Annotated in this window: 44 protein-coding genes, 2 pseudogenes and 1 other annotated feature (1 of these 47 running past the window's edge); of the genes and pseudogenes, 17 read left to right on the forward strand and 29 right to left on the reverse strand. The window is 59.9% G+C overall.

Annotation, left to right across the window (positions count from 1 at the left end):
- Nucleotides 1-121: 121 nt before the first annotated feature.
- The 9 genes and pseudogenes from ACB035_RS16230 to ACB035_RS16270 form a co-directional block, all read right to left on the reverse strand.
- Nucleotides 122-619, reverse strand: a pseudogene (locus ACB035_RS16230) (IS3 family transposase); the annotation flags it as partial.
- Between the two features lie 249 nt (nt 620-868).
- Nucleotides 869-1,906: pseudogene (locus ACB035_RS16235) on the reverse strand (IS481 family transposase).
- Nucleotides 1,907-2,041: 135 nt separating this feature from the next.
- On the reverse strand, nt 2,042-3,154 hold the full coding sequence (gene rnd / locus ACB035_RS16240) for a ribonuclease D (protein WP_335840891.1): 1,113 nt from the start codon (nt 3,152-3,154) through the stop codon (nt 2,042-2,044).
- Nucleotides 3,155-3,262: 108 nt separating this feature from the next.
- On the reverse strand, nt 3,263-4,939 hold the full coding sequence (fadD, locus tag ACB035_RS16245) for a long-chain-fatty-acid--CoA ligase FadD (RefSeq protein WP_371167750.1): 1,677 nt from the start codon (nt 4,937-4,939) through the stop codon (nt 3,263-3,265).
- Between the two features lie 198 nt (nt 4,940-5,137).
- Complete coding sequence (locus tag ACB035_RS16250; RefSeq protein WP_371167705.1) at nt 5,138-6,016, reverse strand: alpha/beta fold hydrolase; 879 nt, start codon at nt 6,014-6,016, stop codon at nt 5,138-5,140.
- A gap of 8 nt (nt 6,017-6,024) precedes the next feature.
- Nucleotides 6,025-6,540, reverse strand: coding sequence for a Slp family lipoprotein (locus ACB035_RS16255; protein WP_371167751.1), 516 nt, complete (start codon nt 6,538-6,540; stop codon nt 6,025-6,027).
- Between the two features lie 118 nt (nt 6,541-6,658).
- Nucleotides 6,659-7,360 carry a tRNA (adenosine(37)-N6)-threonylcarbamoyltransferase complex dimerization subunit type 1 TsaB gene (gene tsaB, locus ACB035_RS16260; protein ID WP_040069785.1) on the reverse strand — a complete coding sequence of 234 codons (702 nt, stop codon included), beginning with the start codon at nt 7,358-7,360 and terminating at the stop codon, nt 6,659-6,661.
- Between the two features lie 54 nt (nt 7,361-7,414).
- Nucleotides 7,415-9,370: an ATP-dependent DNA helicase gene (locus tag ACB035_RS16265; protein WP_371167706.1), complete on the reverse strand. Its 1,956-nt coding sequence runs from the start codon at nt 9,368-9,370 to the stop codon at nt 7,415-7,417.
- A gap of 67 nt (nt 9,371-9,437) precedes the next feature.
- The gene (locus ACB035_RS16270) at nt 9,438-9,683 is read right to left on the reverse strand and encodes a hypothetical protein (RefSeq protein WP_005336755.1); all 246 of its coding nucleotides are present in this window, start codon (nt 9,681-9,683) and stop codon (nt 9,438-9,440) included.
- A gap of 187 nt (nt 9,684-9,870) precedes the next feature.
- Nucleotides 9,871-9,995 (forward strand) — a sequence feature (His leader region).
- Nucleotides 9,996-10,023: 28 nt separating this feature from the next.
- Here ACB035_RS16270 and hisG point away from each other — a divergent pair.
- From hisG to hisIE, 8 genes are read left to right on the forward strand one after another with little or no spacing between them, the layout of a single operon-like run.
- Entirely contained in the window at nt 10,024-10,920 is an 897-nt protein-coding gene (hisG, locus tag ACB035_RS16275; RefSeq protein ID WP_371167707.1) for an ATP phosphoribosyltransferase, read from the forward strand.
- 12 nt (nt 10,921-10,932) lie between these two features.
- On the forward strand, nt 10,933-12,258 hold the full coding sequence (gene hisD / locus ACB035_RS16280) for a histidinol dehydrogenase (RefSeq protein ID WP_371167708.1): 1,326 nt from the start codon (nt 10,933-10,935) through the stop codon (nt 12,256-12,258).
- Nucleotides 12,255-13,325 carry a histidinol-phosphate transaminase gene (hisC, locus tag ACB035_RS16285; protein WP_371167709.1) on the forward strand — a complete coding sequence of 357 codons (1,071 nt, stop codon included), beginning with the start codon at nt 12,255-12,257 and terminating at the stop codon, nt 13,323-13,325. The genes hisD and hisC overlap by 4 nt, the downstream gene beginning before the upstream one ends.
- A gap of 15 nt (nt 13,326-13,340) precedes the next feature.
- A complete protein-coding gene (gene hisB / locus ACB035_RS16290) occupies nt 13,341-14,465 on the forward strand; it encodes a bifunctional histidinol-phosphatase/imidazoleglycerol-phosphate dehydratase HisB (RefSeq protein ID WP_371167710.1) in 1,125 nt (374 codons plus the stop codon).
- Nucleotides 14,465-15,106 carry an imidazole glycerol phosphate synthase subunit HisH gene (hisH, locus tag ACB035_RS16295; RefSeq protein ID WP_371167711.1) on the forward strand — a complete coding sequence of 214 codons (642 nt, stop codon included), beginning with the start codon at nt 14,465-14,467 and terminating at the stop codon, nt 15,104-15,106. The genes hisB and hisH overlap by 1 nt, the downstream gene beginning before the upstream one ends.
- Nucleotides 15,107-15,111: 5 nt before the next feature.
- Nucleotides 15,112-15,873: a 1-(5-phosphoribosyl)-5-[(5-phosphoribosylamino)methylideneamino]imidazole-4-carboxamide isomerase gene (gene hisA / locus ACB035_RS16300; RefSeq protein ID WP_371167712.1), complete on the forward strand. Its 762-nt coding sequence runs from the start codon at nt 15,112-15,114 to the stop codon at nt 15,871-15,873.
- Nucleotides 15,873-16,646, forward strand: coding sequence for an imidazole glycerol phosphate synthase subunit HisF (gene hisF, locus ACB035_RS16305; protein ID WP_019446757.1), 774 nt, complete (start codon nt 15,873-15,875; stop codon nt 16,644-16,646). The genes hisA and hisF overlap by 1 nt, the downstream gene beginning before the upstream one ends.
- Nucleotides 16,639-17,289, forward strand: coding sequence for a bifunctional phosphoribosyl-AMP cyclohydrolase/phosphoribosyl-ATP diphosphatase HisIE (gene hisIE, locus ACB035_RS16310; RefSeq protein WP_371167713.1), 651 nt, complete (start codon nt 16,639-16,641; stop codon nt 17,287-17,289). The genes hisF and hisIE overlap by 8 nt, the downstream gene beginning before the upstream one ends.
- Nucleotides 17,290-17,322: 33 nt before the next feature.
- On the opposite strand, the gene ACB035_RS16315 is transcribed toward hisIE, so the two are convergent.
- A complete protein-coding gene (locus ACB035_RS16315) occupies nt 17,323-18,837 on the reverse strand; it encodes a P-loop NTPase fold protein (protein WP_371167714.1) in 1,515 nt (504 codons plus the stop codon).
- A 363-nt stretch (nt 18,838-19,200) separates the two neighbouring features.
- Between ACB035_RS16315 and ACB035_RS16320 the strand changes: the two genes are divergently transcribed.
- The gene (locus ACB035_RS16320) at nt 19,201-20,490 is read left to right on the forward strand and encodes a diguanylate cyclase (RefSeq protein ID WP_371167715.1); all 1,290 of its coding nucleotides are present in this window, start codon (nt 19,201-19,203) and stop codon (nt 20,488-20,490) included.
- An 86-nt stretch (nt 20,491-20,576) separates the two neighbouring features.
- Here ACB035_RS16320 and ACB035_RS16325 read toward each other — a convergent pair whose 3' ends face one another.
- Nucleotides 20,577-22,199: an acyl-CoA synthetase gene (locus tag ACB035_RS16325; protein WP_371167716.1), complete on the reverse strand. Its 1,623-nt coding sequence runs from the start codon at nt 22,197-22,199 to the stop codon at nt 20,577-20,579.
- Between the two features lie 665 nt (nt 22,200-22,864).
- Here ACB035_RS16325 and ACB035_RS16330 point away from each other — a divergent pair.
- Nucleotides 22,865-24,391, forward strand: coding sequence for a YfcC family protein (locus ACB035_RS16330; RefSeq protein WP_371167717.1), 1,527 nt, complete (start codon nt 22,865-22,867; stop codon nt 24,389-24,391).
- Between the two features lie 62 nt (nt 24,392-24,453).
- Here the strand turns inward: ACB035_RS16330 and ACB035_RS16335 are convergent, their stop codons facing one another.
- The gene (locus ACB035_RS16335) at nt 24,454-24,642 is read right to left on the reverse strand and encodes a hypothetical protein (RefSeq protein ID WP_201950913.1); all 189 of its coding nucleotides are present in this window, start codon (nt 24,640-24,642) and stop codon (nt 24,454-24,456) included.
- A gap of 501 nt (nt 24,643-25,143) precedes the next feature.
- On the opposite strand from ACB035_RS16335, the gene ACB035_RS16340 reads away from it, so the two are divergent.
- On the forward strand, nt 25,144-25,683 hold the full coding sequence (locus tag ACB035_RS16340; protein WP_371167718.1) for a glycine zipper 2TM domain-containing protein: 540 nt from the start codon (nt 25,144-25,146) through the stop codon (nt 25,681-25,683).
- A 115-nt stretch (nt 25,684-25,798) separates the two neighbouring features.
- Here the strand turns inward: ACB035_RS16340 and xdhC are convergent, their stop codons facing one another.
- From xdhC to mocA, 11 genes are all read right to left on the reverse strand, one after another.
- Nucleotides 25,799-26,284: a xanthine dehydrogenase iron sulfur-binding subunit XdhC gene (gene xdhC / locus ACB035_RS16345; protein WP_021230037.1), complete on the reverse strand. Its 486-nt coding sequence runs from the start codon at nt 26,282-26,284 to the stop codon at nt 25,799-25,801.
- Nucleotides 26,281-27,159, reverse strand: coding sequence for a xanthine dehydrogenase FAD-binding subunit XdhB (xdhB, locus tag ACB035_RS16350; protein ID WP_371167719.1), 879 nt, complete (start codon nt 27,157-27,159; stop codon nt 26,281-26,283). Before xdhB ends, xdhC begins: the two co-directional genes overlap by 4 nt.
- Nucleotides 27,152-29,470 carry a xanthine dehydrogenase molybdenum-binding subunit XdhA gene (gene xdhA / locus ACB035_RS16355; protein WP_371167720.1) on the reverse strand — a complete coding sequence of 773 codons (2,319 nt, stop codon included), beginning with the start codon at nt 29,468-29,470 and terminating at the stop codon, nt 27,152-27,154. The genes xdhB and xdhA overlap by 8 nt, the downstream gene beginning before the upstream one ends.
- Nucleotides 29,471-29,834: 364 nt before the next feature.
- Nucleotides 29,835-31,136 carry an NCS2 family permease gene (locus tag ACB035_RS16360; protein ID WP_234924744.1) on the reverse strand — a complete coding sequence of 434 codons (1,302 nt, stop codon included), beginning with the start codon at nt 31,134-31,136 and terminating at the stop codon, nt 29,835-29,837.
- 397 nt (nt 31,137-31,533) lie between these two features.
- Nucleotides 31,534-32,850, reverse strand: coding sequence for a guanine deaminase (guaD, locus tag ACB035_RS16365; protein ID WP_005360769.1), 1,317 nt, complete (start codon nt 32,848-32,850; stop codon nt 31,534-31,536).
- A 52-nt stretch (nt 32,851-32,902) separates the two neighbouring features.
- Nucleotides 32,903-34,426: a nucleobase:cation symporter-2 family protein gene (locus ACB035_RS16370; RefSeq protein ID WP_371167721.1), complete on the reverse strand. Its 1,524-nt coding sequence runs from the start codon at nt 34,424-34,426 to the stop codon at nt 32,903-32,905.
- Nucleotides 34,427-34,521: 95 nt separating this feature from the next.
- Entirely contained in the window at nt 34,522-37,419 is a 2,898-nt protein-coding gene (locus ACB035_RS16375) for a molybdopterin-dependent oxidoreductase Mo/Fe-S-binding subunit (protein WP_371167722.1), read from the reverse strand.
- On the reverse strand, nt 37,416-38,192 hold the full coding sequence (gene ygfM / locus ACB035_RS16380; RefSeq protein ID WP_371167723.1) for a molybdopterin-dependent oxidoreductase FAD-binding subunit: 777 nt from the start codon (nt 38,190-38,192) through the stop codon (nt 37,416-37,418). The genes ACB035_RS16375 and ygfM overlap by 4 nt, the downstream gene beginning before the upstream one ends.
- Before the next feature lie 80 nt (nt 38,193-38,272).
- On the reverse strand, nt 38,273-39,601 hold the full coding sequence (gene ssnA / locus ACB035_RS16385) for a putative aminohydrolase SsnA (RefSeq protein WP_371167724.1): 1,329 nt from the start codon (nt 39,599-39,601) through the stop codon (nt 38,273-38,275).
- Between the two features lie 30 nt (nt 39,602-39,631).
- Nucleotides 39,632-42,742, reverse strand: coding sequence for a putative selenate reductase subunit YgfK (ygfK, locus tag ACB035_RS16390; protein ID WP_371167725.1), 3,111 nt, complete (start codon nt 42,740-42,742; stop codon nt 39,632-39,634).
- Between the two features lie 331 nt (nt 42,743-43,073).
- Nucleotides 43,074-43,721 carry a molybdenum cofactor cytidylyltransferase gene (gene mocA, locus ACB035_RS16395; RefSeq protein WP_371167726.1) on the reverse strand — a complete coding sequence of 216 codons (648 nt, stop codon included), beginning with the start codon at nt 43,719-43,721 and terminating at the stop codon, nt 43,074-43,076.
- A 1-nt stretch (nt 43,722) separates the two neighbouring features.
- Here mocA and yqeC point away from each other — a divergent pair, with 1 nt between their 5' ends.
- Together yqeC and yqeB are read left to right on the forward strand one after the other, a co-directional pair.
- Nucleotides 43,723-44,571, forward strand: coding sequence for a selenium cofactor biosynthesis protein YqeC (yqeC, locus tag ACB035_RS16400; protein ID WP_371167727.1), 849 nt, complete (start codon nt 43,723-43,725; stop codon nt 44,569-44,571).
- 27 nt (nt 44,572-44,598) lie between these two features.
- Nucleotides 44,599-46,191, forward strand: coding sequence for a selenium-dependent molybdenum cofactor biosynthesis protein YqeB (gene yqeB, locus ACB035_RS16405; protein WP_371167728.1), 1,593 nt, complete (start codon nt 44,599-44,601; stop codon nt 46,189-46,191).
- Nucleotides 46,192-46,262: 71 nt separating this feature from the next.
- Here yqeB and ACB035_RS16410 read toward each other — a convergent pair whose 3' ends face one another.
- Nucleotides 46,263-47,186 (reverse strand): DMT family transporter, encoded by a 924-nt coding sequence (locus ACB035_RS16410; protein ID WP_371167729.1) that lies wholly within the window; start codon nt 47,184-47,186, stop codon nt 46,263-46,265.
- Between the two features lie 262 nt (nt 47,187-47,448).
- Here ACB035_RS16410 and ACB035_RS16415 point away from each other — a divergent pair, with 262 nt between their 5' ends.
- The 4 genes from ACB035_RS16415 to ACB035_RS16430 all read left to right on the forward strand — a co-directional run bounded on the left by ACB035_RS16415 (nt 47,449) and on the right by ACB035_RS16430 (nt 51,764).
- Nucleotides 47,449-48,570: an ABC transporter substrate-binding protein gene (locus ACB035_RS16415; RefSeq protein WP_371167730.1), complete on the forward strand. Its 1,122-nt coding sequence runs from the start codon at nt 47,449-47,451 to the stop codon at nt 48,568-48,570.
- A 99-nt stretch (nt 48,571-48,669) separates the two neighbouring features.
- Nucleotides 48,670-49,722: a FecCD family ABC transporter permease gene (locus ACB035_RS16420; protein WP_371167731.1), complete on the forward strand. Its 1,053-nt coding sequence runs from the start codon at nt 48,670-48,672 to the stop codon at nt 49,720-49,722.
- Nucleotides 49,715-50,485 carry an ABC transporter ATP-binding protein gene (locus ACB035_RS16425; RefSeq protein WP_139461505.1) on the forward strand — a complete coding sequence of 257 codons (771 nt, stop codon included), beginning with the start codon at nt 49,715-49,717 and terminating at the stop codon, nt 50,483-50,485. Before ACB035_RS16420 ends, ACB035_RS16425 begins: the two co-directional genes overlap by 8 nt.
- 55 nt (nt 50,486-50,540) lie before the next feature.
- Entirely contained in the window at nt 50,541-51,764 is a 1,224-nt protein-coding gene (locus tag ACB035_RS16430; RefSeq protein WP_199427990.1) for an MFS transporter, read from the forward strand.
- Between the two features lie 153 nt (nt 51,765-51,917).
- Here the strand turns inward: ACB035_RS16430 and arcC are convergent, their stop codons facing one another.
- From arcC to ygeW, 5 genes are all read right to left on the reverse strand, one after another.
- Nucleotides 51,918-52,850, reverse strand: coding sequence for a carbamate kinase (gene arcC, locus ACB035_RS16435; RefSeq protein ID WP_371167732.1), 933 nt, complete (start codon nt 52,848-52,850; stop codon nt 51,918-51,920).
- Between the two features lie 95 nt (nt 52,851-52,945).
- On the reverse strand, nt 52,946-54,370 hold the full coding sequence (gene hydA, locus ACB035_RS16440) for a dihydropyrimidinase (protein WP_371167733.1): 1,425 nt from the start codon (nt 54,368-54,370) through the stop codon (nt 52,946-52,948).
- A 110-nt stretch (nt 54,371-54,480) separates the two neighbouring features.
- Entirely contained in the window at nt 54,481-55,698 is a 1,218-nt protein-coding gene (locus tag ACB035_RS16445; RefSeq protein ID WP_069528193.1) for a YgeY family selenium metabolism-linked hydrolase, read from the reverse strand.
- Nucleotides 55,699-55,823: 125 nt separating this feature from the next.
- Entirely contained in the window at nt 55,824-57,023 is a 1,200-nt protein-coding gene (gene dpaL / locus ACB035_RS16450; RefSeq protein ID WP_150996608.1) for a diaminopropionate ammonia-lyase, read from the reverse strand.
- 138 nt (nt 57,024-57,161) lie between these two features.
- Nucleotides 57,162-57,671: the end of a knotted carbamoyltransferase YgeW gene (gene ygeW, locus ACB035_RS16455; RefSeq protein WP_371167734.1), read on the reverse strand. The gene runs 678 nt beyond the window's last position; only the last 510 of its 1,188 coding nucleotides appear in the window; the start codon falls outside the window, past its right edge; it ends in the stop codon at nt 57,162-57,164.

A 57,671-nucleotide genomic window follows, 5' to 3' on the forward strand; every position in this document is an offset into this window, starting at 1 on the left:
ATGGGATGAAGCGATATGCCCATGATGCAGACTTGAAGAGGATGGTGGTGATCAGATCACCAAGTCCTCAGTTAGTTCCATTCAAGCGGCATCGATTTGGGAAACAACGCCCTTGTAGTGGTCAACTAAATCCGGACATTTGGTTAGACCGAGTCTCGGCTTGTGCTGGCGGTATTCCACCATTGTATTAATGTGGACACTGCCAGTTGTAGTAATCCATCAGGTAGTGGCTGGTATCCCGTTTAGCTTCCCGCAGACTCATGTAACTCGTCGCCGGAAGCCACTCCGTCTTCAAGCTCCTGAACAACCGCGCCATCGGCGCATTGTCCCAACAGTTGCCACATCGGCTCACGCTCTGGGTCATACGATAGCGCCACACTCGTTGCCGAAATGCACGGCGGCCATATTGGCTGCCCTGGTCAGAGTGAAACAGCACGCCTGATGGACAACCTCGTTGCTGATACGCCATCTCAAGTGCTTTCACGGCCAGCTCGACATCTGGTTTATCTGACATTGCCCACCCCACAACCCGCCGGTTATGCAGGTCAAGAACCGCTGCTAGATAATGCCAGTGACCACCTGCCCAGATGTAGGTGATATCGCCATACCACTGCATATTCCGGCCGATCATGAACACCAATTCCGGTTCAACCTGAACACTTTGCTCCTCCTTTCCGGAAACAGTGTTCTACATCCCGGAATCACTGTTCACATTCACTGGAATCATCATTAACGCATTGATTTAACAACCTTTGATACGTTCTCCCTTTTGCTAGGGAAGAGCCTATATCTGTCAAGAGGATTGCAATGCGTAAAATTTGTACAGCTCTAGTTATCACCTGACACCGGCCTCAAACCGGTGTCTTGTTTACGCTACTTTAGAGCGCACTTCCTTCAGTATCAATTTCAGACCCTTCTTGAACATGCTGTAGGGGGTTTGACTCTCCATCATCCTGCCTTTATGTGGCCGCTGGGTGTTGTAGTGTTCCAGGTAGTTATCCAGGTCTGTCTGCATCTGCTCTACCGACTCATACCAGGTCGTCCTCCCCTTGATACGGAAGTGTTCATCCAGCAGTGTGCGATGCAGCCGCTCGATAAAGCCGTTGCTCTACGGCCTGCGCACCTTGGTAGTCCGGTGCTCAATGCCCTCCAGTTGCAGGAACAGCTCGTAGGGATGGTGGTCTGAGCGCCCACAGAACTCGCGCCAGTTATCCGACAGGATGGTATAGACCCGTGCCTCGTGGGTTTCAAAGAATGGCAGCACCGTTTCGTTAAGCACATGGACCGAGGTGATGGGCAGTTTGCTGGTGTAGAGCCGCCCCCAGGCGTGGCGGCAGCAGTCCAGCACGGTTTGCAGATACACCTTACCGACCCCCTTGAGCGCGCCGACGAAGAAGGTGTCGACCGCCACCAGTTCTCCGGTGTAGTGAACCTCAATCTGGCGTTCTCGGAACTCGGGACTGAATCGCTCTAACAGGCAAATTTGCTCGTCATTGAACTCAATGGTCTGCTCACGGTGAGTTTTCTCAAGGCGCAGCAAGCGGTCGTGTTTAGAGAGCAAGTCGTGCCGTTGCCACACGCCACGCACACCGCCCGCACTGACATTGATGCCTTGCAGAGCCAGTTCTTGGGCGACCCGCAGCGGGCCATGGGTTGGTCTGGTGAGGGAGTAATCGAAGATGGCCTGTTCAATCTCGGGAGCGACCCGATTGGGATGAGCCCCTTTACAGCCGGGCAATTTGTCGAGCAATCCCTCGGAGTCATAGGTCTGGTAATTACGGCGCATTTCGTAGAACTGCTGACGGCTGTAGCCGATGAGCTTGCAGGCTTTACTGACGTTATTGAGCTCTTTGGCGAGCGCTAGCAGGCTGAGTTTGCGACGTGCTACTTTCTCGTTGGTGGTCATACGGTGACTCCAGATAACACGGTAGGGGTACCGTTTTGTTATCCGGTTTGAAGCCGTATGACCAATCCCTTTTGTGGGCAACTGTCAGGTGAATACCATCTCCATACAGATTTATAGGTGCAACCGTCTGGTGGCTTATTGTGCCAGCAGGTGACCGACCAGCTCATGACGCCACCCTTGCAGCAACATCGGTTTGTCGCTGCGAGCCCGCTCTTCGTCGTTCATCCGCCAGCTCCAGGTGAAGTACTGGTGAATGATCTTCTTGCTGGCAATCAGCTCGGGCGGAATATTGCTCGCCTTGGCCTTCTCTTCCACCATGGCTTTGATGCGCTTGAGCTCGGCCTTGTACTGGGGAAAGTCCACCAGCCGACGAATGGGCTCGGGCCAGCTGTCAGGATCGCTCTGCTGCGCGCGGGCGACGATATCGAGCATCCGCTTGCCGTGGATCTTGATCTCGATGGGCGAGAGGCCGAGCTCGTTGAGATCCCGCATGGAGGTCGGACGACGCTCTGCCACCTTGAACAGGTGCAGCTCTTTGACCACAAAGTTAAGGGCCAGATCCCGGCGCACCGCCTCTTGCTGGCGCCAGGCGGCCAGCTCGCGCAGAATGGCGAGCTCGCGGCGACCCAGTTGCCAGGCGTTGACGATGTCAAGATAAGCCTGACGGGGATCGCTACCCTGGGTCTTGCGGGCGGAGTGGTTTTGGCACTCCTGCTCGAACCAGGCAAACTTGCCGCTTTCCCGCAGTTTGGCCATCACCTTCTCGTAGAGCGGCATCAGGTAGAAGACATCCGCTGCCGCGTATTCGAGCTGACGTGGCGTAAGCGGGCGTGCCAGCCAGTCGGTGCGCGCCTGATCTTTTTCCAGCTCGACCCCGAGGAATTCATTCACCAGCGCACCAAAACCGACCGAGACGCCGTAACCGAGAAAGGCGGTAGCCAGCTGGGTGTCGTGCATCTGGTTGGGCAGGTGGCCCGCCTGATGCTGGATAAGCTCCAGATCTTCGCCAGAGGCGTGCAGGATGGCGATCTGCCCTTCCCTGCCCAGTCGTTGCCAGAGGGCGGAGAGATCCAGCGTCAGCGGATCCAGCAGCGCCAGATGCTCGCCGTCATAGATCTGGAACAGGCCAAGCTGGGGGTAGTAGGTACGGGTGCGAACGAATTCAGTATCGATAGCCAGGGGAACGTCGGCCAGAGAAGCGAGATACTGCTCAAGTTCGTCTTGCTGAGTGATAAGTTGATAGTGCATCTGTGCCTGCGCGGTTGATCAGGGCCAAAAAGAAAAAACCGTGGGATGACCCACGGTTTTGCATAACGACGGTGCTGGTTCGCAGAAGATTCTGCAGCCGCAGTCCGGTTATTGCTTGGCAATCTCCTCGTCGCGCAGTACGCGGCGCAGGATCTTGCCCACATTGGTCTTGGGAAGTTCGTCACGAAATTCTACCAGTTTCGGCACCTTATAGGCAGTCAGATGTTTGCGGCAGTGGGCAATAATCTCGTCCTCCTGCAATTTTGCATCTTTCTTGACCACAAAGATCTTCACCAGCTCGCCGGAGACCTTGTGTGGCACACCGACCGCGGCCACTTCCAGCACTTTCTGGTGCAGGGCAACGACATCTTCGATCTCGTTCGGATAGACGTTGAAACCGGAGACCAGAATCATGTCCTTCTTGCGGTCAACGATCTTGAAGAAGCCCTGCTCGTCGCACACCGCGATATCACCGGTACAGAGCCAGCCATCCTGCATCACTTCGGCGGTCGCCTCGGGACGCTGCCAGTAGCCCACCATCACCTGCGGGCCGCGCACCTGCATTTCGCCCGGGGTGCCGAGGGCGTGGATCACCTGACCGTTGTCATCTACCAGACGGATCTCGGTAGAGCAGACCGGCAAACCGATAGAGCCGTTGTAATCAGTCAGATCGTAGGGGCAGACGCTCACCAGTGGCGAACACTCGGTCAGGCCGTAGCCTTCCAGCAGCGGAGTGTCGGTCAATGTCTTCCACTTCTCCGCAACCGCGCGCTGCACTGCCATGCCGCCGCCGATGGTCAGCTTGAGCTTGTCAAAGGCGATCCCCTGAAACTCCTCATTGTTTACCAGCGCATTGAACAGGGTGTTGACCCCGGTAATGCAGGTGAAGGGGTACTTCTTGATCTCTTTGACAAAGCCCGGAATGTCGCGCGGGTTGCTGATCAGCAGGTTGTAACCACCGATGCGCATAAACAGCAGGCAGTTCACGGTCAGGGCAAAGACGTGGTAGAGCGGCAGCGCCGTGACCACGAACTCCTTGCCGCGCTCCAGCATGGGGCCGTAGACGCCGAGGCACTGCTCGACGTTGGCAATCATGTTGCGATGAGTCAGCATGGCCCCTTTGGAGAGGCCGGTGGTGCCACCGGTGTACTGCAGGAAGGCGAGATCGTCGTTGGTGATCTCCGGCTTGATGTACTGCAGGAAACGCCCCTTGGAGAGGGCCTGACGCATGGTGGTGGCGTGGGGCAGATTGTATTTCGGCACCAGCTTCTTGACGTACTTGACCACGAAGTTGACCAGAGTGCCCTTGGCCAGCCCCAGATTGTCCCCCATCCGGGTCAGGATAACGTGCTTGATCGGGGTGTCGTAGACCACCTTTTCCAGGGTATGGGCGAAGTTGGAGACGATGACGATGGCCTTGGCACCGGAGTCTTTGAGCTGATGCTCCAGCTCGCGCGGGGTATAGAGCGGGTTGACGTTGACCACGATCATGCCGGCGCGCAGGATGCCGAATACGGCGATGGGGTATTGCAGCAGGTTCGGCATCATCACCGCAACCCGATCCCCTTTCTCCAGCTTCAGCTCGTTTTGCAGGTAGGCAGCAAAGGCGCGGGACTGCTCTTCCAGTCGGCGGTAGGTGATGGTTTGGCCCATATTGACGAAGGCGGGCTGATCGGCAAACTGGGTCACCGAGGATTCGAACATCTCGACCAGGGAGCTGTATTGGTCTGGATTGATCTCGGCGGGGACCCCTTCCGGATAACGTTTCAGCCAGACTTTTTCCACAAACTTCTCCTGCATAACTAGCACCTGTGCGCTCACTGTGTTGCCTCCGTCCCGGTTCACATCCATTTTAATCGGTTGTTTTAAGCTGATGCTCTAATGCCGCACATATTTACACAGCGCAACATCAATTAACAGCAAATTAACAACAGAAAAATGTGAGGGAGAAAACAAACCTGGAATTATTGAAAGCTGGCGATTCTACCGAACTTGACAAAACTTTACGATACAAACGGCCGTATCAACCGAATTTTCCATATGAAAATGGTGGTTTCCACCCAATATGACCCGCTCGATCTGCTGGAAGGCATCCTGACGGGCCTGCCATTGGGCTTCAAGTGCAGCAAAGCCCTGCTCCCCCTGAATCAACAGCACAGGGCAGCGGATAGCCGCCATCAATGCCCGGGCCTGCCCTTCGCTCATTCTAAGGGGCGAAAGATCCCGCAAGCGGGGGTCGCTGCGCCAGTGCCAGCGCCCTGCCCGCTCTTCAAGCTGCCGTTCACAGATAAGACGCGCCGCCTGCGGCGTGATATCCGCCACTTTGCAACGGGCGGCGACAGCCTCATCGATGGAGGCAAAGCCGTTGGCACTGCGCTCCCGGGTGCGACTGCGGTTTAAAATCGCACGTCGCAGCTGGGCAGGTACCTCCTCATCGGGTTGGCTCAGCGGCCCCAGCCCCTCCAGCATGATCAATCGCTCCACCTGTTCGGGGAACACCCCGGCATAGGCGGAGGCGATCAACGCCCCGAGGGAGTGACCGAGCAGAGTGAAACGCGACCACCCTGCCGCCTGCACGATCTGGTAGAGATCGTCCAGCCAGTCGACAAAGACATAAGGGGTGGTTTTGTGATCGGAATGACCGTGCCCCGGCAGATCGACACAGATGAGGTGAAAATCCCCCAGATGCGGCGCCAGCGGAAAGAAGCTGGCACTGTTGTCGAGCCAGCCGTGCAGGGCAATCAGCAGGGGTTTGCCCTGCTGATCATGCTCCGCAGACTGGTTATCCAGCAGGGCTACCCGCCGCCCATCTGCCAGGGTCAGCAGCCGCTCGTGCATGGTGCTCATCATAAGGGTAATCATGGTAAGCCTTAGCGACGCAGCGGCCGTCTCGGCCAGAAGGGATCATAGAAGGGGTCGTAGAAGTAGGGGTCCATATAGCGCACCTCCACCTCCTTGACTGGCGGCCACAGCTTGCTGCCCGTCACATTGAGCACCGAGAAGCGGTACTTGTGCTCGCCAATCTGGCTATCAACCGGTTGGCCTATGGTACCAAGCACCGTCAGACTGCGCCCCTTGGCGTAGAGGGTCGGATCGACAAAACCCTTCATGATAGCCAGAAAACGGCCCGGGCTCTGCTCGGTCTGCTCCGGCACACCGTTGGACTTGAGCGGCAGATAGACCACTTCAATAACGCTCTGATCCGCCTTGTTGTGCACCGCCGAGATAACGCCGCTCCAGCGCGCCGGTTTGCCCTCCATTCCTTCAAGGGCGGGCTGATAGGCCACCAGCTGGTTTTCAGGCTCATAGGCAAGCTCCTTGGGAACCGAGCTACAGGCCCCGAGCAGCAGGGCCAGCGCCCCGACCACCATAGTGCGTTTCATCATGTCGCTTCTGGTATTACGCATCATGTCACTCTCCTGTTGCCAGCGTGGCCCGTCGGGCCATCCGCTTGTGTTGCAGCTGATGAGCGGCAAGAGCGACATGACGTCAGCGCTCCTGCCCTTATTCGCGACCCGGCAGTTTTTTCCAGGTCACCTTGTCACGCAAATAGACCGGCGTCGCCTGCTCCACAGGCACAGCCTCCCCCGCCAGCCAGGCGGCGCGGGCCAGCGGCAGCATGTCCTCTGCCGCCGGGAAACGCACCTGGCTCACCGCCAGCTCATCGGCCAGACCACTCAGGGTCTCGCCATAGGTTTCAAAACCGGTGCCGACGCAGGTCACAGGGCCCGCCAGCTTGCCACGGGCGTCAACCAGCGCCGCGGGCTCGCTTACCACCTCGTCACCCACCAGTTGCATGCGGCCATCAATCAGCTCATAACGGCCGAAATAGACCTCGTTCATCCGCGCATCGATGGCGGTCAGCACCTGCTGGGCGCCATCCAGTCGATAGGCCCCTTGCGCCATGGCGGCAAGGGTCGAGATCCCAATCAGCGGCACACCCGCACCAAACGCCAGACCTTGCGCCACACTGATGCCGATCCGCACGCCGGTAAAGGAGCCTGGGCCGCGGCCAAACGCGATGGCATCGAGGTCACTCAAACTTATCCCGGCATCCTCTAACACAGCCTGAACCATGGGCAGGATTTTTCGGGTGTGATCCCGTGGCGCCTCCTCCCAGCGGGAGAACAGCTTGTCACCCACCAGCAAGGCGGCGGAGCAGGCTTCGGTGGCGGTATCAACGGCCAGGATCTTCAACTCGTTCATGCTTTACAATCTCTATAAAATCAGTCAATTACATAACCGGCAAGCGAGATATGCTCACCCGTTGTTCAAATCTGTTAGCTGGCGGCACACTTGTTCACTGCGTTCAGTGCGATCGAAAAAACTCCCCAGCGTTCCCAACTCCCGGGTGCGAGGGATGGCGGGCAGACTCTTGATAAACGTAGCGCCGTAGGGTTTGTTGACCATGCGTGGATCACAGATCACCAACACACCGTGATCACTGCGATCACGAATAAGCCGCCCCACCCCCTGCTTGAGGGCAATCACCGCCTTGGGCAACTGCAGCTCGGCGAAGGGATCACCCCCCTTGAGCTTGCAATCATCCACCCGCGCCTTGAGCAGCGGATCATCGGGGCTGGCAAACGGCAGTTTGTCGATGATAACACACGACAACGCCGCCCCTCTCACGTCGATCCCCTCCCAGAAACTGCTGGTCGCCACCAGCACGGCACGGCCATTCTCGACAAACTCCTTGAGCAGCCGCTGCTTGTTGTCCTCCCCCTGCAACAAGACGGTGCGGCCAATCTCCCGGCGCAGCACCTCGGCCACCTGGCGCATCACCTGATGGCTGGTGCAGAGGAAGAAACAGCCCCCCGGTGTCTTGTTGATGAGGGGGATCATCAGATTGGCCAGTTGCTCGCCACGGCCAAAGGCGTTGGGCTCCGGCAGATAGCGGGGCACACAGAGCCGCGCCTGCTCGCCATAGTCGAACGGACTGTCGAGGATCAGCTCGGCGCTGCCCGCCAGCCCCAGTTCGGCCTTGAAGTGATCAAACCGCATATCCACCGTCAGGGTGGCGGAGGTGAAGACCCAGGCCACTTCCGGTCTTTGCACCTCGGCACTGAATCGCTCGGCCACCGATAGCGGCGTCAGATTGAGGGTGAAATGAAGCCGTGAGCAATCGTACCAGTAGGAGAAACCGGTCTGATTGACCGCCAGCACTTCACCCAGGCGGGTGCGCAGTTCACTGATACGCTCGAAGGCGTGATCCAGCTGCTCGCCACGGCCGAGAGCAAGTTTCAGCACTTCGTAGCAAAGCCCGATGGCATCGTTGAGACGAGCCAGGGCCTGCCCCCAAAGCGGCTGGCGCAACATGTCGCGGGTATTGCCGCGACCGCCATCCACTCCGAAGGCCAGACGCAAGTCCTGACTGGCAATGGCAAGCCTGTCCGCCGCCTTGCCGAGCTGGGCCATGTCGTGGGCCTCAGCCCGATAGGCCAGCTGGATATCCTGCGCAAGATCCTGAATCGTTCGGCTGCCCACCGACTTGCCGAAGTAGTTGGTGGCGATCTCCGGCAGCTGGTGCGCCTCGTCAAAGACATAGACTTGCGCTTCGGGCACCAACTCACCAAATCCGGTGTCTTTCACCGCCATATCGGCGAAGAAGAGGTGGTGGTTGATAACCACCACCTGGGCGTCCATGGCGCGGCGTCGGGCCACCACCAGATGGCAGTCGTCGTAATAGGGGCAGTCGCGACCGAGGCAGTTGTCGTTGGTACTGGTGACGTGGGTGAGGATCTCGGCGTTCTCCTGCAATCCCGGAATATCCCCCACATCACCGTTGTCGGTGGCGGTGGACCAGGATTTGACCTTCACCAGATCGTTGAGCACTTCAGGCTTTTGCAGATGGGATTCGCTCAAGAGCCGGTTCATCCGCTCGATGCAGAGATAGTTGCTGCGACCCTTGAGCAGGGCCACCGGCGGGGTGTAGGAGAGCGCGCCGGTAATGGTCGGGAGATCCCGATAGAAGAGCTGCTCCTGCAGGTTCTTGGAGCCGGTGCTGATCACCACCCGCTTGCCGGACTCCAGCGCAGGCACCAGATAGGCATAGGTCTTGCCGGTACCGGTCCCCGCCTCCACCAGCAGACGGCCACCACTTTTGATGGCGCGCGCGACCGCTTCGGCCATCTCCAGTTGGGGAGCGCGGGCTTTGAAACCGTCGATATGGCTGGCCAGAGGGCCATCTGGCTTGAACAGGGTCTGGATGGTCAAAAGGGCGTCCCGCAGCAAAAGCGGCCATTATGCCAAAAGCGCGGCAAAAGCGGGACAGATAATCTGCCTAGACGAACAGATCGATCTGATGCTCGGGGTCCGGCTTGTGATCGCCCTCCTCCGCCTTGGGCTGATCACGCTTGGCGGGCGTGCTATACGCCTGCTGGCGCTGCTGGGAGTCACTGTTGTCAGTGCTGGTCTTGCGCAGCTGGTGCTTTTTGCTGATCTGGTTCACTTCCCGCTTGATCTCTTCGCTGCCGGGCGCAGCGGGCGCCCGGGGCAAAATGGGGAACAACAGGTCCTGGCTGGGCATGATGGCGACTCCTGCAGGGGTTATTGTCTAGTTATCGACCAGAAAACCGTTTTCGCCACTTTAATCGATCAAATCACAATTTCGGGTTGCATTTTCTGTCAAGGCAGGTAGTTTAAATCAGGCGTCAATTACGACATCTTATTTTGTAAAGGATTGATTACATGAAGTTCACCACCCTGAAGACTCATCACCACCATCATCATCCCGACTAGTCTTTCAGGAGGTTGACTGCTGGAAGACACTTAACTGGTGACTTCCAAAAGGACCGCAAGATTCATAAACCCTCGGAAGCACCCACTTCCGAGGGTTTTTTCGTTTTTGACTAGAAGGAAATCGAGCAATGGAAACACAACGTCTGCGTATCGCCATGCAAAAGTCCGGTCGTCTGAGCCAGGACTCCCAGGCCCTGTTCAAGAGCTGTGGCCTGAAAATCAACCTGCGCGAGCAGCGCCTTATCGCCCATGTCGAGAACATGCCCATCGATATCCTGCGGGTGCGTGATGACGACATCCCGGGTCTGGTGATGGAAGGGGTGGTCGACCTTGGCATCATCGGCGAGAACGTGCTGGAAGAGGTGCAGCTTATTCGCGCCTCCCAAGGCCTCCCCTTCGAGGTCAAAACCCTCAAGCAGCTGGACTTTGGTGGCTGCCGCCTCTCGCTGGCGGTGCCGGAAGATGTGACCTACACAGGGCCAGAAAGCCTGGCCGGCAAGCGCATCGCCACCTCCTACCCCGGGCTGCTCAAACGCTTCTTTGACGAAAAGGGGCTCGGCTTCAAGAGCGTGATGCTGGGCGGCTCGGTGGAAGTGGCACCTCGAGCGGGCTTGGCTGATGCCATCTGCGATCTGGTCTCCACCGGCGCCACCCTGGAGGCCAATGGCCTCAAAGAGGTGGAGGTGATCTACCGCTCCAAGGCGGTACTGGTACAGGTCCCCAACCCCTTGTCCGATGCCAAGCAGAAGATCATCGACACCCTGCTGCCCCGTATTCAGGGGATGCAGCAGGCGCGCGAGAGCAAGTACATCATGCTGCACGCCCCCAAAGAGAAGCTCGACGCCATCACCGATCTGCTGCCGGGTGCCGAGCGTCCCACCATCATGCAACTGGCCGGTGACACCAATCAGGTGGCGCTGCACGTTGTCTCCAGCGAGACCCTGTTTTGGGAGACCATGGAGCAGCTCAAGGCCCTCGGTGCCAGCTCCATTCTGGTGCTGCCCATCGAAAAGATGATGGAATAAGGAAGGGACATCATGCAGACCTTGATCTGGAAGACCCTCTCCCCCGCCCAGCAGGCCGATGTACTGACCCGGCCTGCTCTCAATGACGAGGCCGATATCGGCGCCGTGGTCAAAGAGATCATCGCAGCGGTGCGAAGCCGTGGCGATGAGGCCCTGCGCGAGCTGAGCCAGCGCTTCGAGCGCGCCCCCCGTGAACAGCTGCGCGTTAGCGAAGATGAGATTGAAGCCGCCTGCGCGCGGCTGGATGACGGCATCAAAAGCGCCATCGAAGCAGCTATTGCCAACATTCGTACCTTCCACGCCGCGCAAGTTCAGCCCGTGGTACGGGTAGAAACCCAGCCCGGGGTGGTGTGCGAGCTGCGCACCCAGCCTATCAGCCGGGTCGGTCTCTATGTGCCGGGAGGCAGCGCGCCGCTCCCCTCCACCGTGATGATGCTGGCCATTCCGGCTGCTATCGCCGGTTGCCGTGAAGTGGTGCTCTGTACCCCGTCCCCCGCCAGCGACGAGATCCTGTTTGCCGCCCGCGCCTGTGGCGTCGAGAAGGTGTTCGCCATAGGCGGCGCCCAGGCCATCGCCGCCATGGCTTACGGCACCGAGAGCATTCCCAAAGTGGACAAGATCTTCGGCCCGGGCAACGCCTATGTGACCGAAGCCAAGGGCCAGGTTTCCCGCGACTGGCGCGGCGCCGCCATCGACATGCCGGCCGGCCCCTCTGAGGTGCTGGTGATTGCCGACGAGAGCGCCAACCCCGCCTTCGTGGCGGCAGATCTGCTCTCCCAGGCCGAGCACGGCCCCGACAGCCAGGTGGTGCTGGTGACTACCTCGCCGCTGCTGGCCGATGCCATCGCTGGCGAAATCAAGAGCCAGTTGGCCAAACTGAGCCGCCGCGATATCGCCGCGCAGGCGCTCGGCAGCAGTCTGGTGATCCTCTGTGACGATCTGGCCGAGGCGTGTGCCATCTCCAACGCCTATGCGCCGGAGCACCTGATTGTACAGACCCGCGCTCCCCGCGATCTGCTGGATAAACTCGAGAACGCCGGTTCCATCTTTCTGGGAGCATGGACACCGGAATCGGTCGGCGATTACGCCAGCGGCACCAATCACACTCTGCCCACCTACGGCTATGCCCGCACCTGCTCGAGCCTTGGCCTTGCCGATTATCAGCGCCGCTACACGGTGCAGGAGTTGAGTGAGCGCGGCATTCAGGGCCTTGGCCCCATCGTCGAGCGCATTGCTCAGGCCGAAGGGCTCGATGGCCACAAGAACGCCGTGACGCTGAGATTGAACGCCCTGGCCGCCGCGCCCCAACCAACAGCACAGCAGAAGGATTTGTCATGAGCATTGCCAATCTGGCGCGCCGCGTGGTGCGGGCCCTCACCCCTTATCAATCCGCCCGCCGTATCGGCGGCAAGGGCCACGTCTGGCTCAACGCCAACGAGGCACCGCAGGCCTATCCCTTCACCATCGAGGGGAGCCGCCTCAACCGCTACCCCGAGTGCCAACCGGCCGAGGTGGTGAACGGCTATGCCGCCTATGCCGGGGTCAATCCCGATCAGGTGCTGGTGAGCCGCGGCGCCGACGAGGCCATCGAGCTGCTTATTCGCACCTTCTGCGAAGCGGGTGAAGATCAGATCCTCATCTGCCCGCCCACCTACGGCATGTACGCCATCAGCGCCGAGACCTGCGGCGTCGGTATCGTCGAGCAGCCGCTGACCGCCAGCCGCCAGCCTGACTGGCCCGCCATCGCCGATCGCCTCAGTGACGTGAAACTGGTGTTCCTCTGCTCCCCCAACAACCCCACCGGGGATCTGGTGGGTCGCGACGGTCTCATCGCTTTGCTGGAGAAAGCCCGGGATCGCGCCATCGTGGTGGTGGACGAAGCCTATATCGAGTTCTGCCCCGAGGCTTCCGTGGTGGACCTGCTGGCCCGCTTCCCCAATCTGGTGGTGACCCGCACCCTCTCCAAGGCTTTTGCCCTGGCGGGGATCCGCTGCGGCTTTACGCTGGCAAGTCCCGAGGTGATCGCCATGCTGGCCAAGGTGATCGCCCCCTACCCCATCCCCGAGCCCATCGCCCAGATCGCGGCGCAGGCCCTCTCCCCCATGGGGCTGGAGTTGATGTGCGAGCGAGTAATAGAGCTCAACAAGCAAAAAGCCGCCTTCAAGGTAGAGCTGGCAACGCTTGCCTGCGTAAGGGAAGTATTCGAAGACAAGGGCAACTTCGTGCTGGTGCGCTTTGTGGATGGCGCCGCCGTCTTTGCCGCCATGAAGGCCGCCGGCATCATACTGCGGGATTTCTCGACCAAACCCGGCCTTGATAACAGCATTCGCGTCACCATCGGCTATCAGGGCGAGATGGATGCCGTGCTGGCGGTACTGCGTGATCTGCCCTCTCCCACTTTGTAAGACAAGGATGTAGCGATGAAGACCCCGTTTTTGTTTATCGACCGCGACGGCACCCTGATTGAAGAGCCGGTGACCGACAAGCAGGTGGATAGCCTCGCCAAGCTGCGCTTCGAACCCATGGTCATTCCGGTGCTGCGCGAGTTGCAGACCGCCGGCTACGTGCTGGTGATGGTGACCAATCAGGACGGGCTGGGCACCGCCAGCCTGCCGCTGGAGAACTTCCAGCCTCCCCACGACCTGATGATGCACCTGTTTGAATCGCAAGGGGTGAAGTGGGAACAGGTGCTGATCTGCCCGCACTTCCCCACCGACGGCTGCAGCTGCCGCAAGCCCCACCTCGGGCTGGTGAAGGAGTATCTCGCGTCCGGTCGCATCGACTTTGCCAACTCCTTCGTGATTGGCGATCGGCAGACCGATCTGCAGCTTGCCGAGAATATGGGCATTGGCAGTATTCGCTACCACCCGCAGGATCACAACTGGCCCGCCATCCGTGATCAGCTGTTGTCCAAGGGGCGTGTGGCCGAGGTTGAGCGTTACACCAAGGAGACCCGTATTCAGGTGACGCTGGATTTGGACCCTTCCGCCACAAACAAGAGCGGCGGCAACCAGATCGCCACCGGTATCGGCTTCTTTGATCACATGCTGGATCAGATCGCCACCCACGCCGGTTTCCAGCTCAAGCTGAACGTCAGCGGTGATCTGCATATTGACGATCACCACACGGTAGAGGATGTGGGGCTGGCCCTCGGCCAGGCGCTGCGTCAGGCCCTTGGCAACAAGCGCGGCATCGGCCGTTTCGGCTTTGTGCTGGCGATGGACGAGGTGCAAGCGGTGATCGATGCGCGCCCGCTGACCGAGCAGGAGGTGAGCACCGCGCTGGATCTCAGCGGCCGCCCCTACTTCGTGTTTGACTGCCCGAGCGGCTTTGGCCGCGACAATGTGGGCGAGATGGCCACCGAGATGGTGCCCCACTTCTTCCGCTCGCTGTCGGATGCCATGGCCATCACATTGCAGATGAAGGTGGGCAGCGGCAACACCCACCATCAGGTGGAGGCGCTGTTCAAAGGCTTTGGCCGCGCCCTGCGTCAGGCCATTCGGGTGGAAGGGAGCGAGCTTCCCTCCAGCAAGGGAGTGCTGTGATGGATGTAAGCAAGCAAAAGCTGGTCATTATCGATACAGGCTGCGCGAATCTGGCCTCGGTCAGGATGGCGTTCGAGCGCCTCGGCGTGCGGCCCTTGGTCTCCAGCCAAGCGGCTGATATCGAGCAGGCGGACAAGCTGATCCTGCCCGGTGTCGGCACTGCGGTGGCCGCCATGAACAACCTCAACGAGCGGGGGCTGGTGCCCCTTATTCGCGCCGCCAAGCAGCCGCTGCTGGGCTTTTGCCTCGGCATGCAGATGCTGGCGGAAGCCTCCGAAGAGAGCATGGGCACGCAGGGTTTGCCAGATACGCTTATCGACTGCCTTGGCATAGTGCCGGGCAAGATCCGGCTGATGGAAGTGGGTAACCTGCGCTTGCCCCATATGGGCTGGAACCAGATTGAGCACAACGAGACCCATCCTCTGCTCAAGGGGATCCCGAGCGGCAGCTACTTCTATTTCGTTCACTCCTATGCGCTGGAAGTGACCGAAGCGACGCTGGCGACCTGCGACTACTGCAAGCCGTTTACCGCCATCGTCGGTGGGGTTGCAGAGCACAGCAACTTCTTCGGCGCCCAATTCCACCCGGAACGCTCAGGCGCAGCCGGTGCCCGTTTGCTGCAAAATTTTCTGGAGCTGTGACTAGCATGATCATTCCCGCAATTGACCTTATCAACGGTCAGGTGGTTCGCCTCTATCAGGGGGACTACGAGCAGAAGACCGAATACAGCAGCAGCCCGCAGGCCCGCTTCGATGAATATGTCTCCCAGGGGGCGGTGCAGCTCCATCTGGTGGATCTGGACGGTGCCAAGGATGCCAAGGCGCGCCAGCTGCCCCTGCTGACCCAACTGCTGTCAGCCACCGAAGCGCCGGTGCAGGTTGGTGGCGGCGTGCGCACCGAGCAGGATGTGGCGGATCTGCTGGCCGCCGGTGCCAGCCGGGTGGTGATTGGCTCCACCGCCGTCAAATCCCCGGATCTGGTGGCCAGCTGGATGGAAAAATATGGCCCCGAGCAGATCGTACTGGCGCTGGACGTCAATATCGATGCCCAGGGCAATCGCCATATCGCGGTGGCGGGCTGGCAGGAGAACAGCGGCGTGACCATCGAGGCGCTGATCGAGCGCTTCCTTCCCGCCGGGCTCAAGCATGTGCTCTGCACCGACATCAGCCGTGACGGCACCCTGGCTGGCACCAATGTCGAGCTCTATCGGGATCTCTGCGCCCGCTACCCGAGTGTCGCCTTTCAAGCCTCCGGCGGCATTGGCGGCATCGCGGATATCGAGGCGCTCAAGGGCTCCGGCGTCAAGGGGATCATCCTTGGCCGCGCCCTGCTGGAGGGCAAGTTCTCGGTGGGTGACGCCATCGCCTGCTGGCAAGCGCCCGCGGCCGTTACCACAGGAGGCAACTGATGCTGGCAAGACGCATTATCCCCTGCCTCGACGTGAAAGATGGCGTGGTAGTCAAAGGGGTTCAATTTCGCAACCATGAGGTGATGGGCGGCATTGTCGAGCTGGCCCGTCGCTACGCCGAAGAGGGCGCTGACGAGCTGGTGTTCTATGACATCACCGCCTCCAGCGATGCCCGGGTAGTGGACAAGAGCTGGGTGAGCCGGGTAGCGGAGGTGATCGATATCCCCTTCTGCGTCGCCGGTGGCATCAAGAGCGTCGAAGATGCCCGCCAGATCCTCGAATTTGGCGCCGACAAGGTCTCCATCAACTCTCCGGCGCTGGCCGATCCGACTCTGATCAGCCGACTGGCCGAGCGCTTTGGCGTGCAGTGCGTGGTGGTGGGTATTGATTCCTACTTCGACGCCGAAACGGGCCACTATCAGGTCAAACAGTTTACCGGTGACGAGAGCCGCACCCGCACCACCGCCTGGCACACCCTCGATTGGGTGCAGGAGGTGCAAAAGCGCGGCGCGGGCGAAATCGTGCTGAACGTGATGAATCAGGACGGCATGCGTCAGGGTTATGATCTCGACCAGCTCAAGCTGGTGCGCAGCGTCTGCAAGGTGCCGCTGATTGCCTCCGGCGGCGCCGGTGCCATGGCGCACTTTCGCGATGCCTTTACCCTCGCCGATGTGGACGGGGCGCTGGCCGCCTCTGTGTTCCACAAGGGCCTTATCCCCATTCCCGAATTGAAACGCTGGCTGAAAACCGAAGGAGTCGCCATCCGTGAATAACTTCTCTGAAAATGCACAAACAACCGCCAGCGCGCGCCCTCTTGCCGAGCAGCTCGACTGGGAAAAATGCGACGGCATGATCCCTGCCATCGTCCAGCATGCCGCCAGCGGCGAGGTGCTGATGCAGGGCTTTATGACCCGCGAGGCGTTGGAGAAGACCCAGACTACCGGTCAGGTCACCTTCTTTAGCCGCAGCAAACAGCGACTCTGGACCAAGGGTGAAAGCTCGGGCAATGTGCTCCAACTCGTGGCCATCAGCACCGACTGCGATCAGGACTCCCTGCTGATTGCCGCCAACCCCGTCGGCCCCACCTGCCACAAGGGCACTACCTCCTGCTTTAACGGCCACCCGGTGCCACCACTCGGTTTTCTGGCTGAGCTGGAGCAGGTGCTGGCCGCCCGCAAAGGGGCCGATCCGGCCACCAGCTACACCGCCAGCCTCTACGGCAAAGGGACAAAGCGCATCGCCCAGAAGGTTGGTGAGGAAGGTGTTGAAGTGGCGCTGGCCGCCATGGCCAAGGATCGGGAGGAGCTCATCAACGAATCCGCCGATCTGCTCTACCACCTGACCGTGCTGCTGCAAAACGAAGGGCTGGGATTACAGGATGTCGTTCAGCGGCTTTATAAGCGGCATAATAAATAAGTTGATAGTAAAGCCGGGTTATCCCGGCTTTATTTAGTCAAGATGCACGGCTAGCTCAACTAAATTTTTATACGTTGTTAAGCGTCGCTCCAATAGTGACAGTTCCTTTTCTGCCAAAATAGTATTTTCTTCTACAGTCAAATTCCGCATACGCCTAACACAATCTATTGTTAACGAGATAAAACGAGATGAATATTCATCATCTAAAGTCGGCTTCAATAGCCCCTCATAAGACATGACTAAAATGTTTCTCAAGGAAACCATATATTCACTATCTTTAAATGGATTTGCATATCGTTCACCATCGACATCCTTAATATAACTTCCTATTGCACTCCCTGCTTTTATAAAACATTGAAAATGTTGTTCTTCATACTCACTTGTCAGACTATTAAAACCTTTCAAAGTAGGATGGTTATCTGTCTTAGGCATTTTGCCATCCACTACAGCGCGATAATCTTCATTATTTTTCTCGCATAGAGAGAACATGTAAACAAGAAAAATCAGATTTAATGTGCAACCTTGGTAATTAACGATGGAAGCGATAGTTCTATCAAGCACTTGCTCTGTTTTTCTTAAGTTCAATGAAAAATGATCACAGACAGCTGTCAATATATTTACCAACACTTCGCTATCAGTGACCTCAGGCCATACATTAACGTTATCGAACTGCTGCTTTTTATATGATAACGCCTGTTGAATAAACTCTCGCCGAGATATAGTGCTTAACGTAAAGCGTCTATGAAAAAATCGTCCAAGATAGCTTTCTGCATCAAAACCATCGCCATAAATGACCTTTATAGCATGCTGCAACTGCTCAGTATCCGTTGCCAACACAAACACCACGCCCTTAATATCAAAGATATGCTTGATAGTCTCCAGCATTTCTACGGCATAAGAAGGACGACAACGATCAAGCTCATCTATCAAAATAAATGCGGGATAATCCAGTTCTCCTTCACTTAAACCAACAGCTCCCTCAACCCATTGCCGGATCTCTTGTTTAAGATACTGAATAGATTCATAACGCTCTTTGTGATTGCTACAAAGCGTATCAACCAGCTTATCTGCATCTTCGCCTTCCACAGAAAAGTCACTATCTTCCCATCCAGCTTTTTTAATGGCTGACTTGAGCACCAATTTCCCGCCCACTTTGAGTAAACCCAATAGTTTGGACTTGATGCTATCAGGTATTGCTACCTTATTTCCTGTTGCATCTCTCAATTGATCGATAATCGATGAAATCACCGTCAATAAGGGATCATCGGAAAAGTCCTGCTGCCAGGCATCGATATAGACGGTGGGATAGTGCGCTTTCAGCTCCATATACCAGCGCTTGATAAACCAGGTTTTCCCTGCCCCCCATTCGGCATTGAGGTTGAGCACATAGTTGCGTTGCTTGCCTTCGGCGGCGAGGTAGTTGGTCAGAAATTCGGCATAGCGGGCGCGATCCAGCCGGTCGGCACTCAAGATCTCTTCGCTACCCGCAATGGCCCCCGGCCCGTCCCACTGAACTACGTCATCCCAATTAAACGGTGCCACTGCCATCTCGTACCTCTCCATATTGCGTTGCTGAGGATGATATCAGGAGCACAGTGAAAATAGTTTGATTAAAGACCTGTTTGTTGCCCTTTCTGCCGCTCGGGCTGGCGTATTTGATTACTGATTAATTTCTCTGCTGCTAACCAATAATGCCGGGCCGATAAAGGGAGGAACACGGTGATCTGTACAGCCACAGACTCGGTTGATTGCCTTTGAGCTCGCCAACGATGACAACCGTGTGACATGGCGCAGAACTTGCGGAAATAAACGTGAAACCTGACCTGTTCGGTGCTTTATTTAAAGCTGTTGATCTCTGTTGCGCGTCTTGTTCAACCGACCCATCGTAGCGACCCAAGGATGGCTAGCCCCATGAAGGATGAACCCTTCTCTATCCAGTTACAGCATGAGCTGGATCACCTCAAAGCCATCTTCAACGAGACGGACGCCTACATGTTTACCAAGGATCTGGCGGGCCGTTATACCTATGCCAATCAGGCGGTGCTGGATCTCTTTGGCTGCACCCTCGCCGAGTTGCAGGGGCAGGATGATCGGGCCTTTTTTGATCTCGAATTCTCCGACACCATTCAACGCAACGACCGGTTGGTACTGGAGCAGCAACTCGCCATCGCCCAGGAGGAGATCAACTACCTCAAATCCACTGGGGAAAAGCGCTGCTACTGGACCGTTAAAAAGCCCATCCATGACAAGGATGGCAACCTGATCGGCCTGTGCGGCATCTCCACCGATATCACCGAACACAAGCTGATTGAGGCCCGCATGGCGGAGCAGCATCAGCTGCTGGAGATCATCCTCGCCAACGTGGATGCCCATATCTATATGAAGGACAGCCTGCACCGCTTTCTCTACGTCAACCAAAAGGTCGCCGATCTGCTGGGCCTTCCTGCCGAGCAGATCATCAACCGGCGCGATGACGAGGTGATCCCAGCTGCCAGCGCCTGCCAGCTGTGGCGACTGGACAACCGGGTATTCGAAACCGGTGAGCTGCAAGCCGGGGAAGAGATGCTGACCGATCCCGAAGGCAATCAGCACTACTACTGGTCGGTCAAGGTGCCCTTTCTGCTGGGGGATGGCACTCCCACCCTGATCGGTATCTCCTCCGACATTACCGAACTGCACCAGCTCAAGGAGCAGCTGCACCAACAGTCGGTGCGCGATGGCCTCACCGGTCTCTACAACCGCCGTTTCTTTTTCGAGTTGTGCGAGAAGAACCTCAGTCTGGACATGCGCCACCACCTCACCTCGGTGCTGATGGTGCTGGATGTGGATCAGTTCAAGTGCATCAACGATCGCTTCGGTCATCCCCTTGGGGATAGCGCGCTGATGCATCTGGGCAGGGTGATGCAATCGGTGCTGCGCAGCGAAGATGTGCTGGCCCGCATCGGCGGTGACGAGTTTGCCATCTTGCTGCCCAACACCACCCTCTTGGCCGCCGCATCCCTGGCCGAGCGGCTGCGCCTGCAGGTGATGCAAAGCCCGCTGCCCCTGCCCGATGGGGATAAGCTGGTTATCACCATCAGCGCCGGACTGGTGGAAAATGGCGAAGGGGAGCTGATGGAGAGCCTCTACGCCCGCGCCGATCAGATGCTCTATCAGGCTAAACAGAGCGGCCGCAACTGCGTCGCCTGCAAGGCACCCTAGCCATACAACGGGAGGGCCAGCAGCCCTCCAGCTCCCTCGTATCTCCCTCCTATGAATGGCTGTGCTGGCTCCTTACGAACAGGCCGCTACCCCAGCTGTTTGCGCAGCACAAACTTTTGCACCTTGCCGGTGGAGGTTTTCGGCAGCGGGGTGAAGATGATGCGTTTGGGGACCTTGAAGTGGGCCATCTGCTCCCGGCAAAAGGCGATCAACTCCGCCTGGGTGGTCTCTCGCCCCTCTTTCAGTTTGACGAAGGCGCAGGGCACCTCCCCCCACTTCTCATCGGGCATGGCGATCACCGCCGCTTCGTCCACATCGGGATGGCGATAGAGCACATCTTCCACCTCCAGACTGGAGATATTCTCCCCGCCGGAGATGATGATGTCCTTGGATCTGTCCTTGATCTCCACATAACCGTCCGGGTGCCATACCGCCAGATCGCCACTGCGAAACCACCCCTCCGCCATCGCCTCGGCGCTGGCCGCCGGATTTTTCAGATAGCCTTTCATCACCACATTACCGCGCAGTACTATCTCCCCCATGGTTTTGCCATCTTTGGCCACCGGTTCGCCACTGACCGGGTTGATGACCCGCATCTCCCCCTGCAGGGGCGACGCAACACCCTGCCGCGCCTTGAGGCGGGAGAGCGCCGTGGCATCCTGCCCCTGCCAGCTTCTTTGCGGCTCGCACAACACGCAGGGGCCATAGGTTTCGGTCAGGCCATAGACGTGGGTCACAGCGATCCCCATCGCTTCCATACCGGCGATCACGGTAGCGGGGGGCGCAGCTCCGGCGGTCATCACCTTGATGGGGTGGTCCAGCCCCTGCTTGAGCGCCGGATCGGCATTGTTGAGCATATTGAGCACGATGGGCGCCGCGCAGAAGTGGCTCACCTTGTGCTCGTGCAGCGCCTCATAAATGGCGGCCGCCTGCACATGGCGCAGGCAGACGCTCACCCCGGCGGTCGCCGCCAGCGTCCAGGGGAAACACCAGCCGTTGCAGTGAAACATCGGCAATGTCCAGAGGTAGACGGGATGTTTGGGCAGCTCCCAGGAGAGTACGTTGTTGATGGCGTTGAGGTGGGCGCCGCGATGGTGATAGACCACCCCCTTGGGGTTGCCGGTAGTGCCGGAGGTGTAGTTAAGGGAGATGGCCTGCCACTCATCCTCTGGCAACCAGCCGGGTTCATCGCCGTTACCAGTGGCAATAAAGGCCTCATAGGTCAGTTCACTGACAAGCGCCCCTTCCCGGTAAAGGGGATCGTCGATGGCGATGACCAGCGGTTGGCGCTCCAGCAGATCCAGCGCCTTGCGCACCACGGCGCCGAACTCCCTGTCCACCAGCACCACCTTGCTCTGGGCATGCTGGAAGATAAAGGCCATCGACTCGGCATCGAGCCGGGTATTGATGGTGTTGAGCACGGCGCCGCTCATGGGCACCCCGAAGTGGGCTTCAAACATCGCCGGGATATTGGGCGCAACGATGGAGACGGTATCCCCCTCCCCGATACCGCTAAGCCGCAGGGCCGAGGCCAGCTGGCGGCAACGGCGGGCGGTCTCGCCCCAGCTCTGGCGCAGCGGGCCGTGGATCAGCGCCGGATAGTCGGGATAGACCCGCTCCGCCCGCCCCAGAAAGCTGATGGGGGTCAGGGCCTCGAAATTGGCGGCGGTTTTGGCAAGGTCGCGCTCATAGATGTTCTGCACTGTCATCGGATTCCTTCCTCACAGGTGGCACAAAACGGGCAGTTTCGGGATGATTCAGAGATCAGACTGCGACATAGGCATCCTGCCCGTCACTGGTCTCTTATGGGGATGACAGCCTAACAGCGAGCCTGCGGCGGCAGGTATTAGCAAAACGTCTTAGACAGGAGCTGCCGCCTACCAACAGGGCCCCCTGTTTTCGTTGCAAAAAATATTTCGTTACTGGAAAGCGTGCCATTTTTTTCACAGGCTGTTTTTGGCGAATAACGAAAAATGGCGATAGTGGAATATTATTCCGTCAAAGCTGCTTTATATGTTATTTCATTCATCTCGGCACGCACTATTTTCATGCCATTTATTTAAGGCAAAGCGCGTAAAATGAAAGCTGAAATAGTTATTGCATAACGCCATTTATTTCACCCCAGCCATTAAATCCATGGAAAATAAATTTTGTGAGCCATCCCATAAAGCGAGCATGGCACCATGTTCATCCAGCCGCACACGGGTTACGGTTACAACGTGAAACAATCCACCGGATGTTCAATATCAGGCCAGATTTCTCGCCAATCACTACGCAATATACAGTGAGTTTGCGTACCTTGGATGTATGACGCAGAAACCCTATCGACCAGATATTCCGCCGAGCCCAAACCTGCTTTATCAAGGAGCATTTTATGTGTGCCGTGCCGAATACCACACCACGCAGACAATTCCCTACTGCATTTACCATTCTGTTTCTTATTATGTTGCTGGCCATTGCGCTGACCTGGATAATTCCGGCGGGTGCCTATGCCAAGCTCTCTTATAATCCGGCCAGTGAAAGCCTGATGGTCAATAGTCCACAGGGGGAAATAAGCAGACTTCCCGCAACCCAGGATGCCCTGGCAAAACTTAATATCAATATTTCGGTGGAGCAATTTACCAACGGCACCATCCGCAAGCCCATCGCCATTCCCGGCACCTATGCCCGGCTGGAACAAGCACCCAAGGGGCTCGGTGACGTGGCGGTCAGCATGGTCAAGGGCACCATAGAGGGGGCGGATATCATTGTCTTTATTCTGGTGCTCGGGGGGCTGATCGGCGTCATCAACAAGACAGGTGCATTCAGTGCGGGGCTTGTCGCCCTCTCACACAAGACCCGGGGCAACGAGTTCCTGTTTGTGGCGCTGGTCTGCTTCGTAATGGCGCTGGGAGGCACCACCTGCGGACTGGAGGAAGAGGCGGTCGCCTTCTATCCCATACTGGTGCCCATCTTTCTGGCGCTCGGCTATGACTCCATCGTCTGCGTGGGAGCCATCTTCCTCGCCGCCTCCATGGGCACCACCTTCTCCACCATCAATCCCTTCTCGGTGGTGATCGCCTCCAATGCCGCCGGCATTCCCTTTACCGAGGGGCTGATCTTTCGCGCCATTGGCTGTCTGGTGGGCACCCTGGTGGTGATCAGTTATCTCTACTGGTACTGCAAGAAGATCAAGGCCAACCCTGCCTTCTCCTACACCTATGAGGACAGAGAGAGTTTTCGCGCCCGTTTTCTCAAAGAGGGCTCTATGGACGAAGGGGTGCCCTTCACCCTGCGCCGCAAGCTCATTCTGACCCTGTTTATCCTCGCCTTCCCGCTGATGGTGTGGGGCGTATCCATGGCCGGTTGGTGGTTTCCGCAGATGGCAGCTTCCTTCCTGACCATCGCCATCATCATAATTTTTATCTCGGGTCTCAAAGAGAAAGAGGCTGTCGAGGCCTTTACTCAGGGGGCGTCGGAGCTGGTGGCCGTCTCCCTCATCATCGGGCTGGCGCGGGGGGTCAATCTGGTACTGGATCTGGGGATGATCTCGGACACTATTCTGGCCTACGCCTCCGATCTGGTCTCCGGCATGCATGGCGCCGTGTTCGCGGTGGCGCAGATGCTGGTGTTCACCCTCTTGGGGCTGGTGGTGCCCTCCTCCTCGGGGCTCGCGGTGCTCTCCATGCCCATCATGGCGCCGCTGGCGGATACCGTGATGATCCCTCGCTATATCGTGGTGTCGGCCTACAACTGGGGGCAATACGCCATGCTGTTCCTGGCTCCCACCGGACTGGTGCTGGTCACTTTGCAGATGCTCGGCATCCAGTTCAACAAGTGGGTCAAGTTCGTGCTGCCCATGGTGGGCTTTGTGCTGGGATTTGGCGCCCTGATGCTGGTAGCGCAAGTGATGTTGGCCTGATGGGCCTGTGATACATGAGTGACAACACCCCGAGCCTGGCGCGGGGTGTTCTTTTGTCAGTCTTAGTGGCGTACCCGCCCCTGCTGGCGGAAGCAGTAGAGCTTGAGGCTGATGTCGGCGATATCGGCGGGAAGCTCCTCTCCCTCTTCGGCCAAGGGCCGGTAGAGGGATGAGAGCAGACGTTCGGCCTGCTGCACCGTGATGATGTTGGCCTGGATGGCCGGGGTGATCCAGCTGGGTAACATTGACATATCTCCCCCTCGTTGATCCGGTGATCTCGGGTGAACATCTTCATTTCAGGTCTTACGCGGTTGTCTGCCGGCCCGTTCACCCTCTGCTTCACCCAATCAAAGCAAAATGCTTGCCGTGATCTCTTATCGGCCAACATCCGATGGGGCTGGAGCCATTTATCAACTACTTGCGTGGCCATCTCAACGAACAGAGCCCTTGTTCAAGACCTCCCTTGACCTGCCCCCGTCAGCACTTTGCCACTCTGGCATTCTGCTCACCTCCCGCCTTGCAAATTGCGACTCGAATTGCTCCTTATCACGCTGGCAAAGCTGGCCATGCGCCGGAAACCGGTCACTTTTAGTCCGTTGTCGCCAAAGCCAGACAGTTTTTCATGGTGGCTATTTTTTGACCTTGTCAACACCTGTCGCAGGCCTATCCCCCTCGCCTTGTCCGGCCAACCGGTTGTGACAAGATGGCGCCAGATTGGAACAGCCCGTATGGGTATGCAGGAGAAGAACAAGATGAACAGATCCATGATGGCAGGTATCGGTATTGGCATCGCCTCGGCCCTGGCGCTCTCGGCGGCGGCCAGCGGCTCTCTCTTTACACCCCAGCCCACCTTTGCCGAGGTGATCGCCAGCAAGCCGATCACCGAGACCATCAAGACTCCCCGACAGGAGTGTCGCAACGTCACCGTGACCCACCGCAAGCCGGTACAGGATGAGCACAAGATCCTCGGTACCGTGGTGGGCGCGGCGCTGGGTGGCGTGGTTGGCCACCAGTTTGGCGGCGGCAGCGGCAAGAAGGTGGCCACTGCTGCAGGGGCCGTCGCGGGGGGTTATGCCGGTAATCAGGTGCAGGGCAATATGCAGGCGGGCGATACCTACACCACCACCGAGCGACGCTGCAAGACCGTGCAGGATACGAGCGTCAACACCATAGGTTATGACGTGACCTATCGCCTCGCAGGTCAGGAGGGGGTGATCCGCATGAAACAAGCCCCGGGCGCCACCATTCCGGTCAAAGATGGCAAATTGGTGATCGACCAGCCAAAAGTGTGATTTCTCCTGACCCCACTCAGCAGCAGGCCCGCCTCTTTCGAGGCGGGCCTGCGTTTTAGGGCGGCTTGTTTCCTTTCTTAAACAACGGCACGCACCACCCACGGCATCCGAACTATCACCCCTTGCAGCACTTCTTCACCGCCCGCACAACGTTCTGATACCCGGTGCAGCGGCACAGATTCCCCGATAGCCCGCGGCGGATCTCCGCATCGGTCAGCGGACGGCGCTCGGTCTTGTCGAGCAAGGCGGCGCTCGCCATCACGAGGCCTGGGGTGCAAAAACCGCACTGCACCGCCCCCTCGTCGATAAAGGCCTGCTGCACGTCGGATAGCTCGTTACCTTTGCGTTCCCCCTCCACGGTACGAATGGATTTGCCATCGGCCCAGACCGCCAGATAGAGGCAGCTGTCGATAGCGGTGCCATTCACCCGCACGGTACAGGCGCCGCACTCACCGACACTGCACCCCTCTTTCACACTGATAAGCCCCTGCCCGCGCAGGAAGTGGAGCAGCGACATGGTGGGCGGCACTGCATAGGAGTACGGCTTGCCGTTGATCTCGCACTGGATCTCCACGGCGGGACAGCTTTGCGGTTGCATCATAGGATCTTCCCTCCGGCACGTTCGACTGCGCAGGCGACCACCCGCTGCGCTAGGGTTTTGATAAGGTGCAGGCGAAACTCCTTCTCTGCCCGCCAGGAGGATCGTGGCGCCACATCGGCCACCACCGCCTCGGCAATCGCGGCCAGTGTGGCGCGAGTCAGGGGTTGCCCCTCGGCCGCAGCTTCCGCGTGGGGCGTGCGCACCGGGGTCGGGGCCGCCACCCCATAGGCCAGCCGCAAATTCTTGAAGTGACCATCCTCAATCTGGCAGTAGGCGGCGCAGCCGATGGTGGCGATATCCATGGCATCGCGCATGGCGTATTTGAAATAGTGGGAGCCCACCTGGGGGTGAGAATCCGGTGCAAAGTGAAAAGCCACCAGGATCTCCGCCGGTTGCAGCGCCACCTTGCCGGGGCCGGTGTGAAAACCGGCGATGGGGATGCGGCGCGTACCACTGGGCCCAGCAATTTCCAGCTCAGCCTCCAGCGCGACGGTAGGCGCCGCCGAGTCGGCACTGGTAGCGCCGTTGCAAATATTGCCGCCATAGGTGGCGACGTTGCGGATCTGCGGGCCGGCGATGGTAGCGGCCGCCTCGGCCAGCATTGGCAGGCGGCGCTGCACTAGCTCGTTTTCGATGAGCTCGGTAAAGGTGGTACCGGAGCCGATACGGATCGACCCATCAGGCAACTCGCACACCCCTTTGAGTTCGGGCAAGTCGTGAATATCGACGATATGACGATAGGCAGCGTTGAGGTGATGCAGCTGGATCATCACATCGGTGCCACCGGCCAAGAGACGCGCCTCGGGATCAGCCTGACGCAGGGCGACCGCCTCGGCCACGCTGTGCGCCTTGTAGTAACGGGCAATATCAAACATGGTGTTGCTCCTCCCCTGATCCCTCGCCAATCAAACCCGCTGCGACAAACTCCCGGAACAGGTTTTTGGGGGTGATGGGTAGCTCGTTGATGGCGACCCCGGTCGCCATGCGGATGGCGTTACGGATAGCGGGGCCCGGCGAGATGATGGGCGGTTCCCCTAGGGATTTGTGGCCATAGACCGACTGGGGCTCGTAGGTCTGCACGAAGTCGCACTCAAGCTCTGGCAAATCCAGCATGGTGGGGAACTTGTAGTCGAGCAGGTTGGGGTTGCGTACCACGCCGCTCTTGGCGTCGATGATCATCTCCTCGAACAGGGACCAGCCGATCCCCATCCCCATGCCGCCATGCACCTGCCCCTCTGCCAGCTGCGGGTTGAGGATCTTGCCGGCATCGTGCAGGTTGATGATGCGATTGATGGTCACCTTGCAGAGATCGATATCGACGCTGAGATCGACAAAGGTACAGCCGAAACTGGGCGGGTTGGTGGTGGTCTTGTGGGAGACCTCGGAGGTGATCTGGCCACCGATGGTGAGGTGGTAGTAGGCGTTGACCGACACCTCGGCGACGCTGATCAACACCTTCTCCGGCGCACCGGCCAGCACCACGTAGCCGTCGATCAGGGTCAGGGATCCCACATCCTGATGGCAGAGTTGGGCCGCCAGCGACAAAATGCGGGCCCGCAGCTGCAGCGCCGCCTGATGGATTGCTGGAGCCGCCACATAGCTTTGGCGCGAGGCGAAAGAACCCGGATCGTAGGCGGTGATGTCGGTATCCTGAGTCGAAATGACCCGGATCTGCTCAAACGGAATGCCCAACGTCTGGGCTGCCATCTGGGCAAAGACGGTATCCGATCCCTGCCCTATCTCGGTGGCGCCGATCTGCAGATTGACGGTGCCATCCTGATTGAGCAGCATGCGTGCGCCAGCAATTTCGACCCCCACCGGATAGGTGTTGGAGCCGTAACTGAAACAGGCCACCCCAATGCCGCGCCGCACCCGGCTTGCCGGATCCTGTGCCAAGCATTCGGCCTTGAGCCGATCCCACTCGAACATCTCACGGCCACGCAGCAGGCAGTCCGGCAACCCGGCGCTGTAGATGGTCTTCTGGTTGACCTGATTGACATCCCCTTCCCGCGCCACGTTGGCGATCCGCACATCGAGTGGATCCAGCCCCAGTTCGGCGCAGGCGTCATCCAGCATGCACTCAAGGGCAAAAATCACCTGCGGCGCGCCGTAACCGCGCATGGCACCAGCGGTGGGCAGGTTGCTGTAGAAGGTCTTGGCGTCATAACCGAAGGCGCTGCGCGGATAGAGGTAGCTGATCTTGTTGCCCCCTGCGCTGGCGATGGAGTGGCCGTGGGAGGCATAACCGCCGGTGTTGGAAAGCACGTCGAGCTGATAGCCCTTGAGGGTGCCATCGCGATTGAGGCCCATCTTGCCGTCGATGGCAAAGCCGTGGCGGGTGCGGGAAGCAAAGAAGCATTCCTCCCGGCTCAAGGTCACCTTGACCGGCACGCCGCCAAGCTTGTAGCTCAAAAAGGCCGCCATCGGCTCTTCCAGCACATCCTGCTTGTTGCCAAAGCCGCCGCCCATATAGGGTTTGATCACCCGCACGCTAGACCAGGGCAGACCGAGGGACTTGGCCACCCGGCTGCGCACTATCTGGGGGATCTGGGTGCTGCTGACGACGATGATGTGGTCCGGTTGATCCATGTAGGCGTAACAGGTCACCGTCTCCAGATGGCAGTGCTGCACCACCGGCGTCCGGTAGTGCCCCTGAAACTGCAGATCGGCCGCCGCAATGGCCTGCTCCGGGTCATTGGCGCGAAGCTGGCTTTGGCGTAGCAGATTGCCGCTCGGGTGAATGGGATAGGCACCGTCGGCCAGCGCACTTTCGGCATCCGTCATCACCGGCAGCGGCTCGTAAGTCACCTTGACCAGGGCGGCAGCCTTCTCGGCGACCAGCGGATCCCGGGCCACCACGATGGCGACCCCATCACCAAAGTGACGCACATGGTCGGTGAGCAAACGGCGGTCTTTCACATCCCGTTTCGCCTCATCAAGGGACCAGGCGTGACCGGCGGTGCGAAAACAGGTGGTAGGGACATCTTCATGGGTAAACACGGCTTCAACCCCGTGCAGGGCCAGCGCCTCGGTCGCGTCGATGGCGAGCACCTTGCCGTGGGCAATATTGCTGCGCACATACTTGGCGTGGCGCATCCCGAGCATGATGTTGTCATCGGTATAGCGGGCGCTGCCGGTCACCTTGGCCTCGGCATCCACCCGCTTGAGCGGTAATCCTATGGACATATGCAAGTCCTTTTTCGAATGGAAAAATCTGGAACCGGCATAAAAAACAGCAAGATATGCGCCTGTTTCCCGCCATCGTCAGGACAATGGGAAGAAGTGTGAAGGGGATCCCATCTAGCCCGCTTTTGTTGGCCCGAAGCGACAAGCCAGGGGCAGCCCCTGAGCAAACGGGGCACATTAGCGGTGAAAAAAGCGGCAGAGCGAGGAGAGCAAGGGTGGAAGCCTATCAATCTGGTAGGAGGATTTATCAAAATGGTATCGCGATGGCACCAGCGGCTAAGGCATGGTAACCAACGTTGACGATCAGAGCGCCGCAGATATAAAAATGGGGCCGCCAGTGCGACCCCAAACGGGCGGGTTATCCCTAAATAGCCCACCCCCCAGCATAAAAGAGCACCAGCGCCAGGGCGATGACCACGGTGCCGACGTTGAGCTTGTGCCACTCCTTCGAGCAGATACGGCCGATCACCAGCGAGCTGAAGCCAAGCATGATGCCGGTGACAATATTGCAGGTGAGCACGATAAAGACGGCGCACACCAACCCGGACATGGCCCCGACAAAGTCATCGAAATCGAGTTTGGTGACGTTGCTCAGCATCAAGAGCCCCACATACATCAGTGCCGGCGCCGTGGCATAGGCGGGCACCAGATAAGAGAGCGGCGAGAGGAACAGCATCAGCAGGAACAGGCCGCCGACCACGGTCGCGGTCAGGCCGGTTTTGCCTCCCGCCGCCGTGCCCGCCGCCGATTCGATATAGACGGCAGCGGGGGCCGCCCCCACCAGACTGGAGAAGATGCTGCTGACCGAGTCGGCACTGAGCGCCTTGCCGCTGTTGATGATGTGACCATCCTTATCGAGCAGGTTGGCCTGCCCCGCCACGGCGCGGATGGTACCGGTGGCATCGAATACCGCCGTCATCACCAGCGCCAGCACGCTGGGCAGCACCAGCGGCGAGAGGGCCCCCATGATATCCAGACTGAAGATGAGGGACTTGCCCTGATCGTCCGACAGGCTCGGCAGGGCGAACAGCCCCTGATATTTCACCGCCGGATCGAAAATGAGACCAAAGATGGAGATGGCGATAATCACCAGCAGGATCCCCCCCGGTACTCTCAGCTTCTCCAGCCCGAAGATCACCGCAAGGCCGATCAGGGACATGATGACCGGCATGGAGGTGAAGGCCCCCAGCGCCACCGGCAGCCCCTCCAGCGGGTTCTTGATCACCAGCCCCACCCCGTTGGCGGCGATGAGCAGCAGGAAGAGGCCGATCCCGATGCCGGTGCCGTGGGCAATCCCCATCGGCAGGTTGTCGAGGATCCAGCTACGCACCCCGGTCACCGAGATGGCGGTAAACAGCACCCCCATCAGGAAGACGGCGCCCAACGCCACCGGAATGGGGATCTGCTGCCCCAGCACCAGACTGAAGGCGGTAAACGCCGTGAGGGAAATAGCGCAACCGATGGCCATCGGCAACTTGGCCCAGAGCCCCATCAAGAGCGAGCCGAACCCCGCCACCAGACAGGTGGCGACAAACACGGCGCCGGGGGGAAAGCCCGCCTTGCCGAGCATGCTCGGCACCACGATCACCGAGTAGACCATGGCAAGGAAGGTGGTGAAGCCCGCCAGCACCTCCTGTCTGACGTTGCTGCCTCGCTCGCTGATCATAAAGTAGCGATCAAGAGCCGTGAGCGGCTGTTGCTTTGCTGCGCTCTGGCTGGCGTCATCATTGGCCAGCTGTTCCACGCTGTTTGTCCTGCTGTTTGCTTGGGTCATACCCAACTCCTTCACACGCGCCTGAATGTTCCATGACGAAATGGCGACAGGATCTGCGGGTCTGCCGAGCGCCAGTCTGATGAGAAACAGGCGATGGTGGCAGAAGATGCGACAGACAGACCAGGGCAGGCAGCCTTGACTCAAACGTTTGCCTTGCTGGTCAAAAAAACCGGGCCATTTCACGTTCTATGCGGGGAGATCCCCTGTGGTGCGGCAAGACTGGCGCCCCTGTGGGGCACGCCAGCCGCCGTATTCGTTGGGGCTGCGCCGCGGCAGCCCACTACAAGCCCTACCCCCGTTCATGCACCAGTTGGCCATCCACATAGGTGCGGTAGATGGATCTGTCATCCCCCAGGGTCAGCAACACAAAGAGCTTGTCCCGCAGGGTGGTGGAGTTGTCATAACGCAGCTGCTGCAGCGGGGTAGCGACCGGGTCGAGCACAACAAAGTCCGCCTCCTTGCCCACCGCAAAGCTGCCGATCTTCTCGTCCAGCCCCAGCGAATGGGCGCCGCCCAAGGTGGCCAGATAGAAAGCCTGATAGGCCGAGAGCCGCTCGCCCTGCAGTTGCATCACCTTGTAGGCCTCGTTGAGGGTCTGCAGCATGTTGAAGGTGGTGCCCGCGCCGATGTCGGTGCCCATCCCCACCTTCACCTGCTTGCGCCACGCCTTGTGCAGCTTGAACAGGCCGCTGCCGAGATAAAGATTCGAGGTGGGGCAAAACGCGATGGTGGAGCCGGTCTCCTTCAGGCAATCCCACTCCTGCTCTTCCAGATGGACGCAGTGGGCAAAGACGCAGTTGTGGCCGGTGAGCCCATGCTGGTGATAGACATCGAGATAGCCCTTGTGCGCCGGGAAAAGAGATTTGACCCAAGCGATCTCGTCCTTGTTCTCGCACAGATGGGTGTGCAGATAGGTGGTGGGAAACTCTTCGCGCAGTCGCCGCGCCATCGCCAGCTGCTCGGGTGTCGAGGTGGGTGCAAATCGTGGTGTGATGGCATAGAGCAGTCGACCGTTGCCGTGCCAGCGCTCGATAAGCTGCTTGCTCTGCACATAGCTGCTCTCGGCGGTATCGAGCAGATAGTCGGGTGCATTGCGATCCATCATCACCTTGCCGGCGATCATCCGCATATTGATACGGCTGGCCGCCTCGAACAGGGCGTCTACCGACTCGGGGTGCACTGTGCCGAACACCAGCGCCGTGGTAGTGCCGTTACGCAGCAACTGCTTGATAAAGAAGGTGGACATCTCGCGGGCATATTCGAGATCGTTGTAGCGCCGCTCGGCCGGGAAGGTGTGGCGGTTGAGCCACTCCAGCAGTTGCTCGCCATAGGCCCCCACCATCTCGCTCTGGGGATAGTGAATGTGGGTATCGACAAAGCCCGGCACTATCATCTTGCCGCGATAATCCCGCACCCGTACCTCGGTCGGAATGCGATCCTTCCCCTCCTCCCACTCACCGAACCAGTCGATGCAACCGTTGCGAATGATCAGCAGACCATCCTCGATAAGGCGGGCGTTGGACTCAATCTCCTCGGGCTGATCCACCACCCGGGTGATGTCGAAGAAGCTGCCGCGTACCGCTTTGACAGAGTTGTCGTTTTTCATAACCGTTTCCCTGTTTTTCTTGTTCTGTTGACGTTTTTTGCCGGTTTAACCGTCAGATCCGTTCCACTTGTGGCGCCACCGCCTGCCCGGGCACTGGCTCTGGTGAACCCTCCCCCTTGCTGGCCGATGGCTGGCCCGCACTGCGGGCGGTAAAGATCACATCCGGCTTGTCGCTCAGCTGGATCACCTCCACCGCCTCGGCATCCCTGACGGCCGCCTTGCGTTTGCGGCTTTGCGGCAGCACCAGATTCATGATGATGGCGGTGATGCCGCCGGCGCAGATGGGATTCTCCACCAGCATGTAGATACCCGCAGGCAGCACCTTGAAGACGTTCGGGTCATAGGAAACACCGAGCCCAAGACCCAGCGAGGTGGCGACAATCAGGGTCTCCCGCCGATCGAAACCGTGGCTGATGATGATGCGACCACCGGCGATGGCGATCATCGAGAACATGATGACCATGGCGCCCCCCATAACAGGTGACGGTATGGTGGTAAAGAAGCGCCCCACCACCGGGAAAAGCCCCAGCAGCACCAGGATGACGGCGATAAACTTGCCCACATGGCGTGAGGCCACCCCGGTCATCTGGATGACGCCGTTGTTCTGGGCAAAGGTGGTGAGCGGCAGGGAACCGAGGGCCGAGGCAATGACCGAGACCACCCCATCAGCCAGCACGCCGCCGGAGAGCCGCTTTTGAAACTCGGAGCCCTGAATATCCCGGTGAGAGACCATGGCGGTGGCGGTGATGTCCCCCACCGCCTCCAGCACGCTCAACAGATAGATGGTGCCCGCCAGCATAAAGGCGTGAAAATCGAAGGAAAAACCGTACTTGAACGGGATCGGCACCGTAATAAGCGGCAGGTTCTCAAGGGCGGAGAAATCCACCATGCCAAGCATCAGGGCCACCGCATAACCCACCATCAGGCCGATGGCGATGCCGCTCATCCGCAGCAGCGGGCTTCGGCTGCAGTTGAAGGCGACGATGACACAGAGCACCAAGAGCCCCAGCCCGATGTTCTCGTATTTGCCAAAGGTGCCGCTGCTCATGGCAGAGAAGCCGCCGCCAAAGTCGATGATCCCCACCTTGATAAGGCTCAGGCCAATCATCAGTACCACTACCCCGCTCACGGTCGGGGTGATCACCCGCTTGAGGTAGGGCAGCACAAAGGAGGAGCCCATCACCAGAAAGGCACCGACAAAGGAGACCCCGAGCAGGGTCGAGACGATCAGCTCCTCATGGATGCCATCTTTTTTCATGGCGCCGCCGAGGGCGATCATCACGGTCACGAAGGAGAAGTTGACCGACTGGATGGAGAGCAGCCCAGACCCGATGGGGCCATAACGGTTCACCTGCAGCCAGGTGCCGATACCGGAGGCGATCATCGCCATGGAGACCAGATAGGCGGTGGTCTCGGTGGAGAGGCCCAGGGCGCCGCCGACGATCAGCGCCGGGGTCACCATGGGGACAAAAATCGCCAGCAGATGGGTCACTGCACCCATCAGGGTTTGATAAAACGGGGGTTTGTCTTCCAGCTCGTAAATGAGATCCGAGTGCTTGCGTGTTGTTTTAGACATCGTGTTTGTCCCATCACACAGAATGTAGGCGGAGTACTCATTCCGCCGTCAGGCGCTGGGGGCGAGCTGACGCCCGCCCCTCACCTTTTCTTTTGTTATGCCGACACTTTTTGCTCCAGCTTGCCCAGTTCGCGCAGGATCTGCTCCGGCGTGAAGTGCCACTTGCGCAGCCAGACACCGCAGGCGTCGTGGATGGCGGTAGCGATGGCGGGCGCGGCCCCGTTCACCCCGATCTCCGAGATGGACTTGGCGCCGTAAGGGCCGACCTTGTCGTCACTCGGTACCAGGAAGGCCCGGAAGTCGCGCGGAATATCGCCAATCTTGGGCGCGCCATAGCTCTTCAGATCCCGGGTGAGCGGGATGCCCTTGCTGTCGTAGCAGATCTCTTCGGTCATGGTGTGGCCGATGGCCCGCATGGTCGCCCCGTAGATCTGGCCGAGGGCCAGCTCCGGGTTGATGGGGGTACCGCAGTCGAGCAGGGCGTAGAACTTGTCGAGCCGGGTCTCGCCGGTTCTGACGTTGACCGCCACCTCGGCAAAGTTGGCCCCATACGGGAAGGCGAGCTCAGAGGTGATGTAGCTGGCAGTGCCCACCAGAATGCCGAAGCCGGTACCGGTCTCCGCCTTGTGGGCCAGCTTGGCAAGGCTCACCTCCCCCTGCTTGCCGCGTACTATGCCCGGGTGAACCAGCTCTACGTCTTCGACCGGCTCGCCCAGCATGGCGGCGCCGTGGAACAGGATCTTCGCCTTGAGGTTCTCGGCCGCCATCTTGGCCGCGTTGCCGGAGAAGCAGGTGCCTGACGAGGCGTAGGCTCCCTTGTCGAATAGCGCATGGTCGGTGTCGCCAGAGATCACATGCACATCGCTGAGCGGGCAACCGAGCACCTCGGCGGTCAGCTTGGCCACCACGGTATCGAGGCCGGTGCCGATATCGGCGCCACCGGAGTGGACGATAAAGGTGCCGTCAGACTCCAGCTTGACCATGCAGTTGGCCTGATCGATATCCGGGATCCCCGATTTTTGCATGATGATGGCGACGCCACGGCCGATGCGCCAATCCCCGTCGGCGGGTTTGGGGCTATCCCAGGCAATCAGTTCGCGACCCTGTTTGAGGATGGGTTCGAGGGCACAGCTGGCCGCATGGGGCACAGAGGTAGGCATCTTGCCCTCGCCGATGGCACCCAGAACCTTGAGGATGTCCCCTTCGTGCACCCGGTTGTGCTCCACCATGTCGAGCTGATCGATACCCAGTTTCTCGGCCAGCTCGGCAATGGCCATGGTCAGCGCGAAGTTTCCCTTGGGCGCGCCGTAGCCCTGATAGGCGCCGGTCGGGCAGATGTTGCTGTAGTAGGTATTGACGGTAAAGCGCACGTTGTCGCACGGATAGAGCGGCAGGGAGAGCGCAGGGCCGTTGCTTGGCACCGTCAATGAGTGGTTGCCATAAGGGCCGGTGTTGGCGCGAAAATCCATGTCGATGGCGGTGATGGTGCCATCTTTTTTGGCCCCCACTTTCACCTTCACCTTGGCCACATGGCGGGAGGTGTTGCTGATGAACTCCTCTTCACGGGTGTAGCGGAAGGTAACCGGGCGGCCGGTGACCCTGGTCGCCCAGGCGCACACCTCTTCCAGCAGGATATCCTGCTTGGAGCCAAAGCCGCCCCCTACCCGCTCCTTGATCACATGCACCTGATGCTGCTTCATACCGACGATGCGCGCCACCTGACGGCGCACGTGCCACGGCACCTGGGTGGAGGCATGAATGACCAGACGATCGCCATCCATGTAGGTGAAGCAGATGTGCGGCTCGGTCGGGCACTGCTGGGCCTGGGTCGATTCGTAGGTGCGCTCGACAATCTCGTCCGCCTCGGCAAAGCCTTTTGCTACATCGCCGATCTGGCCATGGACGCTGGCGGCCAGGTTCTCGTGGGGGCGGGAGCCGATGGGGAAGTTGATGATCATGTGCTCGTCACCACGGCGCACCGAGCAGGCGTTCTGCTGCTCCAGATCCGCCGGTGCCCCGGCCATGTAGACGATGGGCTCGTCGTGGACCAGCGGTGCATTCGGGGCCATCGCCTCGTCAATGTTCATGACCGCCGGCAGCACCTGATACTCGACGTCGATGAGCTTGAGCGCGGCCAATGCGATGGCTTCGCTCTCGGCCACCACGGCGGCCACCCGGTCACCTACGTGACGCAGCTTGCGGCCAAACATGCGGCGATCGAGTGGTGACGGCTCGGGTGCGCTCTGGCCACCCGGGGTGTAGTAGATATCCGGGCAGTTGAGGTGGGTGATGACATGCACGACGCCCGGCAGCGCCTGCGCGCGGCTCACGTCGAGTTTGGTGATCACCGCATGGGGATGGGGACTGCGCAGCATCTTGATGATCAGTGCATCTTCGGTAACCCTGTCCTCCACGTAGCAGGGCTTGGCCTGCACCATCTTGGCGGCGTCCACTTTCGGGCAGCTCTTGCCGATATGGCGCAGATCGTCGCGAAACTCCGGGGCGATCTGGCACAGGTAATCGGGATCCTTCATCCGTGAACAGGCAAGCTCGATGGCCTGATAAAACTGCTGATAACCGCCATCGCGGTGAAACAGGCCCGAGAGGGCATCGTCGATTTGATCACGGGTAGGCTCGGGATGGCGATCAAGCAGGTCGGTGACGATGAGCGCCGCAGCCGGATCGTTGTAGCCTGACTGCACCACGCCCACGTCCAACATCGCCTGCTGCACCAGACTGAGCTGGTTCCAACTACCCAGCGACTCGGCGGTGCGCACCTCTGATCCATCCAGCTGGGCGGCGATCAGCAGAGAGGCGTTGATCACCTTGCCGTTGAAGAGAATGGCGTCGGAGCCGGCAAAGCCGAAGCCGTCGTCGCTGTTGCGCACCGAGTGCATCCGGCACTGGTTGAACAGCACCCGTTGGGCATTGTCACCGGCCTTGCAGATGACGGTGCGCAGGGCACCATTCAGGGTAAAGTTGAGTTCCATCATGCTTGCACCTCCTGCTGCTGGCAGTCCACCAGCAGATCCGCCACTACCACGCCGGTGATATACCGCTTGTAACTTATGCTGCCCGCCAGATCTTCACGGGGCGAGATCAGCTCGCTCACGGCTGCCTCCAGCGCGGCATCGTGCAGTTCACGGCGCTCCACATCACGCAGGCGCATCGGCTGTGGGGTGACGCCAGCGACGGCCACCCGCATCTCGCCAATGCTGTCGAGGGCCACGGCGGCGGTCATCACCGCCAAGCCATCGGCATTGCGGCTGATGCGGCGAGTGGCGCAGCGCAGTTCAGGCTCCGGCAGCACAATCCCCAGCACCAGGGCATTGCGCTGGCCCGCCAGATAGGCGTCGATGGGTTGCAGCAGGTTGTTCTCCAGCACGACCACGGCTTCGAGTACCAGCAGCACCGGCAGCAAGGGGGAATCCTGCTGTTGGCAGGCAAGTTCGCCGCCGAGGGTGGCCTGATTGCGCAGATGGCGGGAGTAGACAAACCCCAGCGCCTCGCACAGGGCGGCCGGGGTACGGGGATCATCTTTCAGGGTCTGCAAGGTGACGGTAGCGCCGATATGGAGCTGGCCGTGCTGCTGCTCAATCTGGTCAAGCCCCAGCTTGTCCAGTGAGATAGCGACCTTCTTGTCGGTGCGAGTCGGAGCGGCGTTAAGCTTGCTGCCGCCTCCCATGTAGACGGCGTCGTTACCGAAGCTGGCCTTGAGTTCCAAAGCCTGACCCAGTTGCTCGGGTCGGAAGAATTGCTCAATCATGTGTCGTCCTTACTCTTGCTGCCCGCCGCCGGGAAAATCCACAGGGCGGGCAATCCGGTCCAAAACTGTGGAAGGTGGCCTTAGGCCAGCTGATCCATCCGTTGCCACAGGCGGCTCGCCACCTTGCTGGCCTGCTCGTAAATGGGCGCGACATCGAACGGGAACTCGCGATCCTGATAGACCATGCGCCCCTCCACCATCACGCTGTTGACGCTGTTCGATCCCATACCAAAGGCGAGATGGCCGCCGAGGTTGCGCGGCGCCAGCGGGGTCGGTGCGTCGTAATCACAGATGGTGAGGTCGGCCTTGTAACCTGGCTCCAGGCGGCCAAATTTGGCGCCGAAGTTGCGCTCCAGCAGGGTATTGCCGTTCCAGAGGAACCGGGCAAAGCTGTCTGGCCACAGCGCTCCGCCGGCATCCTTGTGCTTGAAGTAGGCGAACTTGAGCTCTTCGAGCATGTCGGAGCCGATGCCATCGGTGCCGAGCGCCAGATTGCGATACTCCGGCAGGTGCATGTTGTAGCCCACGTGGTTGTTCATGTTGGATCGGGCGTTGTGCACCAAGAAGGCATCGCGACTATTGAGCAGCTCGATGTCGGCCGGGCTCAGGAAGATACCGTGGGCGATCAGGGTCTTGCTGTCGATAAGGCCAAACTCGTCCAGCCGGGCGATGGGCTCCTTGCCATAGTGGTGGTGGCCGTGAGCCATGTCGTAGCGGTCTTCCGCCACATGGATATGCAGACCGCGACCGGTGACCTGCACCGCTTCGCGCAGCATGGCCAGCCCCTCGTCGGGCACGGTGAAGGGGGCGTGGGCGCCGATATGAGCCTCCACCAGATAGGGTTCGTTCCCCTTGGCTTTGGCCGCATCGATCTGTTGGGCGAACAGGATGTTCTCCTCCACCCCGGCCTGCAGCTCGGCGAGGCCGCCGTTGCGATCCGTGGTCTCGAAGCAGGTCATGCCGCGCAGACCCGCCTCCACAAACCCTTTGCGCAATACATTCAGGGAACCCTTGATGAAGTTGGGCGACGCGTGGTGGTCGATCACCGCGCTGCAACCGCTCTTGATCGCCTCCAGTGAGCAGATGAGACCGCTGTAGTAGAGGGACTCCTCATCGAGCGCCCGATCGAGCCGCCACCAGAGGTTTTTCAGAGTGGAGATAAAGTCCGGGCTGGGGGCGATGTTGGCCATGATCCCCCGCGACAGGCCGGAGTAGAAGTGGTTGTGGGCACAGACGATGCCCGGCATCACCAGCTTGCCGCCCATCTCCCGATAGTTGGCCTCCGGGTAGAGGGCCCGCAGATTGGGCCCCACCGCTTTGATAAGCGATCCTTCTATGGCGATATCCACCCCTTCCAGCACCCGGGTCGGCTCCAGCTGGACGGCGGTGACGTTCTTCAGAATAAACATGGTTTGCTCCTTCGCTTATTCGTGGTTCGCTCAGGCCTCGACGGCCCCCAGCAGGTAGTGGTGATGAGCATGGACATGGCTGATGATCCGGCACATGTCTGCGAGCGCCTCGGGGGAATCCTTGATCCGGCTCTGGGCGTCTATGGTCAGGCGATAGGTCTCGCCACCCTGACGCACCCGCAGCTCACCCCCATCCGCCAGATAGAAACCGGGGTTGCGGCTGTTGTCGAAGTCCTCGGGCAGGCTGAAGATGGTCACCTTGTCCTGATAGGGCTTGCCCTGCCACGGGCAGAACTGGGCGCAGTTGCCACATTCGTTGCAGTAGGCATCCAGGTGCAGGGTCTGGAACTGATCCTTGAAGCCCGGCACCGCAATGGCGACGTTGGCCCGGTTGGGGCAGACATCCACGCACTTGCTGCAGAGGTAGTTGCACTCGAGGCAACGGTGCGCCTCTTGCGCCACGAAGGCATCGCGCTCGTTCTTGTCAACCATGGTGACGGCGATGCTCCCCTTGCGGCGGTAGATCTCATCCTTGCCCGACGGCTGGATGGTCACTTCACTCTGCTGGCTGGCGATATGCTCACGAGAGAGCACCAGATCCGCGGCGCGGCGGGCACCACCGATGGCACCGACGATGGAGGATGGGCCGCTCTGCACGTCACCGATCAGGAAGACGTTGCGACGGCTGGTTTCGCCGGTCTGGCCATCCACCTCGGGCCAGCCATCGCTGCCAAGGGGAATGCCCATGGCTTTGAGCACCTCGCAGTCAGGCTGCTCGCCGATGGCGGTGATCAGGGCATCCATCTGCATCACTTCGGTCTGCTCGGTGGGTACCGGACGGCGGCGGCCCTGCTCGTCAGGATCCCCCAACGCCATCATCCGCACAGTGAGCTTGCCATCTTTGTCAAAGCGCTCCGGATTGGTGAGGAAGCAGAAACGCACCCCATCCTCCACCGCTTCCAGATACTCCTCGCGATAGGCGGGCATCTCTTTTTCGCTGCGACGGTAGATCACGGTGACATCGCTGACACCGGGCACCTTGAGGGCGGCGCGGGCACAGTCCATGGCGGTGTTGCCGGCACCGATCACCGCCACATGGCGGCCCAGCGGCAGCGGTTTGCCCTGATTGAAGCTGCGCAGGAAGTGGAAGGATTTGTAAATCCGCTCGTGACCCCCCTCGAGGCGCATGCCGCCATTCTTGTCGGCACCGATACCAACGAAGACATAGGTAAAGCCCAGGGCGTGCAGCTTGTCGACGGTGAGCGCCGGATCGCAACCAAACTCGAACTTGACCCCGTGGGCGGCGACAAAGTCGATATCGTGCTGGATAAGCTCAGCCGGGATGCGGAACTCGGGGATAATGTGCTTGACCACGCCACCGGCATCCGCTTCGCGCTCGAACACGGTGACCGGATGACCGGCACGGGCCAGGAAGTAACCGGCGGAGAGACCGGCAGGGCCTGCACCAATGACCGCAACCGGGTGCTTGTCACCACTGCCTGCCGGTTTGTGCCAGCGGGCCTTGTACCCTTCCCAGCCGCGCTCCAGCGCCACTTTTTTCAGCTCGCGGATATTGAGCGCGCTGTCGTAATCGAGACGGGTGCAGTTGTACTGGCACTGGTGATCGCAGATATGGCCGGTGATGGCGGGCAAGGCGTTGCGCTGATAAATCAGCTCAAGGGCTGCCACATACTCCCCCTCGCCCATCAGGCGAATGTACTCGGGGATATCCTGATGCACGGCGCAGGCGGTGACGCAGGGTGCCACATAGCAGTCGGTCAGCGGCAGACCGCCACCCACTTCGATGCGATCGTCGGATTTCCACTCCTTCTGGGTGTAATCCATGGTGAGCGCCTTGGCGGCAAGCGCTTCCAGCTTCGCCACATCCACCTGACTCATGGCCCAGCTATCGGAGGCATCGATCTCTTTGAGGCACTCGATCTGGCGCAGGTAGCCACCCGGTTTCAGCAGGTCGGTGGCCATGGTGATGGGACGAATACCGGTCTCGAAGATCGCGGCGATGTTGAACTTGCTGGCGCCACCCGAGTAGGAGATGGGCAGCTTGCCATCGAAGGCGCGAGACAGCACTGCCGCCACGTTGATGGAGAGCGGGAACAGCGCACGGCCGGACATATACATCTCATCCCCCGGCAGCGCCCCCTTGCGGTTGATGGTGCCAAGGGTATTGGTGAGCTTGACCCCGAAGGTGAGCCCCTTCTCGGCCCCCAGCGCCATCAAGCGAGTCAGCATGGCTTTGGCCTGATCCAGCTTGAGGTCGTGATCGAACGACTCTTCGCTCAGACCAATGTAATCAAAGCCGCAGGTATCGAGGATCTCGCGCACCCGCGGGTAGCCCAGCAGGGTCGGGTTCAGTTTGACGAAGGTGTTGAGTCCCTTCTCTTCCAGCATGTAGCGGCAGATGGCCTCAATTTCGTTCGGCGGGCAGCCGTGCATGGTGGAAAGGGTGACACCGTGCACCAGATTGGCCGGGATGCGATCCACCAGCTGTTGCAGGCGATCGCGCCGCGCCCCCAGCCCCAGCTCGGCAATAAACTGCTCGTCGGCCACGAGGTCACGTACCACCTGCTGGTACTCGGCAAACTTCGGAGTGCTGCTGGCATCCATCAGGCTGTGGATAAACTGCTGCATCGGTGGCTGTTTGATGCCATCGAGGTTGTAACCCACGCTCATGTTGAAGATGAAGGACTTGGCCTCCCCTTCAAGACGCGGGTCAAACACCTCCTCCAGCAGGTAGAGGGCAAACCAGGCTTTAAGATACTCGTCAAATGCCTTGGGCAGGGTGAACTCGGTAGACCACTCGGTATTGAAGCACTCATCCTCGGCATCGATACAGGGCTTTTCCAGTTCGAGACGGTCCAGGATCTGCACCGTCTTGAGCTCGATAAAGCGCCCGCCGGTCAGCCAGGAGGTGACGATATTCTGGGCCAACTGGGTATGGGGGCCGGCTGCCGGGCCAATGGGGGTCTCGCAGGTTTCACCGAACACCTTGATCTTGCGCTCGTCCTGCTTGCGATAGAATTGCGCGGCGGGAATACCGAAAATGCTCTGACTCTCTTTATATTCCGCAAAAATACGGGTCAGCAGGTTCTTGAACGGAACGGGTCGCATAATATCGCCCATGGCTATCTCCTTGCAGCTGTTCTGCCCATTGGCAGCTTGAATAAATGGGGTATCCCGCACGGGTGTTCCCCCTTGGCAAAGAGAAGAGCAACAATCAGGCCACTACAGTTACAAAACGAGTTACAAAACTATTTTTTAGGGTGAAAGCGTGAGGCAGCTCCAATTAATGGAGAGAATTTACGATGCCACCATTATGGGTATTGCGAGTAGTTATCAATCACTCTGGAATTTACTTAATGAGCAGTTCAAAAAGAACTCGCCCTATCAGATCAAGTGCGAGAAATATCACTTTGATACGCCATTTATCTCCCCGTTATCTTTTTAAACTGGGTTATTTCGTGGGCTCGCTCTCATTTTCAAGAATGCCACCCAGCAGCGCCTGATAGCGCTCCGGGGTATCCACATCAAACAGGATGGCGGGGCTGTCGACGGGCACCATACGGTGCGGATGACCTTGCAACCAGCGCCGTACCGACGACTGCACCGGGGCCGCAGCCAGCTCGCGGGCAAGGGATTTTGGCAGCAACACCGGATGGCCCGCCTCCCCCAGCCAGGTGGGAAAGAGTGTCTCACAGCCCCGTGCCTGCCAGAGCTGTTGATAGACATCGCGCGGGATACAGGGGAGATCCCCGTGGCTGATAAAGAGGTAGTCAGCGTCACTGGCCGCCAGGGCGCAGCGGATGGAGCTGCCCAGCCCCTGCCGATAGTCGGGGTTGTGGACGACAACAATATCCGGCCGTGATCCGTAGCGCGCTTGAAGTTCCTCGCCACGATGGCCCACCACCAGAATAACCCGCTGACAAAAAGTCAGGGCATTTTTGAGACTTGCATCAAGCATTGTCCCCTGGCAATAAGGTAGCATCATTTTCCAGGTACCCATTCGGGAAGATAAACCCGCCGCCGTTATTATACAGTCACACTGCACTTGTTCCTGGCAACGTTGTTTCCCACGCCCTTCGATATTTATTTTGGTCGTCATTATGTCGTACCCACACGCTGTTGCTGTCGCATTTCCAGATATAGAGCCGCTATTAAACTCGCTCACCAAAAATATTGATAGCCATACCACCTTAATTAGCCTCTGCGGGGCCGGTGGAAAAACCAGCACCCTGTTCTGGCTGGCGGAATATTTCTATCAACAGGGTAAAAGGGTGCTAATTACCACCACCACCAGGATGTTTCTGCCTGCCCCGTCACACTATCGGGAATTGATTATCGAGACGGATCCCGTTCGTCAACTTACCCGCTGTCAGGCGCTACCGGATGGCCCGGCGCTGGTTGCCCTGTTCAGCCATCTCGATGAGCGCACCAGAAAGGTGGCGGGCCCCACGCCCCAGCAGATTGATCTCATAAAGGGGCAGCAGCGCTTCGATCTCATCCTGGTCGAAGCGGATGGCGCCCATCACAAGTTATTGAAAGTGCCCGCTTTGCACGAACCTTGCATTCCTCAGCACAGTGATTGGGTGATCGCCCTGACGGGCGGCGCCATGGTGGGGGCCAAGGCCGACCCGCAGCAGATCCACCGCTGGGCAGAGCTTCAGGCCCTGTGCGGGATAGAGGCCGGTGACCCCCTCGACTGGGCCCTGTTTCACAAGCTGCTCTCCCACCCCGAGGGGCTGTTCAAGGGCACCCCGGCCAGGGCGAGCCGGATCTGGTTTATCAATGGGGATTATCAAAATGAGGCATCGTGGCTGACTGAATTGATAAAGCTGCATAGTCGCCACCCCGAGATCCATGCCATCTGGCAGGGGGCGGTTCGCGAACCACAGCCCATTCGCCTCGCACTCGGTTACTTCGCTCAGGATGAGGCACTGCCGCCTCGCCCATGATGGTTTAAGGATAAGAAGAGGTACCTTATGAATCTGTTTGCACACGCAGCCCGACTGGAACAGGAGAACAAGCCCTTTGCCATGGCCCAGATCATCGAGAGCCGGGGCTCCACCCCGCGCCATCAGGCCCAGATGCTGGTGATGGCCGATGGCCAGATCCTCGGTACCATCGGCGGCGGCATGATCGAACGGCTGGTGATCGAGGAAGCGATGGCCGCCATTGCCGAACGCAAGCCGCGCATCTTCCATGGCCGGATGGCCCGCAACGGTGAACATGCGGTAGGGTCGGATTGTGGCGGTGCCATGTCAGTCTATATCGATGTATATGGTCTGCGACCACGGCTGGTGCTCATTGGTGCCGGCCACGTCAACCGGGCGCTGGCCCATGCCGCCGCGCCGCTGGGTTTTGATATCCATGTCGGCGACTGCTTTGAAGGGAGCCTCAACCCCGATCACTTCCCCGCCGGTACCCATCTCAAACAGGCCGATACCATCAGCGCGGTGATCGAGGCGCTAGCCATCGAGCCCACCAACTTCGTCATCATCGCCACCAACCATCAGGACAAGGAGGCGCTGGAGCGGCTCATCAATCGCCCCCTCGCCTATCTGGGGCTGCTCGCCAGCAAGCGCAAGGTACAGACCTTCACCCAGGCGCTGCGCCAGCAAGGGGTGAGCCAGGAACAACTGCAGCGGCTGCACGCCCCCATCGGCTACAACATAGGTGCCGAGACCCCCGAGGAGATCGCCATCAGCATCCTCGCCGAGCTGCTTCAAGTGAAAAACGGCAAATCGGGTGGGCTAATGCAGGATGACGTGCGTCTCAAGCGGGATCAACTGGTGGTGATGCGCGGCTCCGGCGATATCGCCACCGGGGTGGCGCTGCGCCTGCACAATGCAGGCTTCAAGGTGGTGATGCTGGATCTCGACAAACCCACGGTGATCCGCCGCACCGTCGCATTCGCCCAGGGGATGTTTGACGGCGAAACCTGTGTCGAAGGGGTGCGCGCCAAGCGGGTCGAGAACGTCGAGCAGGCGTTCGAGCAGCTGGATCGGGGCATTATCCCGCTGCTGGTTGATCCCGACTGCGCAACCCTGAGTGAGCTCAAGCCCCGCTATCTGGTGGATGCCATTTTGGCCAAGCAGAATCTCGGCACCCACAAGGAGATGGCCCCCATCACGGTGGCACTCGGCCCGGGCTTTGAAGCGGGGCGCGACTGCGATGCAGTGATCGAGACCAACCGTGGCCACCATCTTGGGCGAGTCATCTATCAGGGCCCCGCCCAGCCCAACACCGGCATTCCCGGGGTGATCGAGGGGCACTCCGCCCGCCGGGTGGTGCGTGCCCCCGCCCCCGGTGTGATGAAGAGCCTGATCAAGCTCGGTGATCTGGTGCAGGAGGGAGATGTGATCGCCCATGTAGGGGATACCCCCATTATCGCGCCCCTCTCCGGCATGGTGCGGGGATTGCTCAGCGATGGCATCGAGGTGACCATCGGCTTCAAGATCGGTGACATCGACCCCAGAGGCGAGCGGGCCGACGCCACTACGGTATCGGACAAGGCCCGCGCTATCGGTGGCGCCGTACTCGAAGCCATGATGCATCTGGCCCAGCGCCGATAAGAGAGTGTTCTTAAAACCAGAAGGGCCCGCCATGATGGCGGGCCCTTTGTATTTCGTTGCCGACAATCAACTCAGCCGTGCTTGATGCGGGTCTCCCCCGCCACCGACACAACCGACCGCTTGCCCTTGCGGCTGATGACGAGAAGCGCCAGCACGATAAGGGCGATGCCGCTCCCCTCCACCGGCCCCGGATTTTCACCAAGCAGCCACCATGAGAGCAGCACGCCGCTCACCGGCACCGCCAGGGTACTGAGGCTGGCGATCCCGGCCGGCAGCTTTTTCAATACGAACAGCCAGAGGCTCCAGGCCAGCGCCGTGGCGAAGATGGCGCTGTAGGCGAGCGCACCAAACACATAGGGCTGCCAGTCGATGGGTCGCTCCGGCACCAGCGCCGCCACCACGGCCATCACCATGGTGGCGTAGATCATCTGCCAGGTGGTGAGGGACATCAGATCCACCGAAGGGTGGCGGGCATACATCCGCTTGGCGATGATGGCGCTGATCCCCCAGCAGATGCCGGAGAGGATTGCCAAGAGCGCACTCTTGAGGGACTCAAGATGCAGCAGCCAGGGCTGGATCACCAACAGCAACCCGCAGGCCGCCACCCCGACCGCCAGATAGTGCAGCTTGCGCATCCGCTCGCCGAGAAAGAGCGCCGCGAAGATCACCACCCAGAACGGCATGGTGTAGCTCAGAATAGCCACCTTGCCCGCCCCGCCGCTGATCAACGCCCACTGGGCCAACCCCACCATGCCGCAGGTCTGGAACAGGGCGATGGCTAATGTATAGCGAAGCGGGGTGGGTTTGAGATAACGGCGGCCGCGCAGGGCCAGCACCAACAACAACACCAATGAACCGCACAGGCAGCGCAGGGCGGTGAACTCGAACGCCCCCGCGTAGAGCATTACCTGCTTCATCACGATCCAGCTGTAACTCCAGATGGCGGTGAGCAGAACAAGCCCCCCCAGCGCCGCCATATTGATCTTTGTGCTCATTACTCTGCCTTTTTGGCGCCTGTGCGCCTGCATGCCGGGCTAACCAGCCCCGAAATGAACCATCTTACTCTTGTGGGGGCCGACAGCCCAAACGTGCACGCCCCCTGAAGAGGGGCGGTGGCGAAGAACCTTGCCAAGGTGGGCCTCGAACGACCAACACGCTATATACATCCCTTATCTGACCCCTGGTAAAATCGATTGCCATCATCAAATGCAAATGCTAATACTTCTCACCCCAAAATCCGTTCAAGGTTTTCACAAGATGTTTCGTCCCCCCCTGGCAAAGTTGCTGCTGCTCGGTCAGCTCGCCCTGATGAGCTGGATGGCGCAGGCAAATCCCCCGGTTGAAGTAGAAGATGTGATGGGCCGCAAGGTCTCCCTCAGCCTGCCGGCCAGCCGTATCGTGCTCGGTTTCTATCCCGAGGATTATCTGGCCGTGGCCGGTGAAGGCGGCGCCGATCGGCTGGTGGGCATGTCCCGTGGCTGGTTCGTCAAGTCCCGCCCCGCCATCTGGTCGCTCTATGTCGCCAGCCTGCCGCAACTGGCCAAGGTGCCTGACCTTGGCAATGTGCAGGATCAGAGCTTCTCCATCGAGAAGACCCTGGCGGTCAAGCCCGATTTGCTGATCCTGGCGAAGTGGCAATATGAGGCCCTCGGCCCGGATCTGCCACGCTTCGAACAGGCCGGGATCCCGGTGGTGGTCATCGACTACAACGCCCAGACCCTGGAGCGCCACATGGCAAGCACCTTGCTGCTGGGCAAGGTGACAGGTCAGGAAGCTCGTGCCCAACAGATGGCCGACGAATACAAGGCCAAGATTGACATCATCACCTCCCGCATCGCCGCCGCGAAGCGCCAGCCCCCTCGGGTCTATATCGAGCTGGGTGACAAGGGCCCGGCCGAGTACAGCTACACCTATGGCAAGGACATGTGGGGCGCGATGGCCCTGCTGGCCGGGGGTGACAACGTCGCGGCTCCCTTCGTCGAGCGCTGGGGCCCCATCCATCCTGAGCAACTGCTGGCGAGCAAACCCGAGGTCATCCTGATGGCGGGCTACGAGAGCGTGAGCAGCGCAGAGGCGATGCAGGTTGGCCAGGATGTGTCGGCAGAGACCGTGCGCCAGCGTTTGCAAGGCTTTGCCGCCCGTCCGGGCTGGAGCGAGTTGCCCGCAGTGCAGCAGGGTCGCCTCTATGCGGTCTATCACGGCGCCACCCGCAGCATCATGGATGCCGCGCTCATCGAGTTCATGGCCAAGGCCCTCTACCCGGATCTGTTCCAGGATCTCGATCCACAGGCCACCTATCAGGGCTTCTACCAGCGCTATCTGCCCATCCGCCCCCAAGGCACCTTTATGCTGGGCATCAAGCAGGGTGACGCAAACTGAATCTGGTTGTTCGGGCTCTGCCTGTCTAGGCAAAGCCCTCTTCATCCCTCTTTCACCCTTGTGGGCGCCTCTCATGGCGCCCGTTTCAGGATTGTCATCATGAATGATTTGGCTGCCCTGCAGCAGACCCTCGCCCGCCAGCGGCAACGGGAGCGCCGTCGCGGGCACTGGCTCCTGCTGCTCACTCTGGTGCTGTGCATTACCCTGGTGCTCGACATCGCCACCGGCCCCTCTCTGCTGCCACTGGGCGAAGTGGTCGATGCCCTGCTCGGCCCTAGCCAGGCCGATCCCATGACCCGCACCATAGTCCATGACATGCGCCTGCCCATCGCCCTGATGGCGCTGGTGGTCGGTGCTGCGCTGGGCCTTGGCGGCGTCCAGATGCAGACTCTGCTGGATAACCCGCTGGCCAGCCCCTACACCCTGGGGCTCGCGGCGGCAGCGGGGCTCGGTGCCGCACTGGCGCTCTATACCGGCGGTCTTGGACTCCCTCCCCTGGTTGCCATTCCGGCTGGCGCCTTCATCCTCTGCATGTTTGCCGCGAGCCTTTTATTTGGCCTTGCCATGATGCGCAATGTCAGCAGCCAGACCCTGATCCTGGCGGGCATCGCCCTGCTGTTCCTGTTCCAGTCCCTGCTCTCCCTGCTGCAGTTTCTCTCCTCCCCCGAGCTCAACCAGCAGATCCTGTTCTGGCTGTTTGGCAGCCTGATGCGCACCACCTGGGACTCCCTGATCATCACCGCCGCCATCACCCTGATCTGCACCCTGCTCATCTACCGGGATGCCTGGGCCCTCACCAGCCTTCGCCTCGGGGAAGCCCGCGCCCGCAGCCTCGGGGTCAACGTGGACAGGTTGCGCATGAAGACCCTGATCCTGGTCGCCCTGCTCACCGCCACCGCCACCAGTTTCGTCGGTGTCATCGGCTTCGTTGGCCTGGTGGCACCCCATATCGCTCGCATGCTGGTGGGGGAAGATCAGCGCTTTTTGATCCCGCTCTCGGCCCTGTGCGGCGCCTGCATGCTCTCGGCGGCCTCAGTGCTCTCGAAGTCCATTATTCCGGGGGCCCTCTTTCCCATCGGCATTGTCACCGCTCTGATTGGCGTGCCCTTCTTCATCTGGTTGATCCTCGGCAGGGGGCGTAAACGTGCTTGAAATATCCCGACTCACCCTCTCCCTCGGCCAGCAGACCCTGCTGCGAGAGCTCAACCTCACCCTGCATCCGGGTCAAGTCCACGTGATCATCGGTCCGAACGGTACCGGCAAGACCTCCTTGATGCGCACCCTCTTTGGTGAACTGACCCCGGATGGCGGCGATATCCGTCTGGGGGGCCAGAGTGCCCGCCAGATGACGCAGGCCAAGTGGCGCCAGCAGTTTGGCTACATGCCCCAGAACATCCAGCTGGAGCTGGACTTGAGCGTCATCGAAGTGGTGGTACTGGGGCGCCTCGACAGCCTCTCCATGCGTCTGGCGGACGAGGACATCCTGGCGGCAGGTCGCGCCCTGCAGGCGCTCGGCATCGCCCATCTGGCGGATCGCCCCCTCTACTCCTTGAGCGGCGGCCAGCGACAGATGGTACTGTTCGCCCAGGTGCTGCTGCGCGATCCCCGCATCATGATGCTGGACGAGCCGGTCAGCGCCCTGGATCTGCACCACCAGATGCAACTGATGGAGCACCTGTGTCAGCAGACCCGCGAGCAGCAGTGGATCACCCTGGTGGTGCTGCACGATCTCAACCTCGCAGCCCAATTTGCCGATCAGCTGATCGTGCTGGCAGGGGGCGATCTGCAGGCCTTCGGCCCCCCCGCCCGGGTGCTCGACGCGGCCCTCATCGAGCGCCTCTACCATGTGCCGGTGGAGATAAGCCACGATCAGAGCGGCATCCCCTTCCTCAGAACCGTTCGAAAGGCCTCATGACACAGCGCTGCGCCCCCCCTGCAACCACCTACCCACGCGCTGGCGGGAGGCGCACATGAACGGCGCCTCCTACTGGCGGGACTGGCAGGGCATGAGCCCGGCTGCCCGCCTGCTTATCACCAACGGGCTGGCCTTCAACCTCGGCTTCTACATGATGATGCCCTTCCTCGCCCAGCACATGGGTAGCGGGCTGGGTCTCGCCGGTTGGGCCTGTGGCCTGGTCATGGGGATGCGGGTCTTCAGCCAGCAGGGGCTCTTTCTCTTGGGGGGCACCCTTGGGGATCGCATCGGCTATCACCCCGCCATCGTCTGGGGCTGCCTGGTGCGCTCCATAGGCTTCGTGTTGCTCGGCTGGGCCGAGTCCCTGCCCATCCTGCTGCTGGCCGCCGCCCTCACCGGCTTTGCGGGGGCCCTGTTCACCCCTTGCGCCCAGGCGTATCTTGCCAGCGAATGCCACAACCCGAGCCAGCGTCAGCGCGCCTTTGCCCTGCACAATCTCGCCAGCGAGGCGGGCATGCTGCTCGGGCCCCTGGTTGGACTGACACTGACCCAGCAGAGCTATACCCTGACCGGCTTGTTGGCGGCGAGTCTGTTCGCCCTGCTCGGCGTGCTGCAATACCGGGTGCTACCCAAACGCCCGGTGAGCCACCAGAGTCCGCGTGGCGCCATTTTGCGCCAATGGAGAGAGATAGTGCGCCAGCGCCCATTTATCGTGTTTACCCTGCTGGCGGGCAGCTACCAGATCCTGTTCCACCAGCTCTATCTCGCCCTGCCCGCCCATATCCAGAGTCTGCCGGATGCCACCCACCTGCTCGGCGGCGTCTTTACCCTCTCGGCGGTGATCGGCGTCCTGCTCCAGCTACCAGCCTCCCGTCTGGTAGAGAGGCACCTGGGAGTGCCGCTCGCCATGGGGTTGGGTATCGGGATGATGGGCTTGAGCTACCTGGCTCTACCGCTGCTGGCACCTTGGCCGACGGCAGGCGTGTTGACGCAGGTAGCCCTGCTATCGCTCGGATCCATTCTCTGCTTCCCACTCTTTTCCGCCCAACTGCCCCGATACGCCCCTCCCGAGCAGCTCGGCAGCTACTACGGCTTCTATGCCAGCGCTGGCGGCTGCATGGCGCTCTTTGGCAACCTGCTCATCGGTTTTATGTTGGGGGATGCGGGCAGCCACCCCGCCACAGTCATCTGGCTGCTGCTGGCGATGATTGGTTTGCTCGCCGGTATCGGCCTCTACAGGTTTCTGCCATCCACAAAAACCGGTTGCCACTCCAACTAGCCCCATTGCCACTCCCACAGAGCGGTTCATCTGGCCTGCAGAACACGATCGACAGTGATGATCCGTCACCGCCATCCCAATAAAACTGAGTGTGGAGCCAAGGCTCCACACTCTATCAGGGGGCCGGATGCCCCTGCGGGTCAATACGCATGATTACAAGCTGATCACGGTACCGGTCTTGCCAGCGATCCCCTCGGCTGCCTTTTCCAGCAGGGTGATGAGGGATTTGCGCCCCGGCAGGGATGTCGCAAACGAGAGCGCCGCCTCCACCTTGGGCAACATGGATCCCTTGGCAAACTGCCCCTGTGCGATAAAGCTGTTGGCATCGGCCACGCTCAGGGTATCGAGCCACTGCACCTCGGGCTTGCCGAAGTTGATGGCTACTTTTTCTACCGCCGTGAGGATGATCAGCATGTCGGCGTCGATAAGCTCCGCCAGCTTGGCACTGGCCCAATCCTTGTCGATCACTGCGCTGGCGCCGCGCAGGTGATTGCCCTCGCGCAGCACCGGAATGCCGCCGCCCCCGACGGTGATCACCACCTGACCGGCAGCCAGCATGGCAGAGACGGTCTCTTTCTCGATGATGTCGACGGGTTTGGGGGATGCCACTACCCGGCGATAGCCGCGACCGGCATCCTCTTTGAGCCGCTCCCCCTTGGCCATCAATGCTTCGGCCTCCTCCTTGCTGAAGAAACCGCCGATGGGTTTGCTCGGGTCGAGGAAGGCGGGATCGTTTTTATCCACCTCCACCTGGGTCACCAAAGTGGCAACCGGCTTGTGAATACCACGCGCCAGCAAGGCCTCGCGCAGGGCGTTTTGCAGGTCATAACCGATATAACCCTGACTCAGGGCCACGCAGACCGACATGGGCAGATGGGGCGCCTTGGAGTCATGACGGGCCGCCACCTCGAACGCCTGCTGGATCATTCCCACCTGCGGGCCGTTGCCGTGGGTCACCACCACCTCGTGCCCCTGGGCGATCAGGTCGGCAATGGTGCCCGCCGTGCTCTGCACCGCTTTCATCTGCTCGGGCAGGTTGTTGCCCAGCGCATTGCCGCCAAGGGCCAGTACGATTCTCTGTTTCATCTTGTTATCTCCAGTGATGGGACAAGCCGGCGCGATACCGGCCCACCTTTCGTTGTTCACATAACCTTGCTGCTCTGCGTGTTTCGAACGGATTGTCAGCCTGCCACCGCGGGGCAAGGCCAGTGCAGATCCGGCGCCAAGGCCGGGTCAAAGGGCGCTCTGGCCAGAAAGCGGCCGTGACCACGGCGCCCCAGAAACTCGCCATCGCGGGCCACTATCTCGCCGCGACTCAGGGTCAGCCTGATCCGGCCGGGGCAATGCATCCCCTCGTAGGGGCTGTAGTCGCCGTTGTCGTGCAACTGTTGATGGGAAATCAGGGTGTCACCACGGGGATCCATGATCACCAGATCGGCGTCAGCCCCCGGTTGCAGGTTGCCCTTGCGCGGCCAGAGGCCAAACAGGCGCGCCGGGTTGGCGCTGGTGAGAGCTACAAAGCGTGATGGCGAGATGCGCCCCCCCAGCACCCCGTGGGCAAACAGCAGCAGCATCCGGTTTTCGACCCCAGGCAAGCCGTTGGGGCAGCGGCTGAAATCGCCACCTGACAAGGTCATGCGCTGGGCGTGGGAGAAGTTGCAGTGATCGGTCGCCACCGTGTCGATGTCACCAGCTGCGATGCCGACCCACAGCTTGTCCTGCTCACAGCGCGAGCGCAGCGGCGGGCTCAGCAGGAAGTCGACCCCGTTCTCCTTGTAATAACACTGCTCATCGAGCAGCAGATATTGCGGGCAGGTCTCTACCCAGACCGGCTGGCCCTGACGGCGCGCCAGTTTCAGATACTCCAGCCCCAAGCCGTTGGAGAGATGGACGATATAGAGCGGCGCATTGCCCGCGAGCCCCGCCAGATTGATCATCCGGGCGATGGCCTCCGCCTCGCACTGCAGCGGGCGGCTTTGCGGGTGATACCAGGGCTCACAATGGCCGGCGGCCAGCAGAGCAGCCCGGCGCGCCGCAATGGCGGCGTCGTTCTCGGGGTGAACGGTGGCAAGCGCCCCCACCTCTTTGAGGCGGGCCAGGGCGCGCAGCACGTCGTGGTCCCCCAGCTTGTACTGGTAGGTAAGATAGAGCTTGAAGCTGCTGATCCCCTCCTCCTGCACCATGGTGGCCATCTCGTGGAGGATGGCGTCATCCACATGCTGAACAACGCCATGAAAGCTGTAATCGACCACTGCCTGATCGGCGGCGTAGTCGTGATAGCGGGCCAGCTGGTGATGCAGGTTGCACCCCGCCGGGCCAAATCCCATGTGATCGACGATGGTGGTGGTGCCACCACAGGCGGCGGCACGGGTACCGCTGAAAAAGTCATCGCAACTGCGGGCAATCCCGGCATCAATGTTGAAGTGGGTGTGGACATCGATACCGCCCGGCATCACGTAGCAGCCGCTGGCATCGATCACGTCGGTCTCGCCATCGGGCTGGATATCGGCGGCGCGCTCAAGGATCACCCCGTTCTCGATCAGCAGATCCTGACGATATTCACCCTGCGCATCGACCAGCACACCGTGTTTGATCAGCCGTTTCATCCTCACCACCTCGCACATCAGCTCGCGTCAAACAGCAAGGCCCCGCCTCAATGGAGACGGGGCACTTTCAACAGCTGGGCGGCGATGGCAGTCACCACCCGGCAGACCCCTTACTTGTCCAGCTCGGCCAGATAGAGCATGGGGATCACGGCGTACATGGCGGCGCACTTGACCAGATGCTCTTTCCAGGTCTTCTCATTCGGGGCGTGGGCCTCCGGCTCTTTACCCGGGCCAAAGCCGATGACCGGAATACCGTGACGACCCATGATGGAGACCCCGTTGGTCGAGAAGGTCCACTTGTCTACCACCGGCTCCTTGTTGAACAGCTCGCGATAAGCCTTGGAGAGGGTTTTGACGGTGATGTGATCCTCTTCCACCTTCCAGGTCGGGAAGTAGCACTCGGTCGGGTAGACCAGACCGGTATAGGCCGGACGGTCGTACTGATACATGGAGACCTCGGCACCGGCGGCTTGCACCGCAGGCAGGGCCCGGATCTCGTCGAGCGCCCCTTGCCAGGTCTCGCCCCAGGTGAGGCGGCGGTCGATGGAGACGGCGCAGCTATCTGCCACGGCGCAGCGGCTTGGCGAAGTGAAGAAGATCTCGGAGACGGTCAGGGTACCCTTGCCGAGGAAGTCGTCATGACCGAGGTTGTGGCTGAGCTCCTGCAATTCGCCGAGGATGGGGCCCATCTTGAAGATGGCGTTGTCACCGCGCTCCGGCGCCGAGCCGTGGCAGCTAACCCCCTGCACTTCCACACGGATCTCCATGCGACCACGCTGGCCACGGTAGATCTGGCAGTCGGTGGGTTCGGTACTGACCACGAACTCGGGGCGGATCTTGCTCTGCTCGATGATGTACTGCCAGCAGAGGCCATCGCAGTCCTCCTCCTGCACGGTACCGGTCACCAGCAGGGTGTACTGATCTTCCAGTCCCAAATCCTTGATGATCTTGCCCGCATAGACCATGGATGCCATGCCGCCTTCTTGGTCAGATGCGCCGCGGCCACCGATGATCTCGTGATCTTCCATCCCCTCATAGGGGTCGAACTTCCAGTTGGCCATGTTGCCGACGCCCACGGTATCGATGTGGGCATCCATGGCGATCAGGTGCGGGCCGTGGCCGATATAGCCCAGCACGTTGCCCATGGGGTCGATCTCGACCTTGTCAAAGCCAACCTTCTCCATCTCCTGCTTGATGCGCAGCACGACGCGCTCTTCATCGCAGCTCTCGCTCGGGATGGCGATCATGTCGCGCAGGAACTGACTCATCTCGGCCTTGTACTGGTAGGCCTTCTCCAACACCATTTCAAACGGAATTTGCTTGCTCATTGTGATTCTCCATAACAACTGAGAGTGCGCGGCCTGTTCGTCGACAGCGCCCTGTGCCCGTTACCGCACCCCGTTGGCGAGGTGCGATCAGTTCTCCAATTCGTGTCTCTGCTCTGGCGGGAGAGTTAGTCGCAGGCAGGATGCTTGCCTTCCCACACCACTTCCCGGTAGTGGGTCACATCGGTGTCCCCTTCGGTGTTGATGATCAGCACCACGGAGTCGCGACTTAGCCCGAGACGTTCCATCAGCGCCGCGCGATCCGGGTGGTGACGCACTGCCGCCAGCACGCCGGTACCGACCGAGCCGGACTCACCGGAGATGATGCGCGGATCATTGCCAAGGGGGTTGCCGAGCACTCTCATGCCCAATGCCGACACCTTGTCGTGACAGGAGATGAACTGGGTGGTGCAGCTTCTGAGCAGCGGCCAACCGAGGGGGTTGGGTTCGCCACAGGCGAGACCGGCCATGATGGTGCGCATATCGCCCCCCACGTTGACCATCTCCCCCGCCACACCGGAGCGGTAGATGCAGTCAGCCTGATCCGGCTCGACGACTATGCTGTGCAGGTTTTTTGCTCCGAAGCAGTCCACCAGATAACCCAGCACCCCGCCCGCCAGCGCCCCGACCCCGGCCTGCAGCAGCACGTGGGTGGGCTGCTTGATGCCCATGGCCTGCATCTGCTCGACCGCTTCGTCGGCCAGGGTGGAGTAACCCTGCATGATCCAGGTCGGGATCTTGGTGTAACCCTCCCAAGCGGTGTCCTGCACTATGTGCCAGCCGCGCTCTTCGGCCATCTTCATGGTCAGGCGCACGGTGTCGTCGTAGTTCATGTCGGTGACGATGCACTCGGCACCGAGATTGAGAATGTGGTCAACCCGCTCCTGGGCAGAGCCCTTGGGCATGTAGACCACCGCATGCTGACCCACCTGCTTGGCGGCCCAGGCGACGCCACGACCGTGGTTGCCATCAGTGGTGGTGGCGAAGGTCATCGGCTCCTTGATGGTGCGTTTGATGAGATCGAAGGAGAAATCTTCGATGGCCACCCCGTACTTTTCACAGAGCAGGTTGGCGATGGCATAAACGCCACCCAGCATCTTGAAGGCATTGAGGCCAAAGCGCTTTGACTCGTCCTTGACCAATATATTTTTCACCCCGATATAGGCGGCCAGATCTTTCAGGTCGCACAATGGGGTCGGCTCATAACCGGCCAGTTTTTTATGAAAAGCGCGAGCCTTTTGTGCTTCGGCGCGAGAAAACAGCGGAGATGGCTCGGCGGTAAAAAAGCGGTTATCGGCAATATCCATCTTCAGCGAAAATTGGGACATGCTTACCTCACTAGGCGTTACCTGACAAAGAGCTGCCTCGCCGGGAGATCCGTTATCCAGATACCACGGGGAGAAAACTCGAAATAATGGATTCGACAGCGTGGGCAGGATGAATATTCACCCTGCCCCTGCTGTTATTTATTTCACCCGCTTTTGCGCCTCTTTAATCAGATTTTCCAGGGTTTCTGCCGGCGCGGAGAATTTACGAGCCATGATCATGGCGGCGATAATATAGGGCTTCCAGCTCGCCTCTTTATAAGTGGCGATACGATATTTCTCGAATACCCCTTCGGTCACTTCACCCTCTTTGCAAGAGACGCCGGAAATATCGGCCGGCAGGCAGTGCATATAGAGCGCCTCGCCCCCCTTGGTGAGCTTCATCATCTCCTCGGTGCAGTGCCAATCCTTGTGCTTGGCGTTCTGCTCAAGGCAATGTTTCTCCAGCTCTTTGAGACCGGCGTGGTCATTGGCACGCAACAGCTCGGTACGCTGCTCCATCACCTTGTAGGGAGCCCAGGACTTGGGATAGACGATATCTGCATCCTTGAAAGCCTCTTCCATGGAGGTGACCTGACGGAAGCTGCCGCCGGAGGCCTTGGCATTCTCTTTGGCCACTTCGATCACGTCCGGGATCAGGTCATACCCCTC

The sequence above is a fragment of the Aeromonas sp. S12(2024) genome (assembly GCF_041402305.1).
GTDB classification, from domain to species: Bacteria; Pseudomonadota; Gammaproteobacteria; order Enterobacterales; family Aeromonadaceae; genus Aeromonas; species Aeromonas veronii.

Coding starts and splice junctions, on each gene's coding strand:
- ACB035_RS16340 (WP_371167718.1), top strand. CDS start 25,144: ATGAACAGATCCATGATGGCAGGTATCGGTATTGGCATCGCCTCGGCC.
- yqeB (WP_371167728.1), top strand. CDS start 44,599: ATGAATCTGTTTGCACACGCAGCCCGACTGGAACAGGAGAACAAGCCC.
- ACB035_RS16325 (WP_371167716.1), bottom strand. CDS start 22,199: ATGACAGTGCAGAACATCTATGAGCGCGACCTTGCCAAAACCGCCGCC.
- ACB035_RS16270 (WP_005336755.1), bottom strand. CDS start 9,683: ATGCCCAGCCAGGACCTGTTGTTCCCCATTTTGCCCCGGGCGCCCGCT.
- hisF (WP_019446757.1), top strand. CDS start 15,873: ATGCTGGCAAGACGCATTATCCCCTGCCTCGACGTGAAAGATGGCGTG.
- ACB035_RS16360 (WP_234924744.1), bottom strand. CDS start 31,136: ATGATCAGCGAGCGAGGCAGCAACGTCAGACAGGAGGTGCTGGCGGGC.
- ACB035_RS16255 (WP_371167751.1), bottom strand. CDS start 6,540: ATGATGAAACGCACTATGGTGGTCGGGGCGCTGGCCCTGCTGCTCGGG.
- guaD (WP_005360769.1), bottom strand. CDS start 32,850: ATGAAAAACGACAACTCTGTCAAAGCGGTACGCGGCAGCTTCTTCGAC.
- arcC (WP_371167732.1), bottom strand. CDS start 52,850: ATGAAACAGAGAATCGTACTGGCCCTTGGCGGCAATGCGCTGGGCAAC.
- ACB035_RS16445 (WP_069528193.1), bottom strand. CDS start 55,698: ATGAGCAAGCAAATTCCGTTTGAAATGGTGTTGGAGAAGGCCTACCAG.
- ACB035_RS16420 (WP_371167731.1), top strand. CDS start 48,670: ATGAATGATTTGGCTGCCCTGCAGCAGACCCTCGCCCGCCAGCGGCAA.
- ACB035_RS16430 (WP_199427990.1), top strand. CDS start 50,541: ATGAACGGCGCCTCCTACTGGCGGGACTGGCAGGGCATGAGCCCGGCT.
- ACB035_RS16330 (WP_371167717.1), top strand. CDS start 22,865: ATGTGTGCCGTGCCGAATACCACACCACGCAGACAATTCCCTACTGCA.
- hydA (WP_371167733.1), bottom strand. CDS start 54,370: ATGAAACGGCTGATCAAACACGGTGTGCTGGTCGATGCGCAGGGTGAA.
- ssnA (WP_371167724.1), bottom strand. CDS start 39,601: ATGTTTATTCTGAAGAACGTCACCGCCGTCCAGCTGGAGCCGACCCGG.
- dpaL (WP_150996608.1), bottom strand. CDS start 57,023: ATGTCCCAATTTTCGCTGAAGATGGATATTGCCGATAACCGCTTTTTT.
- tsaB (WP_040069785.1), bottom strand. CDS start 7,360: ATGAACGAGTTGAAGATCCTGGCCGTTGATACCGCCACCGAAGCCTGC.
- mocA (WP_371167726.1), bottom strand. CDS start 43,721: ATGACGACCAAAATAAATATCGAAGGGCGTGGGAAACAACGTTGCCAG.
- ACB035_RS16410 (WP_371167729.1), bottom strand. CDS start 47,186: ATGAGCACAAAGATCAATATGGCGGCGCTGGGGGGGCTTGTTCTGCTC.
- ygfK (WP_371167725.1), bottom strand. CDS start 42,742: ATGGGCGATATTATGCGACCCGTTCCGTTCAAGAACCTGCTGACCCGT.
- ACB035_RS16375 (WP_371167722.1), bottom strand. CDS start 37,419: ATGATGGAACTCAACTTTACCCTGAATGGTGCCCTGCGCACCGTCATC.
- yqeC (WP_371167727.1), top strand. CDS start 43,723: ATGTCGTACCCACACGCTGTTGCTGTCGCATTTCCAGATATAGAGCCG.
- ACB035_RS16370 (WP_371167721.1), bottom strand. CDS start 34,426: ATGTCTAAAACAACACGCAAGCACTCGGATCTCATTTACGAGCTGGAA.
- hisD (WP_371167708.1), top strand. CDS start 10,933: ATGCAGACCTTGATCTGGAAGACCCTCTCCCCCGCCCAGCAGGCCGAT.
- xdhA (WP_371167720.1), bottom strand. CDS start 29,470: ATGTCCATAGGATTACCGCTCAAGCGGGTGGATGCCGAGGCCAAGGTG.
- ACB035_RS16250 (WP_371167705.1), bottom strand. CDS start 6,016: ATGATTACCCTTATGATGAGCACCATGCACGAGCGGCTGCTGACCCTG.
- hisH (WP_371167711.1), top strand. CDS start 14,465: ATGGATGTAAGCAAGCAAAAGCTGGTCATTATCGATACAGGCTGCGCG.
- ACB035_RS16320 (WP_371167715.1), top strand. CDS start 19,201: ATGAAGGATGAACCCTTCTCTATCCAGTTACAGCATGAGCTGGATCAC.
- ACB035_RS16315 (WP_371167714.1), bottom strand. CDS start 18,837: ATGGCAGTGGCACCGTTTAATTGGGATGACGTAGTTCAGTGGGACGGG.
- rnd (WP_335840891.1), bottom strand. CDS start 3,154: ATGCACTATCAACTTATCACTCAGCAAGACGAACTTGAGCAGTATCTC.
- xdhC (WP_021230037.1), bottom strand. CDS start 26,284: ATGATGCAACCGCAAAGCTGTCCCGCCGTGGAGATCCAGTGCGAGATC.
- xdhB (WP_371167719.1), bottom strand. CDS start 27,159: ATGTTTGATATTGCCCGTTACTACAAGGCGCACAGCGTGGCCGAGGCG.
- ACB035_RS16415 (WP_371167730.1), top strand. CDS start 47,449: ATGTTTCGTCCCCCCCTGGCAAAGTTGCTGCTGCTCGGTCAGCTCGCC.
- ygfM (WP_371167723.1), bottom strand. CDS start 38,192: ATGATTGAGCAATTCTTCCGACCCGAGCAACTGGGTCAGGCTTTGGAA.
- ACB035_RS16335 (WP_201950913.1), bottom strand. CDS start 24,642: ATGTCAATGTTACCCAGCTGGATCACCCCGGCCATCCAGGCCAACATC.
- hisA (WP_371167712.1), top strand. CDS start 15,112: ATGATCATTCCCGCAATTGACCTTATCAACGGTCAGGTGGTTCGCCTC.
- hisG (WP_371167707.1), top strand. CDS start 10,024: ATGGAAACACAACGTCTGCGTATCGCCATGCAAAAGTCCGGTCGTCTG.
- hisB (WP_371167710.1), top strand. CDS start 13,341: ATGAAGACCCCGTTTTTGTTTATCGACCGCGACGGCACCCTGATTGAA.
- hisC (WP_371167709.1), top strand. CDS start 12,255: ATGAGCATTGCCAATCTGGCGCGCCGCGTGGTGCGGGCCCTCACCCCT.